The sequence below is a fragment of the Ruegeria sp. CDSA221 genome (assembly GCF_059611825.1).
The window spans coordinates 1-55,139 of record NZ_JBXWPK010000010.1; the positions used below are offsets into that span (position 1 = coordinate 1).

Below are 55,139 nucleotides of genomic sequence, written 5' to 3' on the forward strand. Positions count from 1 at the left end.
CAGCCGAAAGCTTCCTCGGCTTCGTGGATATCACTTCAATCCGCCTCTAGATCCGCCATTTGTCAACATGACCTAGAGCCTCACACATTAAGCCGTGGAAAGACTGCGAAACTGATGCTGAGCGGTTGGACGTCCACAACGGAATTTTGCTGTCAGCATTATGGGACGCAGCATTCGACAAGGGTCTGGTGACTTTCAAGGACGATGGGACGCCTAGGTTTTCGAGTAAATTGTCCGCGCCGGCATTGAGCTCGTTGTCCGGACATTCCAAGCGGATCTCTAGTCTAACTGCTGGGCACAAGGAGAACCTGATCTGGCATCGCGATCAGGTGTTCAATCCTGGAGAAGCTGAAATCTATCCTTCGGCACCCGCGTAAGGCGATTTGCTCACTTTTCTCTGCAACATTATCGCGAAACAATGCAGGCTTATGAGCAAATCGTGCAAACTTATGGGGTGCGTGAAGGTTTGTGCGCGCCCCTACAAAAATTCAGAAGTCCAGATTTTCGACGCTCAGAGCATTTTTCTGTATGAATTCACGGCGCGGTTCCACGACATCACCCATCAATTTAGTAAACAGATCATCAGCTTCGAGCATATCATTCACCCGTACCTGCAACAGCGTCCTTGCATCCGGGTCCAACGTGGTTTCCCACAACTGATCTGGGTTCATCTCGCCCAGTCCCTTATAGCGCTGCAGGGACAAGCCCTTTTCACCCTCTTCCAGAATGGCACGCAACAGGTCCAGCGGACCGTGGATGGCCTGCGACCGGTCGCGGCGGATCAGGGTTGCGGATGTGTTATAGATCTCCTGCAGGCTTTGGGTAAAACTGCCGGTCTTGCGCGCTTCGCCCGAGCGCAGCATCGGGCCGTCCAGCGTACGCACCTCTTCAACGCCGCGCAGGATACGAGCCAGGCGGATGCCGTGATCCTGCGTGATCCGACCCTGCCAGCCACGTTCGTATTCCAATGCAATCAGGTCAAGACGGGCTGCGACCTTGTCGGCCACGCCTTGCAGATCGGCATCAACCGCACCGGGGACAAAGGCACCGGCCACGGCGGCCTGTTCCAAAATGTGGCGCGGATAGTGCGTCGGGAATGCATCCAGAACGCGTTTCAGCTGGCGCGCTTCGTCAACCACGCGCGCCAAGTCCTGGCCGGTCAATTCCTCGCCCGAACCCAGTTTCAGCACCGCACCCTCGACGCCCTGATTGATCAGGTAGTCATCCAGTGCCGCCTGATCTTTCAGATACACCTCGGACTTACCGCGCGCGACCTTATAAAGCGGCGGCTGCGCGATATACAGGTATCCGCCCTCGATCAGCTCTGGCATCTGCCGGAAGAAGAAGGTCAACAACAGCGTCCGGATATGTGCGCCATCCACATCCGCATCCGTCATGATAACGATCTTGTGGTAGCGCAGCTTTTCGATATTGAACTCATCGCGGCCAATGCCCGTGCCCAGCGCCATTACCAGATTACCGATTTCCTGGCTCGACAGCATCCGGTCGAACCGTGCACGCTCCACGTTCAGGATTTTCCCACGCAGCGGCAACACGGCCTGTGTCAAACGATCCCGACCTGTCTGAGCCGAGCCGCCAGCCGAGTCCCCCTCGACCAGGAAAACTTCGGTCTTTGACGGGTCCTTCTCGGAACAATCCTTCAGCTTGCCGGCCAGATAGTTCACATCCATCGCCGTTTTGCGGCGGGTCAGTTCACGGGCTTTTCGTGCGGCTTCACGGGCCAGAGCAGCCTCGATGATTTTGCCGACGATGATTTTGGCTTCATTTGGGTTTTCTTCAAACCATTCAGCCAGCTTCTCGTTCACCATTCCTTCGACAGCCGGGCGGACCTCGGAACTGACCAGCTTGTCTTTGGTCTGTGAGGAAAACTTTGGATCCGGTACTTTGACCGACAACACGCAGGTTAGGCCCTCGCGCGCGTCATCGCCCGTAAAGCTGACCTTTTCCCTTTTCGCAATGCCGCTAGATTGGGCATAGTTGTTGATCGTGCGGGTCAGCGCACCCCGGAAACCCGCAATATGAGTGCCGCCATCGCGCTGAGGGATGTTGTTGGTAAAGGGAAGAACTGACTCGTGATAGCTGTCATTCCACCACATCGCGATTTCGACACCGATATCGTCCCGCTCACCCTTGATATAGATCGGCTCGGGCATGGCAGACGACTTTGACCGGTCGAGGTATTTGACGAATTCCTTCACGCCGCCCTCATAAAACAGCTCGGTTTCCAGCCGTTCTGCGGGGCGTTCGTCGACCAGGATGATCCGCACACCCGAATTCAGGAAGGCAAGCTCGCGCAGGCGCTTTTCCAGCGTCTCGAACGAGTATTCGAGGTTCGAGAACGTATCAGTCGAGGCCAGAAAGCGCACCTCGGTCCCCGTACGGTCACCACATTCACCGACCACTTTCAGATGCTCGACGGTTTCGCCCCCTTCGAACCGTGCGACATGTTCTTTGCCCTTGCGCCAGACGCGCAGTTCCAACCAGTTGGACAGCGCATTCACAACCGAAACGCCCACGCCGTGCAGACCACCAGACACTTTGTACGAGTTGCTGTCGAACTTACCGCCCGCATGCAGCTGGGTCATGATGACCTCGGCGGCGGACACGCCTTCTTCGGGATGGATATCCACCGGAATCCCGCGACCGTTGTCGCTGACTGAGACGCTGGAATCGGCGTGAATTTTCACTGTCACATGGTCGGCATGACCGGCCAGAGCTTCGTCAATTCCGTTGTCGACAACCTCATACACCATATGGTGCAGACCCGAGCCGTCATCGGTGTCGCCGATATACATGCCTGGGCGCTTTCGAACTGCCTCTAAGCCTTTGAGAACCTTGATTGAATCCGCGCCGTATTCCTGCGGTGCCTGTGCGTCTTCGGACATGCCGTTAGTACCTATATTATTTTGGTAACTTATACGTTCTCTGGTGGGGAATGTCACGCGATCCCCCAATATTTTGTGCCAGAGTTTGGATTTTCAGCCGATCAAAGCTGATCGAGGTCTGCGGCGATATCTGCGGCGATTTCCTTGGCGTTGACGTCGCTGCGTTCAGCGGACAATCGCAGGCCCAACAGGTCGGATTGATAGCGCGCCGCAAGCCGCTCTGGATCGTGGTCAGGACCGATCTCTCGGGCCTGTTGCGCCTGCCTAAACAGCGTTGCAAAACATTGCTTCATCTCAGCCATATGCCGGCTGGCTTTCTGCGCTAGCTGGTGATCCCTTGCCTGCAATTCGGCAAAGGTCTTGGCGAGCATACAGGCCTGCACCGGCGTTTGGCTGGAATCGATCACAATCTGCGGCTGCGTCTTTAACGCGGCCAGCGGCCCGATGTCTTCTGCCAGCGCTGTCAGCCGCGCTACACCATCCTGCGTGTAACGTTCCAGCGCCAGCGCATAAAGCGCGTCTTTCGACCCAAAGGCCGCATAGAAACTGCCTGGCTTCAACTTCAGCTCACGCTCCAGATCCTTCAACGACGTGCCGGCCCAGCCGTGGCGCCAGAATATGTCGCGGGCCTGCGCGATCAGCGCGTCTCGGTCATAGGCAGGTTTGCGGGGCATCGACATCACCAATTCTTGAACGGTCACTCAAATATATACTTGAGTGATCGCTCAAGAAAGACTATTTCCGACTCAGACATCAAAAAATGGAGCACCCAAATGGCCGATTTCCCATCCCACGACCTGACCACCGCGCCCGAAGCATCCAAACCTTTGCTGGAAAAATCTCAGGCCGCCTTTGGCCGCCTGCCCGGCCTGCATAAGGTGATGGCCGAAAGCCCGCAGCATCTGGAAGGCTATCAGGTTCTTCACGGTCTCTTCATGCAGACCGATTTCGACAATGACGAAAAAACCGTCGTCTGGCAGACCATCAATGTCGAGAACGAGTGCCACTATTGCGTGCCGGCCCATACCGGCATCGCCAAGATGATGAAGGTGTCGGATGACATCACTGATGCCTTGCGCAACGAAACCGCGCTGCCCAATGCCAAGCTCGAGGCTCTGCGGACATTTACGCTGCAGATGATGCAGACCCGTGGCAATCCCACCGAGGCGCAGCTGCAAGCATTCTTTGACGCTGGTTATTCGCACCGCGCCGTGTTGGACGTGGTGCTGGGCCTGGCGCAGAAAACCATGTCGAACTACGTCAACCACATGGCACAGACCCCAGTTGACGAAGTAATGCGCGGCTTCTTGTGGGAACGTAAGGTCAGCGAACCGGCCTAATCGACGACCGAGCCCTCATCGCCTTCGGTGACAACCAGGGTCTGGGCCCGGTCCCCCAATTCCGCAAACAGTTCAGGCCCGGTGCCCGTCATCCAGGCCTGAGCGCCCAGCGCGCAAATCTCATCATAGAGCGCGGCGCGGCGCCCGGCATCCAGATGGGCGGCAACCTCATCCAGCAACACAATCGGCGGTGCCCCGATCATCCCGGCCAAAGCGCGCGCGTTGGACAGGATCAGCGAGACCAGCAGCGCCTTTTGCTCACCGGTCGAGCAATCCTTGGCCGGAACACCTTTGGCGGCAAAGACGCCATACAGATCCGACCGGTGCGGCCCGACCAGCGTCCGCCCCGCCGCCAGATCGCGAAAGCGGCTTTCATTCAGCGCCTCACGCAGATCAGCCGCCGTTTCCGGCATGGCACCTTCGGTTTGAACCAGCTCAAGATCAGCCGATGGAAAACCCGTTTCGGCCTGATCCTGTGCTGTGCGCAGATGATCCAGAGCGGCCATGCGCGCCACATGGATGCGATGCCCGGTTTCGGCCATCTGCCCCTCGAGCGCGGCGTACCAATGGGCATCGCGCACCTGTTCTTTCAGCAGCCGGTTGCGTTCGCGCATGGATTTTTCATAAATCAGTGAGGCTTCGGCGTGGGCAGGATCAAAGCTGAGCGCGATGCGATCCAGAAACCGCCGCCGCCCCTCGGCGCCTTCAATCCACAGCCGGTCCATCGACGGGATAAGCCAGACGACCCGCGCCAGCTTGCCCAGATCGATCTGACTGGCGGATTTGCCATCTATCCGAACCTGCCGCGCTGCGCCAGCTTCGGACCAAGTCTCGATCTCATAGCTCTGGCCCTGCGCTTGCAGCAGACCGGACAGCTTCCAGCCCAGCGCCTCGGGCCGACGCGTCATCTCGGCTGCACTGGCCCGCCGCATGCCGCGGCCGGGTGAAAACATCGAAACAGCTTCAAGGATATTGGTCTTACCCGCGCCGTTAGGTCCGTGAATGGCAACCGGACGGCCATCCAGCGACAAACGCGCCAGTTTGTGAGAGCGAAAATGCGAGACCGTCAGTTCGGTCAGGGCCAAGGTCATGACCCCTCTCTTTCCTCAGCGATCAGCCCCCAAAGCCGATCAGACACGCATCGGCATGACCACATAGACCGCGCTCAGGTCATTGCCTTCGCGCATCAGGGTCGGATCACCAGCGGAGTTGAACAGGAACACCGCGTTTTCGCGATCTACCTGAGAAGCAATTTCCAGCAGGTATTTTGCGTTGAAACCGATCTCGAGCCGTTCATCTGAATATGCGACGGCCAGCTCTTCTTCGGCGGCACCGCTGTCCGGGGCATTGACCGAAAGAACCAACTTATCCGTGTCCAGCTGTAGCTTGACCGCGCGCGAACGTTCCGACGAGACCGTCGCAACCCGGTCGACGGCCTGCGCAAACTCAGCCGCATCCACTTCCAGTTGCCGCGTATTGCCCTGCGGGATGACCCGTGTGTAGTCGGGGAATGTGCCGTCGATCACCTTCGAGGTCAGCGTGATATCCGGCGTTGCGAAACGCACCTTGGTTTCGCTGACGGAAACGGCGATATCCATCTCGTCATCGTCCAACAGCTTGCGCATCTCACCCACGGTTTTGCGCGGCACGATCACGCCGGGCATGTCCGTAGCCCCATCCGGAAGGTCTGCGTCAATGCGCGCCAGACGGTGACCATCGGTGGCCACACAGCGCAGCACCTTGCCGCCTTCGGAGCCATCTGAAACATGCATATAGACGCCATTCAGATAGTACCGCGTCTCTTCGGTTGAGATGGCGAATTTCGATTTGTCGAACAAACGGCGCAGCAATGCTGCCGAAGCCGTAAAGTTCGACTGGTATTCCGATGAGGCCATAACTGGAAAATCTTCTTTCGGCAGAGTCGCCAGAGAGAAGTTCGATCGCCCGGCTTCAACCGTCAGACGACCTGCCGCACTGTCGGCGGTCAGGGTGACCAGCGCGCCATCGGGCAGCTTGCGCACGATCTCGTGCAGGGTTGTGGCGGCAACCGTGGTGGCGCCGGCCTTTTCCACCTGCGCAGGGGCCTTGTCGACCACTTCGATATCCAGATCGGTGGCGCGGAACATGGCCTGATCGCCTTCGGCCTCGATCAGAACATTAGCAAGTATAGGGATCGTGTTGCGTCGTTCGACGACGGATTGGGCCTGGGAAACGGCCTTGAGAAGGGTGCCGCGTTCGATGCTGATCTTCATACCCTTAATTCCTCTGACTTGCGTGCCGAAAATGGGCGGGACTGGCACGTTAGCGCCTCCGCCCTGAGGCACAAGGATTTTTTATGGATTTCTGAGTCGGTTTGCCCGCAGGGTCAAGAGGCGCGTGACCCTGCGGTCACAGTTCATAGCCAACCGTGGACTATTGCGCACAAAAAAACGCCCCGGCTATCAGGATCCGGGGCGCCTGTTAATGCCTAGAAGATACTCAGGCTTCCAGCGCGCGACGCAGCATTTCCACGTCTTCGGCGATTTGGCCATCGGTTGTCTTCAGTTCTTCGATGCGTTTGACGCCATGCATGACCGTGGTGTGATCGCGTCCGCCAAACCGACGGCCAATCTCGGGCAAAGAGCGGCTGGTCAGCTGTTTGCACAGATACATCGCCACCTGACGCGGGCGCGCATAGGAGCGCAAACGCTTGGGGCCTATAATGTCGCTAAGGCGGATATTGTAATATTCTGACACTTTGCGCTGAATCTCTTCGACGGTAATCTTGCGTTCTGACGCGCGTAGCACGTCCGCCAGGCAATCCTGCGTCAGCTCCATGTCGATCTCGCGCCCGACAAGCGAGGCAAAGGCAAACAGCCGGGTCAAGGCCCCTTCCAAAACACGCACATTGGTCGAGATGCGATGGGCCAGGAATTCCAGCACACCATCTACGATAGTCACGTCAGGATAGGTGCGGCTGTATTGCTGAACCTTGGTTTGCAGGATGCCCAGACGCAGTTCGTAATCAGTGGGATGCAGATCGACGACCAGACCACATTGCAGGCGTGATTTCACACGGTCCTCCAGGTCCTTGATCTCGCCCGGGGCGCGGTCGGCCGAGATGATGATCTGTTTGTTCTGGTCTACCAGCGCGTTGAAGGTGTGAAAGAACTCTTCCTGAGTCGAATCCTTTCCAGCGATAAACTGGACGTCATCAACCATCAGCACATCGACCGAACGGAACAGGTGTTTGAAGTCCATCATCCGGCGTTCCCGAAGCGCCTGCACAAAGCGGTACATGAACTGTTCCGCCGACAGGTACAGAACATTCAATTCGGGATGTTTGGTCTTTAGTTCCCAGGCGATGGCATGCATCAGGTGGGTTTTACCCAAGCCGACACCGCCATACAGAACCAGCGGGTTAAAAGTCACGGGGCCACCTTCGGACACACGACGCGCGGCGGCATGGGCCAGCTCGTTGGGCTTGCCGACCACAAAGCTGTCAAACGTGAAACGAGAATCCAACGGCGCCGCCTGCAGGGATTCCAACGCATCATTCGCGGTCGCGGATAAAGTCGGCGTATGCGCTTCCTGAACGCGTGCAGGCGCAGTTGCCACGTCGTTCGAAGGACGTACCGGAGAGTTCGCTGCCACTCGGAACGCAAGGCGCTGTACAGATTCTCCGGCGGTGTTCATCTCATACAGGATAAGATCCGCAAAATTCTGGCTCACATAATTGCCCATAAAGTTCGTCGGAACCGAGAACACCGCTACACCGTCCTGCAGCTCTTGGAATTCAAGAGGTTCGATCCAGGTGGTATAGTTGTTCTTTCCGATCGCCTTGAGCAGTTTGTTACGCAGTAGTCCCCATTTCTCTTGTGTCATTAAGCGCCTCACGCATCCCATTCTTTATTGGCCTGTCGGCCTTATTACTAAGCCCCGGTCGCCCGGATCACGATGTCACTCGCAAAAGGATACCCTGCGCCAAACCGCAGAAGTTTGGCGGGTTTGTCCCTGAAAGTCAGCACAATCCAAACTCGTGACATCCAGCACCTGAATATCCCGAAAAGCGGCCTGCGCTTCGCAATCTTATCTTTAGACAGGGCTCGGACCCTCGGTTACCCCAAGACCCTCAGCAGATCAGCAAACCGGTTTATCCGGATGCCAACATTCGTTCCTCGACCGCTCTGATGCCCGTCAGTACAATCGTAGGAACAGCCTGTCCCCCCAAGCGAGTGAATCGCTGTATCAGTGGTAACAAGAGGCCGACGTCTGCGGCAACGAAACTCTGATATTGACTCGGGTCTTTGTGCGAAAGAATCTCTCGGCAACGTGAAGACGCGGTATTCTGGCAACAGCAAAAGGGCGCCGCGATATGCGACGCCCTTCGGAATAGTTCAGCCATGCTTACGTGACCCTAGGTCACATAAAGACTCAGCCCAGCGATTTAACGCGGGCCGACAGACGGGACATTTTGCGGGAGGCTGTGTTCTTGTGGAAGACGCCCTTTGTGACGCCGCGCATCAGTTCGGGCTGAGCTGCGCGCAGAGCAGCAGTTGCTGCGTCCTTGTCACCGGATGCGATTGCTTCTTCTACTTTGCGCAGATAGGTGCGGATACGCGAACGACGCGCTTTGTTAACGGCGAAACGCTTTTCGTTTTGACGAGCGCGTTTTTTTGCCTGGGGCGAATTTGCCATGTGTCTCTGACCTTTGTTCGGTACGGTTATGTAGAATGCGCGCCGCGGATATCCGCACCGGATCAGAATCACGAGTGTGAGTCGGGCCAAGCGGGCCGCACGCGCATGTATAGCGGCGGTGCATAGCCAAGTTTTCAGGCTTTGCCAAGCCGATTCTTCACTGCTGAACCGCGGGCAAGAAAAAGGCGGGCTCAGCCCGCCTGTTCGATACATATTTCGTGGCCGGTTTACTTGTCCCGGAACTGAGCCGAGCGTTTTTCCAGAAAGGCTGCCATGCCTTCTTTCTGGTCCTCGGTGGCGAACATCGAATGGAACACCCGGCGCTCGAACAACATACCTTCGCTCAACGGCACTTCATAGCTGCGGTTGACCGCCTCTTTTGCCGCCATGGTCGACAGTTGCGATTTCTCGGCAATTTTCTGGGCCACGCCAATGGCTTCTTCGATCAACTTCTTGGCCGGTACAATCCGGCTGACAAGACCAGAACGTTCAGCCTCTTCCGCGTCCATGAAGCGACCGGTCAGATTCATGTCCATCGATTTTGACTTGCCGACGAACCGGGTCAGACGTTGGCTGCCGCCCAGCCCTGCAATAACGCCCAGATTGATTTCAGGCTGGCCAAACTTGGCAGTATCGGCGGCAATGATGAAATCGCACAGCATCGCCAATTCACAGCCACCGCCCAGCGCATAACCCGCAACTGCTGCAATGATAGGTTTGCGGATGGCCGAGATACGATCGTTGGCCTCGGCAAACAGGTTGACAGTGAAGACGTCAACAAAGCTCATCTCGGACATTTCCTTGATGTCCGCACCTGCGGCAAAGGCCTTGTCCGAGCCGGTGATGACGACGCAGCGTACCTTGTCGTTTCCATCCGCCTCTTCCAACGCGGTGCACAATTCACCCAGCAACTGAGTGTTCAGCGCATTCATCGCATCGGGGCGGTTGAGTTTGATGAGGGCGACGTGGTCTTCGATTTCGACGATGATCGTCTCAAAAGCCATGAGTTAGAGCTTCCGGTTGTTCCGTTCAGGTACGATTCCTTACCACGCGAAAAACTTGGATCAAGCTATCTTTGGCATTGCACACAATAGAAGGATGAGCGACCGGACTGGGTGATTCTCTTGATTTCTGCCCCGCAACCCCCTGTCCGGCAGGGCGCACCCTCGCGCCCGTAGACATCAAAGCTGTGTTGAAAATATCCAAGTTCTCCATCGGCTTGCCGGAAATCCCGCAGCGACGATCCACCTGCCTCGATCGCTTCCTGTAGCACTTGACGGATGATCGGAACCAACGCGGCAACGCGGGTAGAAGAAATCTGTCCCGCTTTGCGACGTGGCGACACTCGACCCCGATACAGCGCTTCGCAGACGTAGATATTGCCCAGTCCTGCAACGATTCCCTGATCCAACAGCGCTGATTTGACCGGTGTGTTCTTGCCTTTGAACGCTTCGATTAGATGCTGTTCATGAAAATCATTGCCCAAAGGCTCCGGTCCCAGGACCGATAACAGCTTATGATGCTCGGCGGTTGCCGTAGGTAGCAGGTCCATCGCACCAAACCGACGTGGGTCATTGAAGGTGATCCGGGCACCATTGGCCATGTGGAACACCACATGGTCATGTTTCTCGGGCATGGGATGGGTATGCGCAAATTGGCCCAGCGGATCACCCGAGACCGTCATCCGCCCGGACATGCCCAGATGAATCAGTAGCGTTTCGCCACTGCTAAGATCAGCTAGAATGTACTTGGACCGCCGCCGCAACCGATCGACCCGCTGGCCGGTCAGCCGTTCGGCCATCCGGTCAGGAAACGGCCAGCGCAAATCGGGGCGATTTACATCCGCCTGTTCGATCACGATACCTTCCATCGCCGGGGACAGGCCGCGTCTTACTGTCTCGACCTCGGGCAATTCGGGCATTTCCTGGCTCCTATTCCAAAGGGCCGCATTGTGCCCGGTTCTTATGGCCCTATAACAGAGGCGAAATTCGACAAACGGCAAGGCAAATGTCCGACAACAGCGACAAGACCACTCATTTCGGGTTCGAAACCGTGCGCGAGGCCGACAAGGCCGGGCGCGTGCAGGGCGTGTTCAACTCGGTCGCCTCAAAATACGATGTGATGAACGATGTCATGTCGATGGGCATTCACCGGATCTGGAAAGACGCAATGATGGACTGGCTGGCCCCACGCCCCGGTCAGCGCCTGCTGGATGTGGCGGGCGGTACCGGCGATATCTCGTTCCGGTTCCTGAAACGCGCAGGCCGTGGCCATGCCACCGTTCTGGACCTGACCGAGCCGATGCTGATCGAAGGCCGACAGCGGGCCGAGGCGGATCAGATGTCAGACAGTCTGAATTGGGTGGTGGGCGATGCGATGGCCCTGCCGTTCGAGGATAACACCTTTGACGTCTACACGATCTCCTTCGGCATCCGAAACGTGACTCGCCCGCAAGAGGCATTGAACGAGGCCTACCGCGTATTGAAACCCGGCGGCCGCCTGATGGTTTTGGAATTCAGCCAGTTGCCCAATGACGGGCTGCAGAAACTCTATGACCTCTATAGTTTCAATGTCATCCCGCGCATGGGGAAACTGATCGCCAATGATTTTGACAGCTATCAGTATCTGGTCGAATCGATCCGTAATTTCCCGGATCAGGATACTTTCCTGAACATGGTCCGCACCGCCGGGTTCGACAACGCGAAATACCGTAACCTGACCATGGGCATTGCCGCACTGCATTCCGGCTGGAAAATCTGATGCGCGGCCCTCACAATATCATCCGCTTGATCCGGACCGGCGCGACGCTGGAGCGGACAGGTGCCATGAATGTCGTTCTGGACGCGTTCGAAGCACCACGTGCCCTGCGAGTTCTGGCCCACACCCTGGGCAAACCCTTTCAATGGCTGGGTTACAAAGGCGATCCGTCGATGCCCCCAGCCACCCGTGCCCTCACCGCCCTGGGACCTGCCTACATAAAATTCGGTCAGGTTCTGTCCACGCGGCCCGACGTGGTTGGAGACGAACTGGCAGAACAGCTACGCGTGCTGCAGGACAAACTGCCCCCGTTCTCCAAGGCCGAGGCCATGGCCGAGGTCGAGAAAGAGCTTGGTCAACCCGTCGTCGAGATATTCGATGAGTTTAGCGAACCGATTGCGGCCGCCTCAATCGCCCAGGTCCATAAGGCCAAGTTGGTCAGCACAGGCGAGGATGTCGCCGTCAAGGTTTTGCGGCCGGGGATCGAACGTGCCTTCCGCAAGGATGTTGATGCGTTCTATTTCGCTGCCCGAATCGTGCAACTCTTCGCCCCCGGCGCGCGCCGCCTGCGCCCGATGGAAGTGATCGAACATTTCGACGGCGTCGTGCGTGGCGAACTGGACTTGCGTCTGGAAAGCTCGGCTGCCTCGGAATATGCCGCTAACACCAAGGACGATGCCGGATTCTGGTTGCCCCCCGTGGTCTGGTCCCTGTCGGCGCGTCGGGTAATGACACTCAGCTGGGCAGATGGCATCCCGCTGGGCGACAATGGTGCACTGGATGCAGCCGGTCATGACCGCCGCGATCTGGCCGAACGCGTGCTGCGCCTGTTCCTTCTCCACGCTCTGCGCGACGGCTATTTCCACGCTGACATGCACCAGGGTAACCTGAAGGTCGCGGCAAATAGCGATATCATTGCCTATGACTATGGCATCATGGGCCATATCGACGAATACACGCGCCGGGTCTATGCCGAGATTCTCTTTGGCTTTATCCGCCGCGACTACAAGCGCGTGGCCGAGGTTCATTTCGAGGCCGGATATGTCCCCGCCAACCAGGATGTCGACGAATTTGCCCGTGCCTTGCGCGCGGTTGGAGAGCCGATCTTTGGAATGAACGCCACCCATATCTCAATGGGACGGTTGCTCAGCTATCTGTTCGAAGTCACTGAACGCTTCGGCATGGAAACCCGGACCGAGCTGATCCTGCTTCAGCGTACAATGGTCGTGGTCGAAGGCGTCGCGCGCTCACTCGACCCACAAATGAACATCTGGGAAGTCGCCCGGCCCGTGGTCGAAGACTACATCAAACAATCCATCGGCCCCCGCGCCGCACTTCGCGATCTTGGCAAAACAGCAATGGTTCTTGCCCGGTTTGGTCCGCGGCTTCCAGCACTGGTAGAAAACGCATTGATTTCCCAAACCCAAAAGGATGAGCCGACCCGGTCGCGCCTATGGTCCGTTGCCTTGCCCGCCACCATTGGTGCCGCTACCGGCGCGGCCCTCGTCCTATTGCTGACAAGCTTCAGCTAAACCCAATCCCGCCCGCTTCATCTGGCCAAAAATACCTTCGGGGGGAATTGCGCCATAGGTGCGATGGGGGGCAGACAGCCCCCCTGCTTGGTTCGGTTTCAGAGCAGCTCAAAGGCGATGGCAATGCCCTGACCGCCACCGATGCACATGGTGACCAAACCCTTGGACCCGCCCGTGCGCTCCAGCTCATACAGGGCTTTCAGCGTTATAATCGCACCGGTTGCACCCACCGGATGGCCCAGCGCAATCGCCCCGCCATTCGGGTTTACCTTGGCGGCATCCAAGCCCAGCTCTTTGTTCACGGCCAACGCTTGCGCGGCAAAGGCTTCGTTGCTTTCGATCACATCGAAATCACCCAGCGTCAGGCCCGTCCGCGCCATCAGGTTTTGCACCGCAGGAACCGGACCAATGCCCATCACCTCGGGGCGTACGCCTGCGTGGCCATAGCCCAGAATGCGTGCCTTGGGTTTCAAGCCGGCCTTTTCGGCCGCCTCCGCCGTGGCCAGTACCATCGCCGCCGCACCATCGTTGATGCCCGACGCGTTGCCTGCCGTCACCCGGCCATCCTTGCGGAAGGCAGGACGCAGCCCGGCCAGCGCTTCGGCGGATGTCTGTTTGGGATGCTCGTCGACCACAAAATCGACCATGTCGCGCTTGACCTTGACCTGAACCGGCGTGATCTGGCTTTGGAAATACCCCGCCTCCAGCGCAGCCGCCGCACGGGTTTGGCTGGCCATCGCGAATTCATCCATCTGCTCACGTGTGATCTGGTGCTCATCAGCAACGTTTTCCGCCGTAATGCCCATGTGGCCAGTGCCAAACGGGCAGTTCAACGCGCCCAGCATCATATCCATCGAGGTGACATCGCCCATCTTCGCTCCCCAGCGCGCCTGTGGCACGATATACGGACTCCGCGACATGCTTTCGGCGCCACCAGCCACAGCGAATTCGGCGTCGCCCAGCATCAGGGACTGTACCGCCGACACAATCGCCTGCGCACCGGACCCGCACAGACGGTTTACGTTCATCGCGGGCGTTTCAACGGGGATACCGGCCTGCTTGGCCGCGGCGCGTGACAGGTACATGTCGCGTGGTTCGGTATTAATGACATGACCGAACACCACATTGCCGATTTGCTCGGGCGCAACTCCAGATCGCTCCATCGCCGCTTCAGTCACAACGGTCGCCAGATCAATCGGCGCAGTTGAAGCCAAGGCGCCACCAAATGTGCCAATCGCGGTGCGCGCACCATCAAGAATGACGATATCTTTCATGTCTCTTCTCCTCGTGGATTTGCGGGCACTATGCATCCAGCCATTGGAACTGTCCCATAGGACGTACCGTCACAAGCGGAATTGACATGAGGCCACCAAACGCGCATGAGATTCCGTCATGACGGAAAATTCAGACGATATCCTGACGCGCCTGCCCGCCCGCCTGAAAGAGGCCCGCCGCGCCAAAGGCCTGTCGCTGGAAGCTGTGGCCAATCTCAGCGGCGTGTCCCGATCTATGGTCAGCCAGATCGAACGCGGTGAAAGCAGCCCGACGATCTCGACCCTGTGGAACCTGACCCGCGCCCTGCAGGTGGACTTCGCTGGCCTGCTGGAAGAGGCCAATAACGCCGATCAGATCGAAACCCTGCGCAGCGACGAAGTGCCCAGCATCGACAATATGGGCCAGAATTGCCGCATCCGCATCCTCTCCCCGCCCGAAGAGGCCGGTGGCCACGAGGTCTACGATATCCGCTTTGACAGTGATGGTGCGCTGAACAGCCAACCACACGCCCGCGGCGCGCATGAACAGTTGACGGTACTTGAAGGTGCGGTGCGCGTCACCTCGGGCAGTGCCGTCAGCGAACTGAACCAGGGCGACACCGCGCGATACGCGGCCGACGTTCTGCACTCAATTACTGCCAAGAAGCCAGCAAGGGTGTTCCTGATCGTCAAAAACGCCTGACACCGGCGCATTTCCGCCTTTACGGAATTTTTTCCTTCATACTGTAATTCCCCTATTTGGGAATTTCATCCGTTATGTTAGACATGCGACTCAGTTGAACGGAGATCGCCATGTCAGATGCATTCCTGTCCCATGTCACCGACACCCTCGTGCAGATCGAAGCGGAGGGTCTGTACAAGCGTGAACGAATGATCACCTCGCCCCAGGGCGGCGAAATTACTGTGGGCGACAGGCAGGTCATCAATCTGTGCGCCAACAATTATCTGGGTCTGGCCGATCATCCGGCACTGATCGCCGCCGCCAAAGACGCGATGGAGCCCAAAGGGTTCGGCATGGCCTCGGTCCGGTTTATTTGTGGCACACAGGACATTCACCGTGAGCTGGAACAGAAGCTGGCACAATTCCTGAATAAGGACGATGCGATCCTGTTTGCCGCCTGTTTTGATGCCAATGGAGGGCTGTTTGAGCCTTTGTTAGGGCCTGAAGATGCCATCATCTCGGACAGTCTGAACCATGCCTCAATCATCGACGGGGTACGGTTGTGCAAGGCCAAACGTTATCGTTATCTGAACAACGACATGAACGATCTGGAGGCCTGGCTGAAGCAGGCGCGCGAGGACGGCGCGCGTCACATCATGATCGCGACAGACGGTGTGTTTTCGATGGATGGCTATCTGGCTAACTTGCCGAAAATCGGCGAACTGGCGGACAAATATGACGCCATTGTCATGGTCGATGACTGCCATGCCACCGGATTCATGGGTCCGAACGGGGCCGGTACACCGGATCATTTCGGTGTCGCTGTGGATATTCTGACGGGAACCTTGGGCAAGGCACTTGGGGGGGCAATCGGCGGTTATATCGCCGGGCCGCAGCCAGTGATCGACCTGCTGCGGCAGCGGGCGCGGCCCTATCTGTTCTCAAATTCGCTGCCGCCTTCAATCGTTGCTGCCGGGATCGAAGCCATCCGTCTGGTCGAAGAGGGCGACATGCTGCGCGCGCAACTGTTCGGCAACGCCAAGTATTGGCGCGCGGGATTGGAAAAGTTGGGTTTTGACCTTCTACCGGGCGAACACCCGATCATCCCGGTAATGCTGGGCGAAGCACAACTGGCGCAGGACATGGCCGCAAAGCTGTTTGACGAAGGCGTTTATGTTTCGGGTTTTTTCTTCCCCGTCGTCCCGCGCGGTAAGGCACGGATCAGAACGCAGATGAATGCGACGCTGACAAAGGATGAGCTGGACCGTGCGCTGGCCGCCTTTGGCAAGGTCGGCAAAGAGCTGGGGATTATCTGATGCGACCCAATACGATGAAAGCGCTGGAAAAATCCAAACCCGAGGAGGGGCTGTGGATGGTGCAGGCCCCGGTGCCCGAGATCGGCCCTGATGAAGTGCTGATCCGCATCAACAAGACCGGCATCTGCGGCACCGATATCCACATCTGGAACTGGGACGACTGGGCCGCTGCCACGGTGCCCACCCCGATGATCACCGGCCATGAATTTGCCGGTGAAATCGTTGAGATCGGGCGCAACGTGACCGGGCTTGAGATCGGCCAGCGCTGCTCCGGCGAGGGGCACCTGATCACAACCGACAGCCGCCAAAGCCGCGCTGGCAAGTTCCATCTGGATCCCGGCACGCGCGGAATCGGCGTCAACGAACAGGGTGCCTTTGCGCAATACCTGAAACTACCTGCCTTCAACGTGGTGCCTTTGCCCGATGACATTCCCGACGAAATCGGAGCCATTCTCGACCCGTTGGGGAATGCCGTGCACACTGCACTCAGCTTTGATCTGCTGGGTGAGGATGTGCTGATCACCGGTGCAGGCCCCATCGGCATCATGGCCGCCGCCGTGGCCCGCCATGCAGGCGCGCGGCATGTGGTGATCACCGATATCAATCCGGACCGCTTGACGCTGGCTGCGCATGTTGTGCCAACATTGCGCCCTGTCGATGTGACCAAGGAAGATTTGCAGGACGTGATCGCCGAACTGGGCATGCAGCAAGGTTTTGACGTCGGGCTAGAGATGTCAGGTTCACAAATTGCACTGGACCAGATGGTCGAGGCACTGGTGATGGGCGGCAAGATCGCTCTGCTGGGCATCCCACCTGGAAAATCCCCCGTGGACTGGTCCCGCATCGTATTCAAGGCCATCACCATCAAAGGTGTCTATGGGCGCGAGATGTTCGAGACCTGGTATAAGATGATTGCCATGTTACAAAACGGCTTGGATGTCAGCCGAGTGATCACGCACCGTTTCAAGGTTGATGAATTCGCCAAGGGCTTTGGCGAGATGAAATCAGGTCGATCCGGCAAGGTTGTTCTGGATTGGACCTAACCCTCTGGCGTTAAACGGCTTCACCCCCTAAACAGGAGGGAACTCAGGTGTTTGGAGGCGCAGATGAGCGACAAGGACAACCGGTATCTTGAACGCGGGATCGAGGACACTCTGGTCACGGATTTCGCCGAAACCCACCGCAAGAGCTATGGCGATTTCCTGCAGCTCAAAACCCTACTGAATCTGCAAAAGACGTTTCAGGATCCCGCGCAACCAGATGAGATGCTGTTCATCATCATCCATCAGGTCAGCGAGCTGTGGCTGAAGCTGATGCATCACCAGCTGGTCGAAGTGCGCCGCTTTCTGCAAGAGGACGAATTTGGCCCGGCAATGAAGAATCTCGACCGGGTCAAAGCAATCCAGCGGCAGTTGATTTCCGCGTGGGAAACGCTTCTGACCATGACCCCCGCCGATTACATGACCTTTAGGCAAGCACTTGGCAGCTCCTCGGGATTTCAAAGCTATGGCTATCGTCAGATTGAATTCATTCTGGGCAACAAGGATGCCTCGACCCTGAAGGTTCATCAGCATGATCCCGAAGTCATGGAATTATTGGAAGCCGCATTGACCAAGCCTTCGCTTTACGACGAAGTGCTGCACATGCTGGCCCGGCAAGGGTTTGACGTGCCTGATGACCTGCTGAACCGTGACTTTGCACAACCCTATTCCGGCGACCCGCGCGTGGTGAAAATCTGGGCGCAGGTGTTTCACAATACCGATCAGTATTGGGACCTCTATGCGCTGGCCGAAAAGCTGATGGACGTTGAATCTCTGTTTCAGCGCTGGCGGTTTGACCATGTCACTGCGGTCGAGAGAGTTATTGGCAACCAGCCAGGTACAGGCGGGTCCAGCGGTGTGTCGTTCCTGCGCAAAGCGCTGGACTTGCGGTTCTTTCACGATCTCTACGATGTGCGCACCGAATTGATGTATAGCGGGCAGGGGTAGGCGATGCTGTATCGTGGTTTCACTCAGACAGAGCTGGAGCAGGAGTATTCTCCCAGTTCGATGGTTGGCGGCGATCTGACACCCTATCTTGAAAGCTACGCCGCGCTGAGTGCGCAGAACCGCGCCCGGATGGAATGCCGGGAAAACCTGCCCTTCGGCGAAACATCTGAACAGGTGCTCGACTTCTTTCCTGCGTCGACGGCCAACGCTCCGCTGCATGTCTTTATTCACGGAGGTTACTGGCAGGCGCTCAGTCAGCGTGAGTCGGCGATGATGGCCCCTACACTGGTGGAAAACGGGCAAGCCTTTGCAACGCTGAACTATAAGCTCGCACCTGAGGCCCGACTGGATCAGATGATCAAAGAGTGCCGCGATGCCCTGCTTTGGCTGGGATCACAGGCGACGGCCCTTGGGTTCGATCCGGCGCAGATCACCTTGTCGGGGCACAGCGCCGGGGCACATCTGGCAGCCATGATGATGGCGACTTCAGCCGATGCGCTAGCCCGCGCCGGCTTGCGGGTACGAGAGGTGATTCTGATCAGCGGCGTCTATGATCTTGAACCGATCAGCCTGACGCCGGTGAATGACCCGCTGCAACTGACCCCGGTCGAGATACACGATCTCTCACCCATCCTGCACCTGCCCGCCCCCGGTCCGCGTTACCATGTAACCGTCGCCGAGCGCGACACACCCGAATTCATTCGTCAAAGCCGGGACTATGCGGAATTGCTGCGTAAAGGCGGGCATTCTGTCAGTTTTGATCTGCAGAAAGGGATGCAGCATTTCGACATCATCATGCACGCAAGCACGTTCCTGCCGGCTCCTCGGTAATCATAGGTGTTGGGCGATAGAATATTCTGACCTTTGCGTCATGCACTGAGCAAGTCGCCATATCCCTGCATTTGTGGCGGTACCGCAAGTGTCCGATTTGAGCCCCAATCTGTGAATTTGATTTTATTGCTGCGCGGGCATCATCTTGAACACGGCAGTGCGGCGTAAAGAGCGGCTATTGGTGCCGGGCGCAGCGAGGTTTTGTCAGGCAATTCGCGAGACGCGGACTTTGCTACCGTTAGCCATGGCGCAGAGTTGTGCGAGTTTGATGGTCGCGATGCGCAGAAACCAGACTTTGCAAACTTTGGCCGACGAGCCAATGCGGACAATCAAAACCTTTCTCGGATGTTGCGGTTGCGGCCCGCTTATCCACAACAGCAGTCACCTGACTGAATTGGCGGGCACGGGACAGTTGCGTAGGAACAAAAAACACAGCAATCGCCTTCTAACGGTTTCAAGACTGCCTTGCATGATTTGCATTCATAAAACCACTGGCACGAGTCAGTTGGCATTTTCTCGGTTTCAACGTGCCCACACCGAGGGCAGGTCAAAGTGCTATCCAGCACCACAGTTTGTTTTGTCATTGTCTCACATCTGCATGATTAGATAATCGTTGATTTGAGCCTCATTGAACACGATGACCCATGCCAACGCGGTAGTCGCCGTGTTTCCGACAAGCCACCATTTCAGATTTGCCAACGTCCCGTTTCGATGCGCTACGAACCACGAAACTGCGACCAGCACTGTTGAGATGGCGAGAACATAGTAGCTTGCTGCCGCTATTTTTCCGAATATCGCCAACCAACTGCCACCCAAGCCGAGCAACATCATAGCCATTGGAAGAACACAGCATGTCGCGACCCCCAGAGCGGAAACCGATCCCAGGTGGCTGAGGGTCAAATATTTTTTCATCTTTCGCTCCCTGGGTAGGCGATTTGATTGTGTTGAGGCACTAGCATTCAATGCGTATAACTCCTGTAGTAACTACAGGATCAAGTGGAGGCACTTCACATGATTGCGATAGGCGAGGCTTCCCGGCAATGCGGGGTCGGCATAGAAACTATCCGCTATTACGAACGCGAAGGTATCGTACCAAGACCCGCACGAGCTCTGAACAATCGTCGCCTCTATTCGGCAAGCGATGTTGGAAGACTTCGATTTTTGAAGAAGTGCCGTGACCTGGGGTTTCCTCTATCTGACGCAAAGGCGCTTTTGGAGCTGTCAGAAGGAAGTGCCGAAGACTGCCGATCAGTGAAAGAACTGGCCGAGGCACACATTGCCAGCGTTCAAAGCAAGATTAGTGAGCTCAGACGCCTGGAGCACGCCTTGAGTGAGCTTACGGCCAATTGTGATAGCGGAAACGTTCAATGCCCGATGCTGCAAAGACTGAGAACGATGGACGATATCTGACTCTGGCCACTGGACGGAAGCGCAGGATCTGAGATTTAGCCAGATCACGTCAGACCAAGGTCTGTGGTGCGATAACAGATTGTAGTTCATAGTCGATTTCACGATGAGAGCGAAAGTAACTGACCTGACGATTGGCAATTGGTCGCTGTCGCGAGTCTTTCTTGCGGCCAGCATTTTCGTGATGGGTACTGCTACCGCAATCGTCGGGGTCTGGGTGTCAAATCGAATCCAGAACGCAGTCGTGCAAAACTCCGCCAATTCCGCTGCGCTATATATGGAAAGCGTAGTATCCCCGCTCAGCCAGGAATTGGCACATGGCAACCATCTTTCTGAGCAGGCGAGCCTGGCGCTGGACGAGATTTTCATGACCCAGCCAATGCGTGACCGCATTGTCTCCTACAAATTCTGGAAGCAAGGCGGTGTGATTGTACATGCCTCTGATACAGACATCATTGGAAACCGTTTCAATCCAACGGATGACTTAAGGCGGGCGTGGAGCGGTGACATCTCCGGCTCTTTCAAAGAGCTTGATCATGCCGAGAGCGCCGCCGAGGCGGCTTTGGGGATACCACTACTTGAAGTTTACAGCCCCATCCGCGAACTTTGGTCCGGCGAAATCATCGCAGTTGCGGAGTTCTACGAAAGAGCTGATCAGCTTGAGTTAGATTTAGCCAAGGCCAGGCGAACAAGTTGGTTGGTCGTCGGTTCCGCATTTCTGGCAAGTACTATTGTTCTGTATTCCATTGTCGCAATTGGCGACAAAACTATTCGACGACAGGGGGCTCTTCTTAAACAGCGCCTGACAGAAAGTGAGAGGATGGCCGAGCAGAATGCCCGGCTGCGGTCGCGTGTAGTAGATGCGTCAGAAAGATATGCCACGCAAACAGATCGGTTCCTCAAAAATCTCGGTGCCGAGCTACATGATGGTCCTGCGCAATATCTGTCGCTCGCCGCCCTTAGACTGGAGGCGGCGTTTTCCAAAGAGTCCGAAAGTTCTAAAGAGGCAGAGGAAATTCAGCAGTCTTTGCAAAAATCTCTGGTTGAAATTCGTGCAATATCGCGAGGGCTTTCTGCGCCAGATATCGACAGCTTGTCACTCGTCGATGTTGTGAAGAGAGCCGTAGAGGATCACGTCGAACACAGCCCGTTGCGACCGGATATTTCACTTTTGGGTAGCCAGGCCCCAGAGTTGTCATTGTCCGACAAGCTGTGCGTTTTTCGGTTCCTTCAGGAGACGCTTTCCAATGCCGCGAGATATGCTCCAGCTTCCAAGTGCACCGTTATCTCTGAGGCGCAGAACGACCGCATAGTTATAAAGGTCAAAGACGACGGGCCTGGTTTTGACAGGTCAGAAGAAACCGCGTTGCGAGACGATGGTGGCCAAGGGCTTATGGGCTTGCGGGATCGGGTCGAGAGTATTGGCGGCAGGTTCGAAGTCGCATCGAGACCGGGTGAGGGCACCACCGTTTCTATGACACTCTTTCCCAGAAAGTTAGGCACATCATGACTACATCTGTCGTAATAGCTGATGATCACCCGATATTCAGGGATGGTTTGCAACGCACGCTGGATGAAGCTGATGGTTTTGAAGTTTTGGCTGCCGGGTCCAGCGCTGAAGATGCAGTATCGCTGGTCGTCATGCATCAGCCGGACATAGCCATTCTTGACCTCTCGATGCCCGGTGGCGGGATAAGCGCAACACGTAAAATTGCGGCAATAGCAAATCCGCCTTTCATTGCAATCTTGACGGTCTCAGAGAACAGCAGCGACGTCGCGGACGCGTTGGAGGCGGGCGCGATAGGGTACATCGTGAAGGGAGTAACCGCGAGCGAATTGACCGCTTCCTTAAGCAGCATCGCCGCAGGTGAAGGGTTCGTTTCTCCGGGCTTGGCCTCGCGGGTACTGCTTCAAATCAACGCTAACACCGGCACCTCTAAGAACAGCAGCATTCTCGATGACCTTACGCATCGTGAGGAAGAAATACTTCGACGTGTAGCCAAAGGACTGAGTAATCGTGAAATCGCTGACGAGTTAGACCTTCAGGAAAAGACCGTGAAGCACTACATGACGGCAATACTGTCCAAGCTTCACGCGCGAAACCGGGTAGAGGCCGCGCTCATTGCCCATGATGTTTGGAACAAGGGAGACTAACAGCGGTCTCTAGTACGAAGATGGCGGCCCCCTCTACAAGAATCCACCAACGGGTTATCTACTGGAGTTGCAGCTCAGTTGGCAACCGACTGCAACCTTCGGCGATCGGAAGCCGTTGCGTTTCTCTCAACAACAGTCCGGTTGTACGGATCTTTCAGCTCGTAGCGCCCAAACTCGATCTCCTCTTTCCAACCATTGGCATAGTTCACTTCGATATTGTTGCCCTGGCGTTCAATTTTCGTAGGTCGACTTCCAGCAGTGCCGCCTTGCCCAGAAGAGAGCACGTTGTCGATTGAGATACCATTCGCCAAAGACCGAAGCCTTGAGACGTCAGCACCGGTCGCAGGGCGCTCCTCAACAGTTCGGTTCTGAGCATTCTTTCTCTCATACCGCCCGTTTTCGATCTCCTCCTTGGTTCCGTCGGCGTAACGCACTTCAATGCCGTTAGCGTTTGTTTCGACCTTTGTTACACCGGCCGAACCCAAGGGTTTACCACCTGCTTGAGACCGATCCTTCTTTCCGCTGCCCTTATTGGAGCGTTTGGAGTCGTCATCGTCATCATCATCGTCGCGACCACCTTTGCCTGATCCCGAATTGTCGTCACGATCATCATCCCGGTCGTCGTCGCGGTCATCATCTCTGTCGTCATCCCGATCATCATCGCGACCATCCCCGTCGCTTCCCCTGCCGCTCTTGGCAAAGGCATATGATGGTTCAAAATGTAGGCGACCATCGGCATCAAACGCTGGCACATAAGGTGTTGCCGCGATCAACGAAGCCAACGCCGCGGTACTAAGAAGTTGACCCAGCTTTCTTTGAATTTTCATTTTCGCCTCCAATTTTGAGCATCACGCTTCGTGACGTTGGAGGCAGGTTACTTCTGGTTCGGCTTCCCCACATCGGGCTTAGGTCTGACGAATTTCAAGCCGAACGTCTTAGTCAGATCAGTCAAACCAATAGAGTTTTTGCTGAGCCATGTGACCAGTTTAGCGGGAACTAACCCGGTCACCCTTCAGCTCGTCATCAGGTTCGAGGTGAATGACAAAGACAGAACCCGGATACAAACGATCCAATTCTTCCTCGATGTCATAGCATATACCATGCGCCGCGCTGACTGGCATTGTGCCGTCCACAACAAGATGAAACTCCACAAAGATGACGTTTGCGGATCTACGCCCTTTGAGGTCGTGGTACTCCAAGGCTGCGCCGAGATTTGCTTCGATTGCATTAGTAACGGTCTGCAAGTCATGATCCGAAAGGGTCACATCAATTAGTCCATCGACAGACGCCCGCATAACTTTCCAGCCCTCCCACAAGATGTTCAGTGCAACAAGAATTGCCAGGATCGGATCGAGGATCAGCCAGCCGGCGACAAGTGCAAGTATCAGACCTGCGATGACACCAACTGAGGTCATGACATCTGTGAAAATGTGCCGGGAGCTCGCCTCCAATGCAGGCGAACCCTCGCGACTGCCGATTTTGAGCAATAGGTAAGCCCATGCGCCATTCACGCCCGTTGCAATGACACTGACGGCGATTCCAAAAAGAGGCGCATCCTCAAGATGCGGGTTTGGGTGTGCCAGTACAGCTTCTCTGATGATCAAGAACGCCGCCAGAACAATCAATACGCCCTCGACGACAGCGGAAAGATACCCAGCTTTTTTGTGACAAAAGGGTTGGTTTTCATCAGGGGGTTTATTGGCAACCCGAACCGCAAAGTGTGCCAGCAACGCCGCAACGACATTCACGGTAGATTCCATTGCGTCCGACAACAACGCCACCGAGCCTGTCAGCCACCAAGCCAACAGTTTCAGAGCCAGTACCGCAATGGATATTGGAATGGATTAAAGAGCGATTATTTGTTTCATTTGACCACAACCCTCAATCAATCATGAACAGAATCTCGGGGTATTGCTGAGCTCCGACGTTCAAAACGTAAAACAGGTGGTTGGTGAAAAGGGAATAGGCCCTGCGGCTTCCTACCGGCGATCGACGACAGCATCTGGTCCCCCTGCATGGCGCCAAACGACTGTTACTCTGATGGAAGCACCGCCGACGAAACAGGAACCGCCTTGAGATAGGCGGCAATCGCCAAACGGTCCTCATCGGTGAGGCGAGATGTGTTCTCGATGACCTCCACCATCTCACCTCCAGCGCTGTCATAGTCCGGTGTAAAGCCAGATTTGAGGTACTCGGAAATGTCGGCCTCGGACCAATCAAGCTGGTCTGAGGTAAGGCCCGGGACGCGACCCTTCCCGTTTGGATTTGGTGCACCTATCAGCCAAAGGTCTCGTTTCAGACCACCTAAGCCATTTCGCGGCGTATGGCATTCGGCGCAGTGACCCAACGCCTCCACTAAATACCTGCCATGTCTTTGTTGGTCGGTCAAATCACCTTCGACTACCCAGCCTGGTGTCATGAACAACAGTTTCCATCCCCCCAATCCACGACGAATATTGAAAGGAAAACCGACTTCATGAGAAACGCTTTCGGCTTTGGACGCTGGCAGGGTTCTGAGGAATGCAAGGAGCGAAATAACGTCTTCGGCCGTAATGTTGGCGTAAGATGTATAGGGAAACGCTGGAAAATAGTGCTGCCCTTCGGGTCCGGTCCCATGGATCAAGGCATTGGCCAGATCCAGGGCAGACCAGGACCCAATACCAACTTCTGGGTCACTGGAAATGTTGGGGGCAATGAACGTGCCGAATTCCGTCTCAAACCGGCGACCACCGGAGAGCATGAGCTTGTCCTCACCAACCGCATCCGGCGCTGAATGACAGGATGCGCATCCTGAGGCGTGGAACACGATTTCGCCTCTGGTGAGATCCGGATGCAAACCGTCGAGTTTAGATTGATCCATTCTTTGTGGTCGGGTCAGCACCAAACCTGCCAACCCAACCAAGAGTGCAACGAAAGCGGTGAAAAGGAAAAACCGCTTCACAGCTATCTACCAATTAGTCTTTTGGCGCTCTGTACGCTTTGTGACATGCCGAACAGCTTCCACCCAAATCGCCCATAGCCGCTTTCAGGGCATCAACATCTTGCCCTGCCGCAGCCTGCATCGCAACAGCGGCATCTGCCATAGCCTGCCCTTTCGCACCAACGTCAGCGAAGTTTTCCCAGATCGCAGGCAGCGCTCGGGTGGACGGATCGGATACATTGTCGGATCCTGCGGGCCACATCGCGGATTGGTCGATCTGCGTTAGTACAACAAGGTTGTTTGCAGCCCGTGTTGCGGCCTCGGCATCATAGCCCACCTCGCCTTTGGCCATGCCGCCAAGTGTACCAAGATTGAAGGAATAGAGCTGCATGATTGAGGTCCGAGCTTTCACAGCCGGATTTTCGCTTTCATGGGCGATGGCTGCGCCAATGGCCGCTACAGACAAAATGCCTGCCGCCAAAATTGAGAACTTCTTCATCATGATGTCTCTCCCTGTTCAATACTTCGAATGTTAGCTTGAACGAATTTACTTGTAATTGTTTGTTATTCGCCGCCTCCTGTTAATTTATGAACAACGATAATTGGGATGACATTCGATATGTGCTTGCCGTTGATAGATTCGGTTCGCTGAACTCGGCGGCGGAAGCTTTGCGGGTAACGCATGCGACAGTCCTGCGCAGAGTGGTTGCCTTTGAACAGAGAAGTGGCTGTGCGATTTTTCGGAAGAGCTCTTCTGGATATTCCGCGCTGCCTGAGGCCAGAACAATTCTCTCGGCTATGGAAAACGTTGAAGATGCGGTGCTTTCAGTAGAGAGGGCAATCGTAGGCGCGAACCGCTCTCCTGTTGGTCACGTTCGCATCACGTCCACTGACAGTCTTTGCCAGATGGTATTGCCTCAGATTTTGAATGAAATTTCCAAAGAGTACCCAGGGTTGGAACTGACTTTGTTGAGTAGCAACAGCCACCGTGATCTATCCCGGCTGACTGCGGATATCGCTGTGCGCCCATCGATTAAACTTGAGGACGGCCTGGTCGGAGAACGATCAGGTACATTGTCGTTTGGGGTCTATGATGATGGTTCCCCAAATCGTAAATGGATGAGGCTTGACGGCGCGTTGAGCCGCTCTCTGCCTGCCAAGTGGCTAGCAGAAAACGCGAAAACCGAACAAGCTACCAACGGAGCAGACAGTTTTTTGGTGCTTCAGCAGATGGCCGCTTCCGGAGCGGGCAAGACATTTTTACCAGAATTCATCGGCGATGCTGACCCCCGCCTTCATAGATCGCACGGCATGAATCCCCAAATCGAAGTTCCGCTCTGGGTCGCAACACTAGAGGAAATCGCGCAGACACCAAGGTTTGCTCTCGTGCAACGGGCCTTGGTTGAACGTATAGCCAAAGCTCTAGCCAACTGAAATCACCCAAAAACAGTTGTAAGCAGTCGCATTATTTGCAGAGCAGCATTACGAGTTCAGTGTTTCAAAGGCCGACATTCCGATGCAAGGCATTCAGCGCAATAGCGGCTTTAGGCTGACTACGGACATTGCCGCGGTCAAGTCGGAAAGCTGCTTTGTCCAGCATCTGAGGCAATCGATCACAGCACGGTGGTGGAGTACGTCTGTCAGACCGGGCGTTCGCAATACTCGCGGCGAAAGTTTCGTGCGAACCCCATTTTGGGTTTGCCACAATGGTGACGAAAGTCGGCCATAACGTCTGTGCCGACCAATATTCCGTCAAGATATGTTTCGAAGGCTGAACTGTCATGTTCTCTAATCCCTGTGCGCTAATCGTGGACCCAAGCAATGCATACGGCTAGCATCGGAGATCAAACAGCAAGAAGGGAGAATCACATGTCGAAGTTCACCAACAGAACAGCTGTCCATGGGGTTGCTGCACTCGTAATCTGCTGTTTCGCGGCAATCGTTCAGGCACAATCGGCAGGCGATGAGATGTCGTTCTTCATCACTAGTGTAGGCAAAGGAGACGGTGCCAATCTAGGCGGCCTCGACGGCGCCGATGCTCATTGTAATGCACTTGCTTCTGCGGTCGGTTCTTCCAAAACTTTTTCGGCCTATCTGAGCACGTCAATGTCCATTGATCGCAGCACCGACCCGATGACAATAACCAACGGTATTTCGGCACGCGACCGAATCGGGGCGGGTCCATGGTACAATGCCAAGGGAGAACTCATCGCCAACAATGTAGAAGACCTACACAGCGACAGCGTGAACATTAGTATTCTGACCGCACTCGATGAAAACGGTAACCCTGTAAATGGGCGTGGTAGTCAGCCGAACAAACATGACATTTTGACTGGCTCCGATTCTGCCGGACATTTCTCGACGGCAGGTGGCGATACGACATGCAGCAACTGGACTTCGAATAGTGAAGACGGGTCCGCGATTGTCGGACATCATGACCGTGTGGGTCTCAATGATGCGCGAAACATGGTGTCTTGGAACTCGTCGCACGGCTCGCGTGGTTGTGGAGAAGAACATCTGCCACGTTCTGGCGGGGCGGGTCTGTTTTATTGCTTCTCAACGGACTGATCAGACAGCGCTGGTGCGTGTGCCTCCCGCATTGCCGCTAGTATTCACCAGGTCAATTTTTCGGGGCGCATTCTGGAAGCGCTCGTTGTCGCCATCGTAAGCAATGAGCGCTGTTTCATGCGTCCAGATTGTCCAATCTGGATGCACCGAAAGCTCCGTTCGAAATTCGGACTATGACCTTGCCTTGAATGGCCGGTTTGACGAAATAAGTTGCACCGCAGCGATGCGCGTGCAGCAGCTGCTCACCGATGCTGCGTCAGCAATAGCAGCAGTTGCATAAGGCTGCTTTGACCGCATAGCCGACACCAACCTAGATTTACTTTGCCTCTTGAACCAAGGCTACCCGGTGCGACTTGATGATTAACTTCAAACAAACTCGCGCATAAAGTCAAAGGCTCACGTCAGCTCTCCAAAAGAAAAACAGCGGCCCGTTAGAGCCGCTGTTTTCCGAATTTCAGTTCTGTCCGGATCAATCCAGTGTCCGGGTGACCTCTTCGCGCTCGAAGATTTCGATGACGTCTCCGGCGCGGATATCGTCATAGTTCTCGAATGCCATACCGCATTCCTGACCCGACTGAACCTCGGCCACTTCGTCTTTGAAGCGCTTCAGCGTCTTCAGCGTGCCTTCGTGGATCACCACGTTGTCGCGCAGCAGGCGGACACCTGCGGAACGACGCGCCACGCCTTCTGTAACCAGACAGCCAGCAACCTTGCCAACGCCTGTAACCTTGAAGACTTCGCGGATCTCGGCATAACCGATGAACTTTTCGCGGATCTCGGCGCTCAACAGGCCTGATGCGGCGGCTTTCACGTCGTCGACCAGATCGTAGATCACCGAGTAGTAGCGGATTTCCACGCCCTTTTGGTTCGCGGTGTTCCGGGCTGAAGCATTGGCACGCACGTTGAAGCCCAAGATCGGGGCTCCGGACGCTTCCGCCAAGCCGACATCCGTTTCGGTGATCGCGCCGACGCCTGAATGCAGCACCCGCACGCGTACTTCGTCGTTGCCGATCTTCTCCATCGCCTGAACGATGGCTTCGGCAGAACCCTGCACGTCCGCTTTCATCAGAATTGGCAGCTCGGTGACGTTTTCGTCTTCCTTGGCCTTCTGCATCAGCTGTTCAAGGGTGGTTGCGGCACCGGCGGCGGCGCGTTTGTCCTTGGCGGCCTGTTCACGGTAGGCGGCGATTTCACGCGCCTGCGCTTCAGTCTCGGTCACGTTCAGAACGTCCCCGGCCTCGGGCGTGCCATTCAGACCCAGAACCTCAACCGGAACCGAGGGGCCTGCCTCTTTGACGCGTTCGCCCTTGTCGTTGATCAGTGCACGGACTTTACCGTATTGCTCACCCACAACAAAGATATCGCCCTGACGCAATGTACCGGTTTGAACCAGAACGGTAGCAACAGGTCCACGGCCCACATCCAACTGCGCCTCGATCACGGCACCCTGGGCGGCGCGATTCGGGTTGGCTTTCAGCTCAAGAATTTCGGATTGCAACGCGATGGCTTCCAACAGCTCATCCAGACCCTGACCGGTAATGGCGGACACTTCGACGTCCTGAACCTCACCCGACATTTTCTCAACGATGACTTCGTGCTGCAGCAGATCGGTGCGCACCTTGTCCGGGTTCGCATCCGGCTTGTCGACCTTGTTGATCGCAACGATCATCGGGACACCCGCCGCTTTGGCGTGGTTGATCGCCTCGATCGTCTGCGGCATCACCGCGTCATCCGCAGCAACAACCAGAACCACGATATCCGTGACCTGTGCCCCGCGCGAACGCATCGAGGTAAAGGCCGCGTGACCCGGTGTATCCAGGAAAGACAGCGTTGTGCCGCCATCGGTTTTCACCTGATAAGCGCCAATATGCTGGGTAATACCCCCGGCCTCACCCGCCACAACGCGAGCGTCGCGGATCGCGTCCAGCAACGAGGTCTTACCGTGGTCAACGTGACCCATGATGGTAATGACCGGCGGACGCGACTGCAGATCGCCTTCGCTGTCTTCGATCTCTTTGATGACGTCCTCGACGTCAGAGGCCGAGACGCGCGTGACCTTGTGGCCAAATTCTTCGATGATCAGTTCCGCAGTATCAGCGTCAATGGTCTGGTTCTGCGTGACCATCATGCCCATGTTCATCAGCGATTTGACAACGTCCGCGACACGCTCGGCCATACGGTTGGCCAGCTCGGACACGACAATCGCCTCGGGCAGCTGTACGTCACGGATAACCTTTTCCCGCTCGACAGCGCCGCCCATGGCTTTCTGACGCGCGCGCTCTTGCTTACGCTTCATGGCTGCCATCGAACGCTGGCGGTTGCCTTCACCACCGGTCGCCTGACCCAGAGTCAGCTTGCCTGAACGGCGGTTATCGTCACGGCCCTTGGTGCGCGTGCCGCGCTGTTCACGCTCGCGATCCTGCTTGCGTGGCGTTGCTGCGGGCGCAGGCTTGCTGGCCGGGCTGCGGGCGGCTTTTGGCTCTTCAGGAGTCGGGGTCGCCGCGACACGCTTAGCGGCATCTTCAGCCTCTTTGCGCTTGCGTTCTTCCTCTTCGGCCTTGGCGCGCGCGCGTTCTTCGGCCTCGCGCTGTTCGCGCTCTTTGGCCTCTAGTTCCGCACGGCGACGGGCACGCTCTTCCTCGCGCGCTTTTTCAGCGGCCTGACGCTCGGCGGCCTCTTCGACCTCACGCGCCTTGGCAGCCTGCAGCGCCTTCATCCGGCGCGCCATTTCCACGTCGGAAATCCCGGCTGGACGACGCGACGGATCACCTGATGGCGTAGCTCCACCACCGGTTTTGGCCGCACCCGGCTTGGGGACCACCACGCGTTTGCGTTTGGTTTCCACCACGACATTCTTGGTACGTCCGTGGCTGAAACTTTGTTTCACATTTCCGGGGCGCGCCCCGCCACGAAGACCCAATGTCTTTTTGCCGTCACTATCGCTCATAAAGCTTCTTACCCTTCCGCGCGGCCCTTGCCGCCGTCATCCGTTTCGCGCAAGCCATGCAGGCGCTGCGCTTCCTCTACAACACGTTTGGCGAGTCCGCCAGAGGCCAAGGCCGCATGAATCACGGTTTGGCGCCCAAATGCCGCCCCAAGTTCGTCTGCGGTCAACCAGCCGATGTATTTCCCAAAGTGCGGCGTGCTGAGTTTCGACTTGCCGCGCCCCGATCCATCAGAAGCCTGAAGCAATATCTGGGCCTCTTCCCGGTCCAGCATTGCCTTGACCTTTTCATAGCCAGCAACCGCATCACCGGACTTGCGTGCAAGGCTCAAAAGCTCGATCACGCGCCGCGCAATCTGCTTTTCAACCTCATCGGCCAGATCCTTTGACACAGTGACCTGCGCCTTGAACCCCCGCGCGAACAATTTCTTGCCGATGGCTTTGTCCAACGCGCTGCGGTCGGCCGAGACATAAACACCGCGCCCCGGCAGTTTTGCCGCGACATCAGGAAAGACCTGACCGTCTGGCCCGACCACAAAGCGGATCAGCCCATATCTAGGCTGAACCTCGCCAGTGGCAATGCACTTGCGTTCGGGTCCGTCAGACCGATCCTTATGGACGCCACCGCGACCCATGTGCGCCACCCGAAGCCTGCGATCAGGCCTCGGCTTCCTCGTCGGCCGCTACGCCGTCTTCTTCAGCCTGCTCCAGTTCGGCAGGATCAACCCAGCCCAGCATGATGCGTGCGGTCATGACCAGATCCTGCGCCTCTTCCAGCGTTATGCCAAAAGGCTCCAGAACGCCGTCATCCTTGATACGCTCACCATCAACTGTGGTCCAACCACCAGCCAGTTCCCAGTCAGCGCAGGTGGCAAAATCTTCCAACGTTTTCACGTCGTCCTTGGCCAGCGCCTCTACCATCTGGGGTGTCAGACCTTCGAATTCAATAAGGCTGTCCTCGACACCCAGCTCACGCGCTGCATCCAGCGCCGCTTTGGCCTGTGCTTCCAGGTGTTCACGCGCACGGGTCTGCAGTTCCTGCGCGGTGCCATCGTCGACGCCGTCAATGACCAACAGCTCGTCAAGCTCGACATAAGCGACTTCTTCCAGGTTGGTAAACCCTTCCGAGACCAGTAGTTGCGCAAAGAACTCGTCCAGATCCAGGCTTTCCATGAACAGGCTGGTGCGGGCTTCGAATTCTTTCTGACGGCGCGCCGATTCTTCGGCCTCGGTCATGATATCAATGTCCAGATTGGTCAGCTGGCTGGCCAAACGCACATTCTGACCGCGACGGCCAATGGCAAGGCTCAGCTGTTCTTCAGGAACCACAACTTCGATCTTGCCCGCTTCTTCATCCAGAACAACCTTGGACACCTCGGCAGGCTGCAGCGCGTTCACCAGGAAGGTGGGCTGATCTTCGTTCCATGGAATGATGTCGATCTTTTCGCCCTGCAGCTCATTCACGACGGCCTGCACACGGCTGCCGCGCATACCAACGCAGGCACCGACAGGGTCGATCGAGCCGTCATAGGAAATGACAGCGATCTTGGCGCGCGATCCGGGATCACGCGCAACAGCTTTGACCTCGATTATGCCGTCATAGATTTCCGGCACTTCCATCTTGAACAGTTCAGCCATGAATTCAGGCGCGGTGCGCGACAGGAAGATCTGGTGGCCACGAACCTCGCGGCGAACTTCCTTGATATAGGCGCGCACACGGTCATTGGGGCGATAGCTTTCGCGGCCAATCTTGTCGTTGCGGCGCAGAACAGCCTCGGCACCGCCCAGATCGACGATGACATTGCCAAACTCTTCGCGCTTGACCGCTCCGTTGATGATGGTACCTGCGCGATCCTTGAAGTCTTCGTACTGGCGATCGCGCTCGGCTTCGCGGACCTTCTGCAGAATCACCTGCTTAGCGGATTGCGCCGCGATCCGGCCCATTTCGACCGGAGGCACTTCTTCGACATAGACGCTACCGACTTCCGGCGCTTCCATGTATTGCTTGGCCTGCTCGACGGTCATCTCTGCCTGATAGTTCTCAAGCTCCTCATCTTCAACCACGGTGCGGACACGGGTAAACGTCGCCTTGCCGGTCTTGCGGTCGATGCTGACGCGGATATCCATCTCGGCGCCGTAGCGGCTTTTGGCGGCACGGGCGAGCGATTCTTCCATCGCTTCGACAACCAGACCGGGGTCGATCATCTTTTCGCGGGCCACGGCCTCGGCGGTCTGCAGCAGCTCCAGCTGGTTGGCTGAGGTGATTGCCATCAGTTCGTCTCCTCTTCGGACCCTTCGGTCTCAATCTCGTCGAAAGCGTTTTCGTTCAGGGCACCGGCGTCCTTGCGCTGGCGCAGCATCTCTTTGATCAGATCATCGGTCAGGACCAGCTTGGCATCGCTTAGCCAGTCAAACTGCAAGCCGATGGTGATCGTCTCATCTCCCTCGGAGATATTGATCAAAACCTCATCACCTTCGGTCCCGGCCAGCTCACCTTTGAAGCGGCGACGGCCGTCGATCAGTTCGGCGGTTTCAATCTTTGCCTCATAGCCCTCGAACATCTCAAAATCCTTGAGACGTGTCAGAGGCCGGTCGATGCCGGGGCTGGACACTTCCAGCGCATAGGCGTCAAGGATCGGATCTTCGACATCCAACGTGGCACTGACTGCGTTCGATATCTCGGCGCAATCATCCACTTCGATGCCACCATCGGGCTTGTCGGCCATGATCTGCAAGGTGGTCTGCTTGCCGCTCATCAGGCGGATACGGACCAGCTCATACCCCAGATCTTCGATCACTGGGGTGATGATCTCGGCCAGTCTCCGATCGATGGCAGCTTTGGCTATCAGTTCGTTTGTCATCAGCTACTCTACCCTGTCAGTCGGGCACAAAAAAACGGGCGCGCGGCCCGTCGAAATTCTCGGTGGAGCCCCAGACCAGAAGTCTGACACGCCGCTGTTGCAACTGCATATACGCAGGGTTTCCCGAGTCTGCAACCCCCGGCAGGAACCATGACCGGAATTTACGCCAACCACCACCGTTCAGCGATGCGTCCGTCGTCCAGCGCGCGCGCGCCGCCGATCTGCTGGGGCATACCAACATGAGCAGCAGCAGCCAGCGCAATATCCGATTCGCTGGGGTGAAGGCGCAGACCGCGCAGTCCATTCAAGCCTTCGGATGATGGCAGGGCAGCAATATCCACATAGCCATCCCGCAATGCTTCGGCCCGGACGCGGGCATCAGGAATGACGATAATCTCAAAAGCATCCGCCCAACCGGCCTGAGTGCTCTTATAATGGTCAACGACTTTGCGGCCCAGAAAGTGGCGATCATCCTCAGCCCGTTCGACACGGTAGCATCCGGTGCCATTGGCGATCTGCAGCGGTTTGACGCTCTGACCAGCCCGCGGGATGACAAATTGACTTTCGGCCAGCAGGAAAGGCAGGCCGGGATTAGGTTTGGCCAGTTCAAGGTGCAGCCGGTTAGGGGCCAGCGCTTCGGCGCGCCCGACTTCGGCCAAAACCGCCATCACATCAGCGATATCCAATGCTACGCCGTCGTGGAACACCGCATCATCGCGCAGATCAAACGTCCAGATCCGGGCATCCGTATCGGTCTGCCATCCTGTTGCCAGCTCACCTCGCAAGGTACCGTCCGGTGCGATTTCGGTCAGCGTGTCAAACACCGCCCCCCGTGCAACCTGTTCAAGACTGTCGTCACGCGGCACCGCAAGCCGCAGGGTTCCACCCGGCTTGGGCGTATTCGCCAGTGACGCACCTGTTGCGGCCAACAGCGCCGCAGCGGCACCTGATGCAAACAACGCGCGGCGGTCAATGCGGGTCATGCTACCCCCTCGGCCACGCGGTTCATAATGCGGACCAATTCGGCACTGATGCCGGGTTCAGACAGGGCATGGCCCGCCTGACGGACCATCTTCAATTCGACATTCGGCCAGCGCTCGGCCAGGTTCCAGGCAGAATGCGGTGGGCAGATCATGTCATAGCGGCCCTGAACGATATGGCCGGGAATATGAGCGATCCGATCCATCTGCTCCAGAATCTGCCCGTCCTGATCAAGGAAAGCCCGATTGATAAAATAGTGATTCTCAAGCCGGGCAAAGGCGCGCGCATACTCACCCGGGCTTTCTCCGGTGGATCCGTTCGAATGGATTGACGCCAGCGCATTTTCCCAGGCGGACCAGGCCCGTCCGTACAGAACCTCAGTCGCCCGATCCCCTGAGAACAGGCGTTTGTTATAGGCCCCAATCGCATCGGAAAGCTCTGTCTCGGAGAGCAGAGCGGTGAACTTGGACCATTGCTCGGGCCAGAACTTGCCCGCGCCACCACCATAGAACCAGTCCAGCTCGGCCTGCGTTGCCAGAAACACGCCGCGCAATATCAGCCTATTCACCCGGTCAGGATGCGCCTGCGCATAGATCAACGCCAGGGTTGCGCCCCAGCTTCCACCGAAAACGGCCCAATCACTGATGTTCAACAGGGTGCGCAGCCGTTCGATATCGGCCACCAGATGCCAGGTTGTGTTGTCTGTGACCGATGCGTGCGGGCGCGAGCGTCCACAGCCTCTCTGATCAAACAGAATCACCCGAAAGACGTCCGGATCGAAATAGCGCCGCATTGCGGGGCTGCATCCGCCACCCGGACCTCCGTGCAACACGACTACCGGCAGGCCATCCGGATTGCCGCATTGTTCCATATAGATAAGGTGACCATCGCCCACATCAACCATGCGCTGATCGAACGGGTCGATCGGCGGGTAAAGATATTGCACTGCGCGCTTTTGGTCCGGGTACTTGTCCATTATGGCCCTATATAGTCCTTAAACGTAAAAGAGCATACGGAGACAGGAATGCAAGCGCATCCGAACACGGTAGACCCGTCCGAGATCGCAAAATTCGAGGCGATGGCCGCCGAATGGTGGGACCCGCATGGGAAATTCAAGCCCCTGCATATGCTGAACCCCTGTCGTCTGGATTATATCACACAGCAAATCGCAGGCGAATTTGACCGTGATCTGAAGGCCCCGCGCCCGTTCGAGGGCCTGCGCCTGCTGGATATCGGATGTGGAGGAGGCTTGCTGAGCGAACCCATGGCTCGCCTTGGCGCCGAGGTCGTGGGCGCCGATGCCGCCGAGGGCAACCTGCCCGTCGCCCGCATCCATGCCGAGCAATCGGGGCTTGGGATCGACTATCGCCACACCACTGCCGAGGATATGGCCGCCGCAGGTGAGCAGTTTGATGTGATTCTGAACATGGAGGTGGTCGAACATGTGGCCGACCCGCTCAGCTTTATGACTGCCACGCGGGATTTGCTGAAACCCGGCGGACTTGAGATTTGTTCGACCATCAACCGCAACCCGAAATCCTATGCGATGGCCATCTTTGGTGCCGAGGTGATCATGCGCTGGCTGCCGCGCGGCACGCATGAGTGGAACAAGTTCATCACCCCTGACGAGTTGTTCGACCTGTTGCGTCAAGCCGGGTTGGACCCGGTGGACCGCAAGGGTTTCGTATTCAACCCGATCCTGTGGAGCTGGTCGATCTCGGCCCGGGATTTGAGCGTGAATTATGTGACGGCGAGCGTGAAGCCGGGGTGAACCTACTCCCCTTCCAACTGCAACCGCAAATCCCGCAGTACGGGCAGGGTGCTGCGCACCCGCTCCAGCCCCAGCTCTCCGACCACGCGGTTGATCAGCGGCGCAATGGAGGAGATCGCCTGATCCCGAGCACTCCGCCCAGCGGGGCTGATGGCGACCATCTTGCGGCGGGCGTCGTCCCAGTCGGGGCGGATGTGGATATATCCGGCCCATTCCAGCTTGGCCAAGGTATTGGTCATGGCACCTCGGGTCACGTGAAACGTATCGGCTAGCTGTGCCGGGCTGCGTTCGTTGCCGACAAAGACAAGATGGTTCAAAACCGAGAAATGCGAAATTTCCATGCCCCTGGGCAGCACCCGGCTGAGCCGGTTCCGCAATAACTGGTCTGCGGTCAGGATCTCGCTGAACAGCGTGACCGCGAGGGCATTGGTATCGTTTGTCATAGTCCAGATTCTGGATCAAGGGCCGTCAAAGGGACGGACATGTGTCAGCGAAGGCACGCGGCGTCGTGCTTCTGTAACAGAACTATCATCCAAATTGAAAAAGTGAATGCCCTGATCGGTCCCTGCGTCGATGACGACCTCTCCCCATGGGGCGACGACCATGCTGTGACCGTAGGTTTTGCGGGTCTTTCCCCTTGTTTTAGGGTGTTCACCGGTCTGCGCCGGGGCCAACACCCAGCATCCGTTTTCAATCGCCCGCGCCCGCAATAGCGATTTCCAATGGGCCTCACCCGTGACAGGTGAAAAAGCGGCTGGAACCGTCAGAATGCGCGCTCCAGCCTGCGCCAGAGATGCGTACAGTTGGGGGAAGCGGATATCATAACATATACTCAGACCCACCTTGCCGAAATCTGTCTCGGCTATGACCGCCCGTGTGCCGGGACGGTAGTTTTTGGACTCGCGAAACGTCTCGGCCTCGGACACCTGCACGTCGAACATATGAATCTTGTCATACCGCGCCACGATCTGCCCCTGAGGGTCAATCATGAAAGACCGATTGGCAAACCGACCATCCGCATCATGTGTTTTGATCGCCAACGAGCCGATCAAAAACCAGATCCCCAGGCTCGCGGCCTGCTCGCGCAGCCCCGCAAGTGTCAGGTCGTCTTCTTCGTATTGCAGGATTTCCCGCTGCCGTGTGGACGAGGTGGACACGCAATTCGTCACCTCGGGCGTCAGAACGAACCGCGCACCCTGCCCTGCCGCTTCGGACATCAGGGCGCGCACCATTTTCAGGTTTTCAGCCGGATCATCCGACGAGGTGATCTGAAGCAGGGCGCTCTTCATCAGGCCGCCAGCAAACCGTCCAGCTTGCCCTGACGTTCCAGCTCATACAGGTCGTCGCATCCGCCCACATGCTGCGATCCGATAAAGATCTGGGGTACGGTCCGCTTGCCACCGGCGCGCTGGATCATTTCAGGTTTGCGTTTTGGGTTCCTCAGCACATCGACTTCCTGAAACTCGACGCCCTTCTGATTCAGCAGCCGTTTTGCAGCGTGACAGAAGCCACAGAGCGGCGAGGTATATATTTCTACCGATTTCATATTCCGTACCTTTGGGTTTCGCACAATCCTGGGCGAGTTAGGTATCCTTGGCAACGCGCGCTAGGGTCAACACAAAAATATGATTTGCCCCGGATGCACGACAGACACGTGCACATGAGGTCAATGTTGCGCCTGATGTCATGACATCATCGACCAGCAGAATATCGCGCCCCTGCATCTGCCGAAGCCGCCTGGGATGCGCTGCAATCGCATTCTCCAGCGTTTCCATGCGCTGTGCGGCTGTTTTTCCATCCAAAACCGGCGTTCTTGTCCGTCGGACCAGAAGGTCCGGACAGGCCTCCAACCCGGTTTGCCGCCCCAGATGCTGTGCTAACAGGGCGGATTGGTTGTACCTGCGTTTCAGCAACCGGGACCAATGCAGCGGTACCGGCACGATCAGCATGTCCTCGCGAAACAAATCCCGACCCGCCAGGGCCATCCAGCGCGCCGCAGGGCGTGCAAGCTCGGGCCGGTCCCCATGTTTCAGAGCCAGAATCAGGGATCGCGCCTTGCCATCATACAAAAGCGCAGACCGCCCATCGCGCCAGGGGCGCGGCGTTTTCATACAGTCATCACATTCGATTCGGTGGCCATCGGCCTCACCCGGCAAGGGCACGCCGCAGCTTTCACATACAGCGCCACCGATAAAGGGCGTTTCACGCCAACAGGAGCCACAGAGGCCGAAATCCGCCTCGGTCAAATCACCGCATCCCAGACAGCGCGGGGGATAGATCATCTGGACAGCGGTTTGAATCCGCTGCCACATGCGATAGTTGCGCCCTATGAAACTGCCTGATTCCAACGCACCCTCACTGTTCGACCGCGCAATCCTTGCACGGCGTCGGTCCCGCGCACGGGAAGATGCCTTGTTCTTGCACCGCGCCGCAGTTGACGAGGTTCAGGATCGGCTCGCCTTGGTTAATAAAAGCTTTACGGCCCCGGCGATCGTGACCCCTTTTGCGCAAGTCTGGCAGGATGTGTTGCCAATGGCGCGGATCATCCCGGATAACGAGGTGCTGGACCTGACCCCCGGTGCCCATGATCTGGTGATCCATGCTATGGCTCTGCACTGGGCCAATGATCCGGTTGGGCAGTTGATCCAGTGTCACCGCGCGCTGCAACCTGATGGGCTGTTGCTGGTGATCTGTCTGGGCGGTGAAACCCTGCATGAACTACGCGCCGCGCTTGGGCAGGCCGAGGTTGAGGTCACGGGCGGCCTCAGCCCCCGCATCGCGCCTATGGCCGAGCTGCGCGATCTGGGCGGGTTGCTGCAACGCGCCGGACTGGCCCTGCCGGTTGCTGATACCGCGCGGCTGACGGCGGAATATCGCGATCTGACCCACCTGATGCATGACCTGCGGGCAATGGGTGAAACCAACAGCCTGCAAAACCGCATGAAACACCCCACAAACCGGCAGGTCTTTGCCCGGGCGCAAGACATCTATGCCAATCATTTTAGCACTGATCAGAAACGCCTCAAGGCAACATTCGAGCTGGTCTGCCTAACTGGCTGGTCGCCCGATGAAAGCCAGCCAAAACCGCTGCGTCCGGGCTCGGCCCAGATGCGGCTTGCGGATGCTCTGGGCGCAAGCGAAGGCAAACTGTCCGATTGACGAATGCGGAATTCCGGTTATCTCAGCCCGAAGCAAAGACATCTCAGGAAGTGAAACATGTTTGACGCCACACGCCCCGATCATGCCCCGGCGGATCACCCCAAAGTCAAAACGGGCCGCGTCGGCATCCTGCTGGCCAATCTCGGCACCCCCGACGATTACAGCTATTGGCCCATGCGCCGTTATTTGAACGAGTTTCTGTCGGACCAGCGCGTGATCGACTATCCCAAGTGGAAATGGCAACCAATCCTGCAGGGGATCATCCTGACCAAACGGCCCTTCAGCTCGGGTGAGGCGTACAAGTCGATCTGGAACCACGACAAGGGCGAAAGCCCGCTGATGACGATCACCAAAGAGCAGACCGCCAAGATGCGGGACGCGATGACGGAACGCTATGGCGACAGGGTCATGGTCGAGTTCTGCATGCGCTATGGCAACCCATCGACCAAATCAAAGGTCCGGGAAATGGTCGCAGCGGGCTGCGACCGGATTCTGTTCTTTCCGCTTTACCCGCAATACGCAGGCGCCACGACGGCCACGGCCAATGATCAGTTTTTCCGCGCCCTGATGGATGAAACGTGGCAACCCGCCAGCCGCACCGTGCCCGCCTATTTTGACGAACCCGCCTATATCGATGCTTTGGCCGGGTCTGTGGAAAAAGCCTATGCCGCGATGGAAGATAAGCCGGACATACTGGTCTGTTCCTACCACGGCATGCCGGAACGCTACCTGCTACAGGGCGACCCTTATCACTGCCAATGCGCAAAAACGACTCGGTTGCTGAAAGAAAGGTTGGGCTGGTCGGACGACCAGCTTGTATCGACCTTCCAGTCACGATTCGGCCCGGAAGAATGGCTCAAGCCATATACGGTCGACCACGTGGCCGAGCTGGCAAAACAGGGTAAGAAGAAGATCGCCGTTATCGCACCAGCGTTTTCCGCCGATTGCATCGAAACGCTGGAAGAGATCAACGAAGAGATCAAAGAGAGTTTTGAGGACGCGGGCGGCGAAAGCTTTACCTATATCCCATGCCTGAACGATGACGAATCGCACATAGCGGCCCTGGGCAAGGTGATCGAGGATAATTTGAAGGGTTGGCTGGACTAAGCCACCCAGTCCACTAGGCACAAAAAAAGGCGGTGGAAAGCTCCACCGCCTTTTCTTTAGATATCGCTTGTCGAATTAGCTTGCTGCAACAGCTGCGGCAACAACAACCAACAGGATCAGCGGCAGGATGATGCCGTTTGACGAACCCTGAGTTTCTTCAACAACAACAGGTGCTTCAACAACCGGCTCTTCCAGGTTGCCTGCATAAGCGGTCGAAGCAGCAGCAGTCAGTGCAGCGGCGAGAACGAGTTTCTTCATATTAACCTCCAGGATACGCACGGTTCCGTATAGTGAAACCATGCACTCAAGACTTACCTCGTGTTTTTTTCTAATCAGCTATCCAACTGGAATGCAAATGGAAGTTGCGTCACAAGCGGGTACCTGCGCGGAAATGTCGTCAAATTAGCAACACTTGCGTGCCAACCTTGGCCATTGAGAACAGTTCGGCAATATCGTTGTTGAAAAGACCGATGCACCCATTCGAAGATCGGCGCCCAATTTTGCGCGTATCATGGGTTCCGTGAATTCGGTAATATTTCCAGCTTAGATATAAAGCATGTGTTCCCAGAGGGTTATCCGGACCCGGCGGGATATAGTCTGGCCATTCCGGATTTCTTTTCTTCATCGAAGGTGTTGGAGACCAGCTTGGGCCCTCGACCTTGCGGATCACACTGGTCCGGCCGCGGCGCGTCAGCTCTTCGGTCAGGGGAACCGACGACGGGTATAGTTTGTACACTGATTGATCGTCCGACCAGTAGTGCAGCGCGCGCGACACAGTATCGACAAGGATAGCTCCGTTTTTCGTATTCGAAAAATAGGGCTGCCAGTCCAGAGCTCTGAAGCCAGAGATGTTACGGCGCACCGCGGGTTCGTCCTCGGGTGCGGGGCGCAGCGGGTCTCCGGGGGTGTATTGGGCAATCGCAGGCGAGGCGACCAGAGCCGAGACACCCGCGACGAATCCGCGTCGGGTTGTATGAGTAATGCTTTTCTTGACCATGATCGCAGGTCCTTTTCACAGAAAATCTAAAAATCCTGTGCATTTTATTGCCAGAATGCTTCAGTCGCAATTGAAACCGGCAGAATCACGCAGAACAAAGCCATTGTGCGTTTGCCCACAGCCTTCTGTCACGCTATGCCGTATGGCAACACAATAATCAGGTCGATCATGACGCGCATCATTTCATTACTGTTTGCTAGCTTTATTGCACTGGCCGCCTGTACGCCGGGTGGATCCCCAACCTATGGGGCAGATGGGCGCCCACTACCAACGGTGTACAAGATCCGTGGCAATCCAGAAAAGCTGCAATTCCGGATGTTGGATTCGGTTAACGCCCTCCGCCAGGCATCGGGCCTTCAGCCGGTACAACTGAATGCTCAGCTCAATGCCGCGGCCGCCACCCATTCCAAGGATATGGCGCGACAGAATCGGCCCTGGCACTTTGGCTCGGACGGATCTTCGCCGTTGGATCGGGCGACGCGCGTCGGCTATTACGGCACCTTCCTCGGCGAGGCGATCTCGGAAACCTATGAGACCGAGACCGAAACGCTGGCCGCCTGGATGCAGGAACCCGGACCGCGAAATGTCATCATGGATGCCAAAGCCACTCAGATGGGCTTTGCCTGGCACCAGGAGAACGGCGGGAAAATCTGGTGGACCCTGGAAATGGGAACCGGCGGTTAAAACGCAAAAGCCCCCGAAAACCGGGGGCTTTTTTATTGCCTTTGGGGCAGTTAAGCCGCCTGGACCGACTGCGCCTCGGTCAAAATTGCATAGAGCTTGACCGGATCAGGATTGGCGCGCAGCTTTGCGCAAACCGACGTATTGCGCAGCGTTCTGGACACCAGTGCAAGCGCCTTTAGGTGGTCCACACCTGCCTCTTCCGGGGCAAACAACGCAAAAGCGACATCAACCGGCTGGCGGTCTACCGCACCGAAATCAATCGGCTTTTCCAGCATTACGAAAACGCCAGCCACTTCGGCCAGATCACCCAGCCGCGCATGTGGCAGGGCAACTCCATGACCAACGCCTGTTGGGCCAAGGCTCTCCCGCTCGAGCAGGCCATCCACAACAACCTGCGCGTCAAGACCAAGGGCCCCCTCGGCAACATCGCCGATTTCCTGAAACAACCGCTTCTTGCTGGAAGCGGCGGACAATACACGTACCGCCTCGGGCTTCAGTATGCTCGAAAGCTCCATGATCACGCTCCATGGCCTTGCCCCCGCTTGCGCAGGGGCTTGCCTTGCTATTCTTGCCTGTTACGGATCAATCCAGCCAATGTTGCCGTCCTCACGGCGATACACGACATTCAATCCGTCCTTGTTTTCATTCCGGAACACCAGCACCGGGGCGCCGGCTAGTTCCATCTGCATTACGGCTTCACCAACACTCAACGATGGGATCTTGGTTTCCATCTCAGCCACGATCATCGGCTGCAGCGTTTCAGGTTCATCAGCCGACTCTGATTCGTCAGAGGCGAGGATATAAGAGGAAGCACCAAAGAGTTCAACCGGCTCGGATCGGTCCTTGTGATGGTCCTTGAGGCGGCGCTTATACCGGCGCAACTGCGTTTCCATCTTGTCACAGCAGGCCTCGAATGCTGCGTAGATTTCGATAGCGTGGGCCTTGGCCTGCGCAGTCAGGCCGGTCGAAAGATGCACGGTGGCTTCGCAAACATACTCATGCGCAGAACGGGAAAAGACGACATTGGCGTCGGTCGGGCGCTGGGCATATTTTCCAACAACCTCCCCTAGCTCGGTCTGCACATGGGTCTGCAGCGCCTCGCCGATGTCGATCTGTTTTCCGCTAATTTGGTAACGCATGTGATCTCCTTCACAATTCACACCCATTTTGACGCTGCGTTACGCAGCGCACGTGTTTTTATCGGGTGGGGGATATCGGCATATTCCGCAGTTGCTGAGAAACGTACCCCTTAGCAAAGGTGCACCGCGATCCCGACTGGAACTGAAGAAATGCCATAACCCAATTGAGGCAAGAGACGGCGGCAGAGTCAATCAAAACAGGCGTGTATATACGTGATTTCAGCCATGCGCTGGGCGCAATTCCGCGCAAGCCTATGAAATACGGAAGTTTTCGCCCAAATAGACCCGGCGGACATTTTCGTTCTCGACGACTTCATCCGGCGTGCCCGACATCAGCACCTGACCATCATGCAGGATATAGGCCCGGTCCACGATTTCCAGTGTTTCGCGCACGTTATGGTCAGTGATCAGCACGCCGATGCCGCGCTTTTTCAGGTCCGCTACCAGATGGCGGATATCGCCGACGCTGATCGGGTCCACGCCTGCAAACGGCTCGTCCAGCAACAGATATTTCGGATCAGCCGCAAGACAACGGGCAATTTCGACACGGCGACGCTCGCCACCGGACAATGCCAATGCCGGGGCGCGGCGCAGATGTTCGATCGAAAAATCGGACAACAGCTCTTCCAGCCGCTCTTTCCTGCGATGGCTGTGCTTCACGGTGATGTCCAGAACGGCGGCAATGTTGTCCTCGACACTCATCCCGCGGAAAATCGACATCTCTTGTGGCAGATATCCGATCCCAAGCCGCGCGCGCCTATACATCGGCAGGGTCGTCACGTTTTGGCCGTCAATGGTCACAGTGCCAGCTTCGGGAAAGACAAGCCCGGCGACCGAATAGAACGTTGTGGTCTTGCCTGATCCGTTCGGACCCAACAAGGCAACCACCTCGGACCGGCCCAACGTCATCGAGACTTCGCGTATCACGGTCTTCTTACGGTATGATTTCCGCAGTTTCTCGATCCTGAGGCCGGAACCGCCTTCGGCCACAGACAAATTCGGACGCTCCATCAGTTGCTATCCGGATTCAGAATGGTTTTGACGCGGCCAGTCATCTTTGCCGTTCCGGTCGTCAGATTGGCATTCATCTGATCGCCGCTGATAACGCTGGGGCCTTGCGTCAAAAGCACATTTCCGCGCATCACGATTTCGCCCGAGTCGATTGTGTATTCGGCCCAGTCGCCTTCGGCTGCATCAGGCGGGCTGACAAGAACCACATCATTTGTCGCCTCCATCCGCTCGATTCCGGACCTGTCGGCATTGTAGATGACCAGGACCCGCTCGGCGGTCAGGCGCATCTCACCCTGCACGATCAGGACGTTACCGATAAACTCGGCCGTGCCGTCTTCTTGATTGACGTTTAGGGATTCCGAGGTGACCTCGACCGGCTGGCTTGGATCCGCCTTGGCTGACCCGAAGGCGACCTGCGTTTCCTGTGCCGACGCCGAAAAGGCACCGACCATCAGCGCAAAACTAACAACAGCAAATCGCAAATCAATCACGGCTTATCTTTCTGTTTTTTCAGGCTCGTATACCAGCTTAACACCATCTGTAAAAAGAATATGGACCGGCCCATCCTTTTTTTCGGTTCCAAATGTCATCCGTCCCGCGGAAAAATCTCCGATGATGCCGGTGCCATCGACCTGACCCGGAGTGTCGCCGCGGATTTCATCCAGAGAGGTATTTAGAAGATCAGTTCTGACCTGAATTCCGTCTGTCGTCGTTATCAGGACGTCCCCAACAAACGTTGCGGAATTCTTGTCCGGGCGGATCATACCGGAATTTGAATCCATCGTTATGACGCCGCCATTCAACAATCCCAACCGCCCTCTAAACTCGGCAGTCGTGGGCAATGACCCTTCGCGCCCCTGGGTCGCTTGGGCCGCCTGAATTTGAACTTCCTCGCCTTTTCTGGTTGTTCCAAGATAATGGGGTTGGGTCACCACTTGGTCGGCCAGACGTTCATCTATGTCTTTTTGGGTAAACGGGACGGACACGCTGGTTTCGATGCTGCGTGATAGCAGAAAAACCGTCGACAGCAGAACAATGGCTGCCAAAGGCAGCAACACCTTCAGAAATTGCACCATCCGGGAATGTCCGTCCATCGAACGCCCCTCTACCCCAGACCAACGCGCAGGCAATCATGGATATGCAGCACGCCCAAGGCCTGGTGGTCACTGCCCTCCTCGACCACAAACAAAGAGGTGATCTTGCGGTCATTCATGATGGCCACCGCCTCTTCGGCCAACGCGCCGGGCGGGATGGTTGTTGGGTTCTGCGTCATCACCTGCTCGGCCGTTTTGCCCAGCAAGCCCTCCATATGACGCCGCAGATCGCCATCGGTGATGATTCCCACCACCTGACCTTGCGGATCGACAACCCCGGCAACGCCAAAGCCCTTGCGGCTGATCTCGATCAGCGCATCGCTCATGGGTGTTCCGACCGAAACCAGCGGCAACGCATCGCCCTTGTGCATCAGATCCTGCACCGTGCTCAGCTGTGCACCTAGTTTTCCACCGGGATGAAAGGCGCGGAAATCTTCGGGTTTGAAGTTGCGATACTTCATCAACGCTATCGCCAGCGCGTCGCCCATGGCCAAAGTCAACGTCGTGGAAATCGAAGGCACCATGCCATAGCCGCAGGCCTCGCCCAATGACGGGATCAATAGATGCACGTCTGCCTGTTTCATCAGCGTGCTTTCCGGCTTGCTGGACAGGCCAATCAGTGGAATGCCAAAGCGGCGGGTAAAAGCCAGCAGGTTGGCAAGCTCTGGCGCTTCGCCCGAATTCGAGATGGCCAGAACCACATCGCCTTTTGAAACCATGCCCAGATCGCCATGGCTGGCCTCGGCCGGGTGCACGAAATAGGCCGGTGTACCGGTGCTGGCCAGCGTGGCCGCGATCTTGTGCCCGATATGACCCGACTTGCCGATGCCGCTGATGATGATGCGGCCCGAGGCCTGCAAAATCAGCTGAACCGCTTGGGCAAAATGTTCATCCAGACCGTCGGCCAGTACCTCCAGCGCGCGGGCCTCGTCTGTCACCACCTGACGGGCGGTTCTCAGAAATGCTTCGGTATCAGTCATGAGTGCGCAAAAATATCCGTTTCTGGCCATCCGGCTAGATCGAGTTTCGCACGCATCGGCAAGAAGTCAAAACAGGCCTGCGCCATCTCGGTCCGGCCCTCTCGCGCCAGGCGCTTGTTCAACTCCTCCCGCAGGCGGTGCAGATACAGAACATCCGAGGCGGCATAGTCCAGCTGCGCCTCGCTCAACGTTTCGGCGCCCCAATCGCTCATCTGCTGCTGTTTCGAGATATCGACGCCGATCAGCTCACTGCACAGGTTTTTCAGCCCGTGCCGGTCGGTATAGGTGCGCACCAGACGGCTGGCGATCTTGGTGCAATAGACTGGCGCGGCTAACGCACCAAAGGCGTGATACATCGCGGCAATGTCGAAACGGCCAAAATGGAACAGTTTCAGCACATCCGGGTTTTCCAGCATGGCACACAAGTTCGGTGCCTCGGTCTGGCCCTTTTCGACCTGAACGATATGCGAATTGCCATCGCCGCCCGACATCTGGATCACGCAGAGGCGGTCGCGATGCGGGTTTAGACCCATGGTTTCACAGTCAATGGCCACCACCGGCCCCATATCCAACCCGTCCGGCAGGTCGTTTTTGTACAAATAGTTAGCCACCCGAGTATTCCTTTGCGCGGTATCGCCACCGAGATAGGCGCTTTATTCCCTAAACTCAACGCCATCCCTGTACGCCAGCCGGTTGCCGCTGTCGCAGTTGGTCAAGACCTAAATGAAGGTTTGGGGTGACAGAGCCTTTAGACTGCGGCAGATATCAATCAATGTTGAGCGTTCTTAGAAATCGGACCTATCGCCACCTGTTAGCCGCGCAGATCGTAGCCCTGACGGGCACTGGGCTGGCCACGGTCGCGCTGGGTCTGTTGGCCTTTGAACTGGCAGGGGATGCGGCCGGGCTGGTGTTGGGCACCGCGATGACCATCAAAATGGTGGCCTATGTCACGGTCGCGCCATTGGCGGCCGCGTTTGCCGAGCGGCTGGACCGGCGCAAGATGTTGGTGGTGCTTGACCTGATCCGTGCGGCTGTCGCGCTGTGTCTGCCTTTTGTGACCGAGGTCTGGCAGGTTTATGTCCTGATTTTCGTGCTGCAATCTGCCTCGGCCGGATTTACCCCTGCATTTCAGGCTACAATCCCCGATGTACTGACAGATGAGCGCGAATACACCCGCGCCCTGTCCCTATCGCGGATGGCATATGATCTGGAGAGCCTGCTAAGCCCCGTATTCGCCGCAGCCCTGTTGTTGTTGGTCAGCTTCAACAGCCTGTTCTGGGGCACCGCCCTGGGATTTGTCGCTTCGGCGCTGCTGGTGGTGTCGGTGGCTTTGCCATCACCCAAACCAAGTAAGCCGCGCGGGATATACGAACGGACAACACGTGGCATACGCATCTATTTGAACACACCCCGGCTGCGGGGCCTTCTTGCCCTGAGTTGGAGCGCGGCAGCACTCAGCTCAATGGTGATCGTCAACACTGTGGTCATCGTGCGATCAGATCTGGGGCTGTCGGAAAGCGCCGTTGCCGCTGCGCTGGCCGGTTTTGGTGGCGGCTCTATGCTTGCCGCTTTTATCCTGCCCCGGATGCTGGACCGGATCGAGGATCGAAAGGTCATGTTGGCCGGCGCCCTTCTGTGCTGCGTCACCATGGCCGGAGCCGCCGCGATATTTGCGACAACCCCGCTGTCTTTGGGTCTGTTGATCGTTTTGTGGGCCCTAGCTGGCTTTGGCTATTCCACCACGCTGACGCCGTCTGGCCGCCTGCTGACCCGCTCGGCCCATCCCGAAGACCGCCCCGCCGTCTTTGCGGCCCAATTCACGCTGTCTCATTGCTGTTGGCTGGTGCTGTATCCTCTGGCAGGCGGGCTGATGACCCTGTTTGGGGCCACAACCGCCCTGAGCTTTATGGCGGCGATGTCCTTTCTGGGTATTATCGGTGCGGTCACCCTTTGGCCGCGTTCTGATCTGCATTCGGTGATCCACGACCATCCTGACCTGCCGCGTGACCACCCGCACGTGGCCGGCCCGCCACCGCATGCTCATCCCGTCATAATAGACGACCTGCACCCCCGTATCCCGCGTGAGCCTTGAGCCCTGCTGCCGTTTTGCCCTAAACCGGAAAAACCAGACCCGCACCGGAGCGCCAATGGATCAGCTTGACCGCCGCATCATCTCAGTCCTGCAACATAATGCCCGCGAGTCGACCACAAAAATCGCGGCAAAACTGGGCGTTGCCCGGACAACCGTGCATGAACGCATCAGCCGGATGGAAGAACGCGGCATCATTGCCGGCTATTCCGTGATCCTGAACAGCCCCGAAGATGCCCCCCGCGTCCAGGTTGTCGTTCTGCTCGAGGTCCAACAGAAGGAAACCACCCGTATCATCAAGCGGCTCGAGGCCTATCCCGAGGTTAAACTCTGTCTTTCGATCAACGGTGACTTTGACCTGCTGTTGACCGCTGACGCGCCAAGGATCGAGGATCTGGATATTCTCGTTGATGATCTGGCACGAATCCCCGGTGTTCTGCGCACCAATACGAGCGTTGTTTTTGGTCGGCGGATTGATCGAATCTGATTGACTGATAACCCTCTGTAAACCAAGGCAAGGCTAGCGTGGCCCGGATTGATCAGAATCCCGGACCGGCAGAATGCCAAATCGCCTATTCATTGTCATAGCATGTGTTGCGTTGCTTCTGGCAGCGCGTCAGAGCTTTGCGGGCGCGGAGGCCCGGATGTCTCAGACATGTGATCAGGCCGCCCGCCGCGCGGCCCTCGCCCAAGACATACCGCTTGATGTTTTGCGTGCCATAACGCGGGTTGAAACTGGCCGCGCGATCAAAGGCCGACTTGAGCCTTGGCCATGGGCAATCAATGTCGAAGGGCGCGGCCATTGGTTCCAATCTGAGCAGGAGGCTAAAGCCTATGTCGCGGATATTTTCCAAGCCGGAAAGCGCAGCTTCGATATCGGGTGCTTTCAAATCAACTATCGCTGGCACGGGCAGGCCTTTCAGTCGATCGATGCCATGTTCGACCCCGAGACTAACGCCAGCTACGCGGCGCAGTTTCTGAAACAGCTTTACGCCGAACTTGGGTCATGGTCGGCAGCGGCGGGGGCCTATCACTCGCGAACCCCGGCTTTGGCCAAGACCTATTCCAGCCGCTACCAGATTGTTCATGCTCAGCTTGACCCGGCCCCGGCAGTGCAAACTGCCCGCATGTCGCGTGATCCCTTCACACAACCCGCCGCACCGCTGTTCCCGGTGCAAATCACCCAGTTTCCGACGGGTGCGATGGGCTCTTTGATGCCAGCTGCGGACACCCAAACAGCCTTCATCGCCTTCAACTAGGAGAAATACGTGCCCAGACTTGATGTCCGCTCCCTGTTTTCTCCGACTGTTTTGCTGGCGCTTGCGTTGATGACCGTCATCGTGATGATGATCCTGCCCATGCCGTCCTGGGTTCTGGATGTCGGACTGGCCACGTCCTTCGCCCTGGCGATCCTGATTTTCACGCTGACCCTGTTTATCGAGCGGCCGCTGGATTTCTCTTCCTTCCCGACCATCCTTCTGGGGTCATTGATGCTCCGGTTGTCGTTGAACGTCTCATCGACCAAGCTGATTATCGGTCAGGGGCACACCGGCCCCAATGCCGCTGGTGACGTGATTGAGGGGTTCGCAAGCTTCGTCATGGGCGGCAGCATATTCCTGGGCCTTGTCGTGTTCGGCGTCCTGTTGATCGTGAACTTTATGGTCATCAACAAAGGCGCGGCCCGCATGGCCGAAGTTGGTGCGCGATTTGCCCTGGATGGGATGCCGGGGAAACAGCTGGCCATCGACAGCGATATGTCCGCGGGCGCCATCGATCATCAAGAGGCCAAGGAACGGCGCGAACGGGAACAACAGGAAACCACCTTTTTTGGCTCGCTCGACGGGGCGTCGAAATTCGTCAAAGGAGACGCGGTTGCCGGGCTTTTGATCACCCTGCTGAATCTGGTCATGGGTCTGGTCATGGGCGTGATCGTGCATGGGATGCCGGTGTCATCGGCGTTCGAAACCTACGCGATCCTGACTGTTGGCGATGGCTTGGTCTCGCAGATACCGGCTGTGATCATCTCGATTGCCTCCGCTTTGCTTCTGGCGCGTGGTGGAACACAGGGCGCAACTGACACCGCCATCTTATCGCAACTGGGGCGCCACCCGGCCGCCCTTGGCACTGTTGCCGGGTTGATGGTGCTTTTCGCGCTGGTTCCCGGCCTGCCATTTCTGCCCTTTATTCTGGGGGCCTGCGTTTTGGGCTACGCCGCCTATGCGGTGCACCGAAAACAGCACCAGCGAGAAACTCAGGCACAAACCGCGTCGACCGAGGCAGACGAACCGGTATCACAAGCGATTGGCGATATTCTCGACCTCGATGATGTTCACCTGGAATTCGCACCGGATCTGGTCAGCATGGTCCTGAACCAGGGCACCGGACTGGATGCACGCATTGCGAATATGCGGACCTATGTCGCCTCGACCTTTGGATTGATCCTGCCCGATATCCGTCTGACCGATCGGGCCGAGCTACCGATGGGGACATATGTCATCAAGGTACATGGGGTGGAACAGGCCCGTGGTGCCCTGAACCCCGATCTGATTCTGGCGCTGGTTCAGGACGGGCACGATCTTTTGCCCGAGGGCAGGGATGTCACCGAACCCGTCTATGGTGCCCCTGCGCGTTGGATCCTGCCCAAAGATCAAGAGGCCGCAGCTATGAGCGGCGCGACGATTGTCTCACCCCCGGAAATACTGGCCACGCATCTGCTGGAAATCATCAAACAGAACTTCTCGCGTCTGTTGACGCTGAAGGCGCTACGCAGGCTGCTATCAGAAATGGCCCGGCTCAGCGACCCGGTCCGGGCCGAGGCAAACAGGGAACTGCTGGACGAGTTGATCCCCGACAAGGTTCCAATCGACACACTTCACGCCGTCCTGCGCCTGTTGCTGGACGAACGGGTTTCGATCCGCAATCTGGCGCTTATCCTCGAAAGCATCGCCGAGGCGCGCCTGACCACCACGCAACCCGAGGGGATTTGCGAACTGGTGCGTCAGCGACTTGGGTTCCAGCTTGTGGCTGACATGAAACGCGAAGACGGGTCGATCCCGCTGATCCAGCTGGCACCGGAATGGGAAGACACATTTGCCACCTATCAGGTCGATGCGCCCAATGCAGGGCTGGATGTCGCCCTGCCCCCGAACCTGTTCAACAAGCTTGCCGACGGCGTGGTGGACAGTGTCTCGCATTCCGCCGACCATGGCATTTTTCCCGCCGTCGTAACCTCGACCCGGCGCCGCAGGCTGCTGCGTACGATCATGCGTGCGCGCGGCGTGTCCAATCCGGTCCTGTCATTTGAGGAAATCGGGCTCGAGGCGCGGCCCGCACTTGTAGGCACGGTACCCGCATGATCGCCCTCCCACCCGAACTCTTGCCGCACCTGGGCTCTGGGGCCTGGCATTTCTTTGGTGTTTTCCTGCGCGTTTCCGCAATGGTGTCCTTGATGCCCGCATTCGGGGAACGCAGCATCCCCACCCGGGTCAAACTTGGCATTGCCGTTGCCTTTACGATGATCGTGGCATCGGCAGTGCCAGCCAAAGAGTTCGATCCCGAATTCCTGTCCATGGTCCAGCTGATCACCACCGAAATTCTTGTCGGAATGGCGCTGGGGATGGCGCTGCGCATCTTTGTTCTGACCCTGCAGACGGCAGGGTCCATCGCCGCACAGGCAACGTCACTCTCGCAAATTCTGGGCGGGGCAGCGGCTGATCCGGTTCCGGCCATGGGCTATCTGCTGACGCTGGCCGGGTTGGCCCTTGCTGTACTACTTGGCTTGCACATCCGTTTGGCAGAGTTCTTGATCCACAGCTACGATCTGTTTCCCACCGGCGCCATGCCCGCAGCTCCGGATTTGTCCCAATGGGGCGTGGAACGGGTCTCGTACAGTTTCAGCCTGGCATTCGCCCTGGCGATGCCTTTTGTGATTGCCTCTTTGATCTACAACCTTGCGCTTGGTGTCATCAACCGCGCCATGCCACAGCTGATGGTGGCATTTGTCGGCGCCCCGGCCATCACATTTGCGGGGCTGTTCCTGCTGTTCGCCGGTGCGCCTCTGATCCTGTCGGTCTGGTCCGATGCCCTGTTTGATTTCATGCAGAACCCGCTGAAAGTTCCGAGATGAGCGGACAGGACGACGACAGCGACAAGTCATACGACCCGACGCCGCAAAAGCTTCTGAAAGCACGGGAAAAGGGTGAGGTCGCCAAGTCAAACGACCTGTCTGTTGTCGCGGCTTATGTCGGGCTGCTCATAGGTTTGCTTTTGGCAGGCAAGATTGGTGTTCAGCATCTGGGAACATTGTTTGTCGTTCTGATCGACCAATCCGACAAGATCGGCACCATGTTGACGGATGGCCCGGCTGACGGTCTGGTGGGAGGGATGCTTGGCAAGGCCGCAATCTCGATGGCAACCATATTTGTTGTTCCCGCCACTGCGGTTCTGCTGAGCCTGATCGCCCAAAAGGCCCTGGTTTTTGCCCCGAGCAAGCTGCAGCCCAAATTGTCGCGGATCTCGATTCTCTCCAACGCCAAGAACAAATTCGGGCGCGGCGGTCTGTTCGAATTTGCCAAAAGCTTTGCGAAGCTGCTGATTTACTGCGTCTGCCTGTTCATGTTTCTGCGCGCCAACCTGCCCGAGATTCTGACCGCCAGCGCTGCGCCGCCGCAATCGTCGATCGTCTTGATGATGAATCTTTTATTCCGGTTCCTCTTCATCGTCGTCACCATCGCACTGGCCATCGGAGTCGTCGACTATATGTGGCAATACTCCGAACACATGCGCAAAAACCGGATGTCCCGCAAAGAAATTCAGGACGAGACCAAAGACGCCGAAGGCGACCCGCATGTCAAACAACAGCGCCGCCAGCGCGCGCAGGAAATTGCGGCAAATCAGATGATGGCGGATGTCCCAACTGCGGATGTAGTCATCGTGAACCCGACCCATTATGCGGTGGCTCTTAAATGGCAGCGGACAGCCGGGTCAGCACCGATCTGCGTGGCGAAAGGTGTCGACCAGATTGCCGCCGCCATCCGCGCCTCGGCCGCCGAGGCCGGGGTTCCGATCCACTCGGATCCCCCCACCGCGCGGGCCCTTCATGCGACCGTCGAAATCGGGAATGAGATCGCCCCCGAACACTATCGCCCTGTCGCTGCGGCCATTCGCTTTGCCGAAGCCATGCGCAAGCGCGCGAAGGACAGAATTTGATGCGGTTTACCGGACTTGCCGATCTGAAGCGTTTATCCGACGCGGCCTTCCAAAAAGAGCAGCAGGCCCTGCGCCCCTATATCGAAGCCGAGGCCGAGATATTACAGAAACTGCACCGGCTGGACGCACAGCTTTTGCTAGCCCGCCAAAGCAGCGGCGAGGCAGGTGGATATCAGGTCACGGGCACGGATGTGCTGTGGCGGGGATGGGAAGAAGCGACCCGGCGAAAGCTCAATACTGAGCTGGCGCGCGTCCGGGCGCAAAAGCTAACCAAGATGCAGGCCTTGCGGAAAGCATTCGGGCGCAAACAGGCCCTAGGGCAGTTGATCAAAACACAACAAAAGGCCCGCCGCGACAGGCTGGTGAAAAAGCGGTCACAGCAATAGGCGAGCCGAAATAGGGGTCAGATATCCTGGCGGTTAACGCTCATAATCAGAACCTGCTGCACGTCATCACCCAGATCCTTCTTGGCGACCTGCAGCAAAGCCTTGCGGATCACGTCTAGATTGTCAGATTCCGTGAAATTGCCGTTGAAACCACCGGTATTCGCGTGATCGAACAGAACCTGCAGGAACCCATCCCTCAACTTTGGTTCAAACTCATAAACCGATTCCACAACGCCGGGTTTTGTTTCCAGGCTTAGTGACATTGTGACCAATGCCGCAATCCGGTCGGACTTCACGACCGGGATCACAAACTGTTTCGACATTTTCAGATAGTCATACTTGCTGGACGCATCCTTTTTGTCCTTTTTGTCCGACTTGGCCTTAGCCTCTTTCTCTT

Annotated in this window: 60 protein-coding genes (1 of these 60 running past the window's edge); 25 read left to right on the forward strand and 35 right to left on the reverse strand. The window is 57.1% G+C overall.

Translation table 11 applies throughout. The features are described from left to right. Positions 1-86 precede the first annotated feature (86 nt). Entirely contained in the window at positions 87-377 is a 291-nt protein-coding gene (locus AC2FJ5_RS14855) for an HNH endonuclease (RefSeq protein ID WP_496692744.1), read from the forward strand. Between the two features lie 111 nt (positions 378-488). Here AC2FJ5_RS14855 and gyrB read toward each other — a convergent pair whose 3' ends face one another. After that, the gene (gyrB, locus tag AC2FJ5_RS14860) at positions 489-2,906 is read right to left on the reverse strand and encodes a DNA topoisomerase (ATP-hydrolyzing) subunit B (protein ID WP_271950736.1); all 2,418 of its coding nucleotides are present in this window, start codon (positions 2,904-2,906) and stop codon (positions 489-491) included. Between the two features lie 101 nt (positions 2,907-3,007). Further along, a complete protein-coding gene (locus AC2FJ5_RS14865) occupies positions 3,008-3,580 on the reverse strand; it encodes a TetR/AcrR family transcriptional regulator (protein ID WP_496793821.1) in 573 nt (190 codons plus the stop codon). A gap of 99 nt (positions 3,581-3,679) precedes the next feature. Between AC2FJ5_RS14865 and AC2FJ5_RS14870 the strand changes: the two genes are divergently transcribed. Next, the gene (locus AC2FJ5_RS14870; protein WP_496793822.1) at positions 3,680-4,246 is read left to right on the forward strand and encodes a carboxymuconolactone decarboxylase family protein; all 567 of its coding nucleotides are present in this window, start codon (positions 3,680-3,682) and stop codon (positions 4,244-4,246) included. Here the strand turns inward: AC2FJ5_RS14870 and recF are convergent. The 6 genes from recF to mutM form a co-directional block, all read right to left on the reverse strand. After that, positions 4,243-5,337, reverse strand: coding sequence for a DNA replication/repair protein RecF (recF, locus tag AC2FJ5_RS14875; protein ID WP_496793824.1), 1,095 nt, complete (start codon positions 5,335-5,337; stop codon positions 4,243-4,245). The two genes, AC2FJ5_RS14870 and recF, sit on opposite strands and share 4 nt — an antisense overlap. Before the next feature lie 39 nt (positions 5,338-5,376). After that, positions 5,377-6,498, reverse strand: a complete 1,122-nt coding sequence (gene dnaN, locus AC2FJ5_RS14880) for a DNA polymerase III subunit beta (protein ID WP_496793826.1) — start codon at positions 6,496-6,498, stop codon at positions 5,377-5,379. 226 nt (positions 6,499-6,724) lie between these two features. Beyond that, a complete protein-coding gene (gene dnaA, locus AC2FJ5_RS14885; protein WP_496793827.1) occupies positions 6,725-8,110 on the reverse strand; it encodes a chromosomal replication initiator protein DnaA in 1,386 nt (461 codons plus the stop codon). A gap of 549 nt (positions 8,111-8,659) precedes the next feature. Continuing rightward, positions 8,660-8,923, reverse strand: a complete 264-nt coding sequence (rpsT, locus tag AC2FJ5_RS14890) for a 30S ribosomal protein S20 (protein WP_281973595.1) — start codon at positions 8,921-8,923, stop codon at positions 8,660-8,662. A gap of 227 nt (positions 8,924-9,150) precedes the next feature. Next, positions 9,151-9,927 (reverse strand): acryloyl-CoA hydratase, encoded by a 777-nt coding sequence (acuK, locus tag AC2FJ5_RS14895; RefSeq protein WP_142638228.1) that lies wholly within the window; start codon positions 9,925-9,927, stop codon positions 9,151-9,153. 65 nt (positions 9,928-9,992) lie between these two features. Next, positions 9,993-10,844, reverse strand: coding sequence for a bifunctional DNA-formamidopyrimidine glycosylase/DNA-(apurinic or apyrimidinic site) lyase (gene mutM, locus AC2FJ5_RS14900; RefSeq protein WP_496793828.1), 852 nt, complete (start codon positions 10,842-10,844; stop codon positions 9,993-9,995). An 86-nt stretch (positions 10,845-10,930) separates the two neighbouring features. On the opposite strand from mutM, the gene ubiE reads away from it, so the two are divergent. Together ubiE and ubiB are read left to right on the forward strand one after the other, a co-directional pair. Next, positions 10,931-11,683, forward strand: coding sequence for a bifunctional demethylmenaquinone methyltransferase/2-methoxy-6-polyprenyl-1,4-benzoquinol methylase UbiE (gene ubiE, locus AC2FJ5_RS14905; RefSeq protein ID WP_496689847.1), 753 nt, complete (start codon positions 10,931-10,933; stop codon positions 11,681-11,683). Further along, positions 11,683-13,212 (forward strand): 2-polyprenylphenol 6-hydroxylase, encoded by a 1,530-nt coding sequence (ubiB, locus tag AC2FJ5_RS14910; protein WP_282022492.1) that lies wholly within the window; start codon positions 11,683-11,685, stop codon positions 13,210-13,212. Before ubiE ends, ubiB begins: the two co-directional genes overlap by 1 nt. A 98-nt stretch (positions 13,213-13,310) precedes the next feature. Here the strand turns inward: ubiB and AC2FJ5_RS14915 are convergent, their stop codons facing one another. Then, positions 13,311-14,486 carry an acetyl-CoA C-acyltransferase family protein gene (locus tag AC2FJ5_RS14915; protein ID WP_496707506.1) on the reverse strand — a complete coding sequence of 392 codons (1,176 nt, stop codon included), beginning with the start codon at positions 14,484-14,486 and terminating at the stop codon, positions 13,311-13,313. Positions 14,487-14,604: 118 nt separating this feature from the next. Here AC2FJ5_RS14915 and AC2FJ5_RS14920 point away from each other — a divergent pair, with 118 nt between their 5' ends. The 5 genes from AC2FJ5_RS14920 to AC2FJ5_RS14940 all read left to right on the forward strand — a co-directional run bounded on the left by AC2FJ5_RS14920 (position 14,605) and on the right by AC2FJ5_RS14940 (position 19,282). Next, positions 14,605-15,168 (forward strand): helix-turn-helix domain-containing protein, encoded by a 564-nt coding sequence (locus AC2FJ5_RS14920; RefSeq protein ID WP_271950762.1) that lies wholly within the window; start codon positions 14,605-14,607, stop codon positions 15,166-15,168. Positions 15,169-15,278: 110 nt separating this feature from the next. Then, positions 15,279-16,463: a glycine C-acetyltransferase gene (locus AC2FJ5_RS14925; protein ID WP_496707504.1), complete on the forward strand. Its 1,185-nt coding sequence runs from the start codon at positions 15,279-15,281 to the stop codon at positions 16,461-16,463. Between the two features lie 14 nt (positions 16,464-16,477). Then, entirely contained in the window at positions 16,478-17,506 is a 1,029-nt protein-coding gene (gene tdh, locus AC2FJ5_RS14930; RefSeq protein ID WP_496689895.1) for an L-threonine 3-dehydrogenase, read from the forward strand. Between the two features lie 63 nt (positions 17,507-17,569). Beyond that, complete coding sequence (locus AC2FJ5_RS14935; RefSeq protein ID WP_496703115.1) at positions 17,570-18,451, forward strand: tryptophan 2,3-dioxygenase; 882 nt, start codon at positions 17,570-17,572, stop codon at positions 18,449-18,451. A gap of 3 nt (positions 18,452-18,454) precedes the next feature. Continuing rightward, a complete protein-coding gene (locus tag AC2FJ5_RS14940) occupies positions 18,455-19,282 on the forward strand; it encodes an alpha/beta hydrolase (RefSeq protein WP_496793830.1) in 828 nt (275 codons plus the stop codon). 365 nt (positions 19,283-19,647) lie between these two features. Here the strand turns inward: AC2FJ5_RS14940 and AC2FJ5_RS14945 are convergent, their stop codons facing one another. Further along, positions 19,648-19,866, reverse strand: coding sequence for a GDCCVxC domain-containing (seleno)protein (locus AC2FJ5_RS14945; RefSeq protein WP_496690570.1), 219 nt, complete (start codon positions 19,864-19,866; stop codon positions 19,648-19,650). A gap of 4 nt (positions 19,867-19,870) precedes the next feature. Then, on the reverse strand, positions 19,871-20,194 hold the full coding sequence (locus AC2FJ5_RS14950) for a hypothetical protein (protein ID WP_142635987.1): 324 nt from the start codon (positions 20,192-20,194) through the stop codon (positions 19,871-19,873). A 99-nt stretch (positions 20,195-20,293) separates the two neighbouring features. On the opposite strand from AC2FJ5_RS14950, the gene AC2FJ5_RS14955 reads away from it, so the two are divergent. From AC2FJ5_RS14955 to AC2FJ5_RS14965, 3 genes are all read left to right on the forward strand, one after another. Continuing rightward, positions 20,294-20,692: a MerR family transcriptional regulator gene (locus AC2FJ5_RS14955; RefSeq protein ID WP_281973603.1), complete on the forward strand. Its 399-nt coding sequence runs from the start codon at positions 20,294-20,296 to the stop codon at positions 20,690-20,692. Positions 20,693-20,795: 103 nt separating this feature from the next. Continuing rightward, entirely contained in the window at positions 20,796-22,199 is a 1,404-nt protein-coding gene (locus AC2FJ5_RS14960; protein ID WP_496793831.1) for a sensor histidine kinase, read from the forward strand. Further along, positions 22,196-22,843, forward strand: coding sequence for a response regulator (locus AC2FJ5_RS14965; RefSeq protein ID WP_496793832.1), 648 nt, complete (start codon positions 22,196-22,198; stop codon positions 22,841-22,843). Before AC2FJ5_RS14960 ends, AC2FJ5_RS14965 begins: the two co-directional genes overlap by 4 nt. 74 nt (positions 22,844-22,917) lie before the next feature. Here the strand turns inward: AC2FJ5_RS14965 and AC2FJ5_RS14970 are convergent, their stop codons facing one another. From AC2FJ5_RS14970 to AC2FJ5_RS14985, 4 genes are all read right to left on the reverse strand, one after another. Continuing rightward, entirely contained in the window at positions 22,918-23,670 is a 753-nt protein-coding gene (locus AC2FJ5_RS14970) for a hypothetical protein (protein ID WP_246097202.1), read from the reverse strand. Positions 23,671-23,829: 159 nt separating this feature from the next. Continuing rightward, positions 23,830-24,648 carry a cation diffusion facilitator family transporter gene (locus AC2FJ5_RS14975; RefSeq protein ID WP_496793834.1) on the reverse strand — a complete coding sequence of 273 codons (819 nt, stop codon included), beginning with the start codon at positions 24,646-24,648 and terminating at the stop codon, positions 23,830-23,832. 227 nt (positions 24,649-24,875) lie between these two features. Beyond that, positions 24,876-25,703, reverse strand: coding sequence for a c-type cytochrome (locus AC2FJ5_RS14980; RefSeq protein WP_496793835.1), 828 nt, complete (start codon positions 25,701-25,703; stop codon positions 24,876-24,878). A gap of 94 nt (positions 25,704-25,797) precedes the next feature. Then, a complete protein-coding gene (locus AC2FJ5_RS14985; protein WP_281973609.1) occupies positions 25,798-26,265 on the reverse strand; it encodes a c-type cytochrome in 468 nt (155 codons plus the stop codon). Between the two features lie 86 nt (positions 26,266-26,351). On the opposite strand from AC2FJ5_RS14985, the gene AC2FJ5_RS14990 reads away from it, so the two are divergent. Together AC2FJ5_RS14990 and AC2FJ5_RS14995 are read left to right on the forward strand one after the other, a co-directional pair. Then, on the forward strand, positions 26,352-27,197 hold the full coding sequence (locus tag AC2FJ5_RS14990) for a LysR family transcriptional regulator (RefSeq protein ID WP_496703107.1): 846 nt from the start codon (positions 26,352-26,354) through the stop codon (positions 27,195-27,197). A gap of 435 nt (positions 27,198-27,632) precedes the next feature. Beyond that, the gene (locus tag AC2FJ5_RS14995) at positions 27,633-28,331 is read left to right on the forward strand and encodes a hypothetical protein (RefSeq protein WP_281973611.1); all 699 of its coding nucleotides are present in this window, start codon (positions 27,633-27,635) and stop codon (positions 28,329-28,331) included. A 469-nt stretch (positions 28,332-28,800) separates the two neighbouring features. On the opposite strand, the gene infB is transcribed toward AC2FJ5_RS14995, so the two are convergent. From infB to pip, 6 genes are all read right to left on the reverse strand, one after another. Beyond that, the gene (gene infB, locus AC2FJ5_RS15000; RefSeq protein ID WP_496692727.1) at positions 28,801-31,278 is read right to left on the reverse strand and encodes a translation initiation factor IF-2; all 2,478 of its coding nucleotides are present in this window, start codon (positions 31,276-31,278) and stop codon (positions 28,801-28,803) included. Positions 31,279-31,286: 8 nt separating this feature from the next. After that, entirely contained in the window at positions 31,287-31,910 is a 624-nt protein-coding gene (locus AC2FJ5_RS15005; RefSeq protein ID WP_142638257.1) for an RNA-binding protein, read from the reverse strand. A gap of 22 nt (positions 31,911-31,932) precedes the next feature. Continuing rightward, complete coding sequence (gene nusA, locus AC2FJ5_RS15010; RefSeq protein WP_271950779.1) at positions 31,933-33,546, reverse strand: transcription termination factor NusA; 1,614 nt, start codon at positions 33,544-33,546, stop codon at positions 31,933-31,935. Continuing rightward, entirely contained in the window at positions 33,546-34,136 is a 591-nt protein-coding gene (rimP, locus tag AC2FJ5_RS15015) for a ribosome maturation factor RimP (RefSeq protein ID WP_496697395.1), read from the reverse strand. The genes nusA and rimP overlap by 1 nt, the downstream gene beginning before the upstream one ends. Before the next feature lie 161 nt (positions 34,137-34,297). Next, positions 34,298-35,119, reverse strand: a complete 822-nt coding sequence (locus AC2FJ5_RS15020) for an ABC transporter substrate-binding protein (protein WP_496694100.1) — start codon at positions 35,117-35,119, stop codon at positions 34,298-34,300. After that, positions 35,116-36,093, reverse strand: coding sequence for a prolyl aminopeptidase (gene pip / locus AC2FJ5_RS15025; protein WP_496697391.1), 978 nt, complete (start codon positions 36,091-36,093; stop codon positions 35,116-35,118). Before pip ends, AC2FJ5_RS15020 begins: the two co-directional genes overlap by 4 nt. A gap of 48 nt (positions 36,094-36,141) precedes the next feature. Between pip and ubiG the strand changes: the two genes are divergently transcribed. Beyond that, complete coding sequence (gene ubiG / locus AC2FJ5_RS15030; protein WP_496793836.1) at positions 36,142-36,888, forward strand: bifunctional 2-polyprenyl-6-hydroxyphenol methylase/3-demethylubiquinol 3-O-methyltransferase UbiG; 747 nt, start codon at positions 36,142-36,144, stop codon at positions 36,886-36,888. Between the two features lie 2 nt (positions 36,889-36,890). Here the strand turns inward: ubiG and AC2FJ5_RS15035 are convergent, their stop codons facing one another. Genes AC2FJ5_RS15035 through AC2FJ5_RS15050 form a run of 4 tightly spaced genes read right to left on the reverse strand, consistent with a single transcriptional unit; the run spans position 36,891 to position 39,170 of the window. After that, entirely contained in the window at positions 36,891-37,331 is a 441-nt protein-coding gene (locus AC2FJ5_RS15035; protein WP_142638269.1) for a MarR family winged helix-turn-helix transcriptional regulator, read from the reverse strand. Positions 37,332-37,346: 15 nt separating this feature from the next. Continuing rightward, entirely contained in the window at positions 37,347-38,177 is an 831-nt protein-coding gene (locus tag AC2FJ5_RS15040) for a carbon-nitrogen hydrolase family protein (protein WP_496793838.1), read from the reverse strand. Further along, positions 38,177-38,434, reverse strand: coding sequence for a glutaredoxin 3 (grxC, locus tag AC2FJ5_RS15045; protein ID WP_142638273.1), 258 nt, complete (start codon positions 38,432-38,434; stop codon positions 38,177-38,179). Before grxC ends, AC2FJ5_RS15040 begins: the two co-directional genes overlap by 1 nt. Before the next feature lie 37 nt (positions 38,435-38,471). Then, entirely contained in the window at positions 38,472-39,170 is a 699-nt protein-coding gene (locus tag AC2FJ5_RS15050) for a ComF family protein (RefSeq protein WP_496793839.1), read from the reverse strand. A gap of 46 nt (positions 39,171-39,216) precedes the next feature. Here AC2FJ5_RS15050 and AC2FJ5_RS15055 point away from each other — a divergent pair, with 46 nt between their 5' ends. Together AC2FJ5_RS15055 and hemH are read left to right on the forward strand one after the other, a co-directional pair. After that, entirely contained in the window at positions 39,217-40,047 is an 831-nt protein-coding gene (locus AC2FJ5_RS15055) for a methyltransferase domain-containing protein (protein WP_496793841.1), read from the forward strand. A 57-nt stretch (positions 40,048-40,104) separates the two neighbouring features. Continuing rightward, positions 40,105-41,154: a ferrochelatase gene (gene hemH, locus AC2FJ5_RS15060; RefSeq protein ID WP_496743311.1), complete on the forward strand. Its 1,050-nt coding sequence runs from the start codon at positions 40,105-40,107 to the stop codon at positions 41,152-41,154. Positions 41,155-41,229: 75 nt separating this feature from the next. Here hemH and AC2FJ5_RS15065 read toward each other — a convergent pair whose 3' ends face one another. Both AC2FJ5_RS15065 and AC2FJ5_RS15070 read right to left on the reverse strand, forming a co-directional pair. Continuing rightward, the gene (locus AC2FJ5_RS15065) at positions 41,230-41,412 is read right to left on the reverse strand and encodes a hypothetical protein (RefSeq protein ID WP_142638281.1); all 183 of its coding nucleotides are present in this window, start codon (positions 41,410-41,412) and stop codon (positions 41,230-41,232) included. A 139-nt stretch (positions 41,413-41,551) separates the two neighbouring features. Then, entirely contained in the window at positions 41,552-42,151 is a 600-nt protein-coding gene (locus tag AC2FJ5_RS15070; protein ID WP_281973577.1) for a L,D-transpeptidase, read from the reverse strand. Between the two features lie 168 nt (positions 42,152-42,319). On the opposite strand from AC2FJ5_RS15070, the gene dalA reads away from it, so the two are divergent. Next, positions 42,320-42,835 carry a divisome-associated lipoprotein DalA gene (gene dalA, locus AC2FJ5_RS15075; RefSeq protein WP_142638285.1) on the forward strand — a complete coding sequence of 172 codons (516 nt, stop codon included), beginning with the start codon at positions 42,320-42,322 and terminating at the stop codon, positions 42,833-42,835. Positions 42,836-42,885: 50 nt separating this feature from the next. On the opposite strand, the gene AC2FJ5_RS15080 is transcribed toward dalA, so the two are convergent. The 7 genes from AC2FJ5_RS15080 to AC2FJ5_RS15110 form a co-directional block, all read right to left on the reverse strand. Beyond that, on the reverse strand, positions 42,886-43,350 hold the full coding sequence (locus tag AC2FJ5_RS15080) for a PTS sugar transporter subunit IIA (RefSeq protein WP_142638287.1): 465 nt from the start codon (positions 43,348-43,350) through the stop codon (positions 42,886-42,888). 60 nt (positions 43,351-43,410) lie between these two features. After that, positions 43,411-43,974: a ribosome hibernation-promoting factor, HPF/YfiA family gene (hpf, locus tag AC2FJ5_RS15085; protein ID WP_271950796.1), complete on the reverse strand. Its 564-nt coding sequence runs from the start codon at positions 43,972-43,974 to the stop codon at positions 43,411-43,413. A 252-nt stretch (positions 43,975-44,226) separates the two neighbouring features. After that, on the reverse strand, positions 44,227-44,985 hold the full coding sequence (gene lptB, locus AC2FJ5_RS15090; protein WP_142638291.1) for an LPS export ABC transporter ATP-binding protein: 759 nt from the start codon (positions 44,983-44,985) through the stop codon (positions 44,227-44,229). After that, positions 44,985-45,437 (reverse strand): LptA/OstA family protein, encoded by a 453-nt coding sequence (locus AC2FJ5_RS15095; protein ID WP_142638458.1) that lies wholly within the window; start codon positions 45,435-45,437, stop codon positions 44,985-44,987. Before AC2FJ5_RS15095 ends, lptB begins: the two co-directional genes overlap by 1 nt. A 42-nt stretch (positions 45,438-45,479) precedes the next feature. Further along, a complete protein-coding gene (locus AC2FJ5_RS15100; RefSeq protein ID WP_142638293.1) occupies positions 45,480-46,079 on the reverse strand; it encodes an LPS export ABC transporter periplasmic protein LptC in 600 nt (199 codons plus the stop codon). A gap of 11 nt (positions 46,080-46,090) precedes the next feature. Next, entirely contained in the window at positions 46,091-47,059 is a 969-nt protein-coding gene (locus AC2FJ5_RS15105; RefSeq protein ID WP_496709739.1) for a KpsF/GutQ family sugar-phosphate isomerase, read from the reverse strand. After that, on the reverse strand, positions 47,056-47,670 hold the full coding sequence (locus AC2FJ5_RS15110) for a ribonuclease D (RefSeq protein ID WP_496678582.1): 615 nt from the start codon (positions 47,668-47,670) through the stop codon (positions 47,056-47,058). The genes AC2FJ5_RS15105 and AC2FJ5_RS15110 overlap by 4 nt, the downstream gene beginning before the upstream one ends. Positions 47,671-47,831: 161 nt before the next feature. Here AC2FJ5_RS15110 and AC2FJ5_RS15115 point away from each other — a divergent pair, with 161 nt between their 5' ends. The 7 genes from AC2FJ5_RS15115 (at position 47,832) to AC2FJ5_RS15145 (ending at position 54,742) form a co-directional block, all read left to right on the forward strand. Next, positions 47,832-49,151, forward strand: a complete 1,320-nt coding sequence (locus tag AC2FJ5_RS15115; protein ID WP_496793842.1) for an MFS transporter — start codon at positions 47,832-47,834, stop codon at positions 49,149-49,151. A 55-nt stretch (positions 49,152-49,206) separates the two neighbouring features. Then, positions 49,207-49,635 carry an Lrp/AsnC family transcriptional regulator gene (locus AC2FJ5_RS15120; RefSeq protein WP_142638301.1) on the forward strand — a complete coding sequence of 143 codons (429 nt, stop codon included), beginning with the start codon at positions 49,207-49,209 and terminating at the stop codon, positions 49,633-49,635. 73 nt (positions 49,636-49,708) lie between these two features. Further along, the gene (locus AC2FJ5_RS15125; RefSeq protein WP_496793843.1) at positions 49,709-50,407 is read left to right on the forward strand and encodes a transglycosylase SLT domain-containing protein; all 699 of its coding nucleotides are present in this window, start codon (positions 49,709-49,711) and stop codon (positions 50,405-50,407) included. A gap of 69 nt (positions 50,408-50,476) precedes the next feature. Continuing rightward, a complete protein-coding gene (gene flhA / locus AC2FJ5_RS15130) occupies positions 50,477-52,504 on the forward strand; it encodes a flagellar biosynthesis protein FlhA (RefSeq protein WP_496793890.1) in 2,028 nt (675 codons plus the stop codon). Then, positions 52,501-53,274: a flagellar biosynthetic protein FliR gene (locus AC2FJ5_RS15135; RefSeq protein ID WP_496793844.1), complete on the forward strand. Its 774-nt coding sequence runs from the start codon at positions 52,501-52,503 to the stop codon at positions 53,272-53,274. The genes flhA and AC2FJ5_RS15135 overlap by 4 nt, the downstream gene beginning before the upstream one ends. Next, on the forward strand, positions 53,271-54,356 hold the full coding sequence (gene flhB, locus AC2FJ5_RS15140) for a flagellar type III secretion system protein FlhB (RefSeq protein WP_496793845.1): 1,086 nt from the start codon (positions 53,271-53,273) through the stop codon (positions 54,354-54,356). The genes AC2FJ5_RS15135 and flhB overlap by 4 nt, the downstream gene beginning before the upstream one ends. Next, entirely contained in the window at positions 54,356-54,742 is a 387-nt protein-coding gene (locus tag AC2FJ5_RS15145) for a hypothetical protein (protein ID WP_496793847.1), read from the forward strand. The genes flhB and AC2FJ5_RS15145 overlap by 1 nt, the downstream gene beginning before the upstream one ends. A 17-nt stretch (positions 54,743-54,759) precedes the next feature. Here the strand turns inward: AC2FJ5_RS15145 and AC2FJ5_RS15150 are convergent, their stop codons facing one another. Next, positions 54,760-55,139: the 3' portion of a flagellar basal body-associated protein FliL gene (locus AC2FJ5_RS15150; protein WP_496793849.1), read on the reverse strand. Its footprint extends 139 nt past the window's final position; only the last 380 of its 519 coding nucleotides appear in the window; the start codon falls outside the window, past its right edge; the stop codon is at positions 54,760-54,762.

Coding starts and splice junctions, on each gene's coding strand:
- dnaA (WP_496793827.1), bottom strand. CDS start 8,110: ATGACACAAGAGAAATGGGGACTACTGCGTAACAAACTGCTCAAGGCG.
- lptB (WP_142638291.1), bottom strand. CDS start 44,985: ATGGAGCGTCCGAATTTGTCTGTGGCCGAAGGCGGTTCCGGCCTCAGG.
- AC2FJ5_RS15145 (WP_496793847.1), top strand. CDS start 54,356: ATGCGGTTTACCGGACTTGCCGATCTGAAGCGTTTATCCGACGCGGCC.
- hpf (WP_271950796.1), bottom strand. CDS start 43,974: ATGCGTTACCAAATTAGCGGAAAACAGATCGACATCGGCGAGGCGCTG.
- flhA (WP_496793890.1), top strand. CDS start 50,477: ATGACCGTCATCGTGATGATGATCCTGCCCATGCCGTCCTGGGTTCTG.
- pip (WP_496697391.1), bottom strand. CDS start 36,093: ATGGACAAGTACCCGGACCAAAAGCGCGCAGTGCAATATCTTTACCCG.
- infB (WP_496692727.1), bottom strand. CDS start 31,278: ATGAGCGATAGTGACGGCAAAAAGACATTGGGTCTTCGTGGCGGGGCG.
- AC2FJ5_RS14935 (WP_496703115.1), top strand. CDS start 17,570: ATGAGCGACAAGGACAACCGGTATCTTGAACGCGGGATCGAGGACACT.
- gyrB (WP_271950736.1), bottom strand. CDS start 2,906: ATGTCCGAAGACGCACAGGCACCGCAGGAATACGGCGCGGATTCAATC.
- rpsT (WP_281973595.1), bottom strand. CDS start 8,923: ATGGCAAATTCGCCCCAGGCAAAAAAACGCGCTCGTCAAAACGAAAAG.
- hemH (WP_496743311.1), top strand. CDS start 40,105: ATGTTTGACGCCACACGCCCCGATCATGCCCCGGCGGATCACCCCAAA.
- recF (WP_496793824.1), bottom strand. CDS start 5,337: ATGACCTTGGCCCTGACCGAACTGACGGTCTCGCATTTTCGCTCTCAC.
- AC2FJ5_RS15115 (WP_496793842.1), top strand. CDS start 47,832: ATGTTGAGCGTTCTTAGAAATCGGACCTATCGCCACCTGTTAGCCGCG.
- AC2FJ5_RS14920 (WP_271950762.1), top strand. CDS start 14,605: ATGACGGAAAATTCAGACGATATCCTGACGCGCCTGCCCGCCCGCCTG.
- AC2FJ5_RS14950 (WP_142635987.1), bottom strand. CDS start 20,194: ATGAAAAAATATTTGACCCTCAGCCACCTGGGATCGGTTTCCGCTCTG.
- ubiE (WP_496689847.1), top strand. CDS start 10,931: ATGTCCGACAACAGCGACAAGACCACTCATTTCGGGTTCGAAACCGTG.
- AC2FJ5_RS15065 (WP_142638281.1), bottom strand. CDS start 41,412: ATGAAGAAACTCGTTCTCGCCGCTGCACTGACTGCTGCTGCTTCGACC.
- AC2FJ5_RS15005 (WP_142638257.1), bottom strand. CDS start 31,910: ATGGGTCGCGGTGGCGTCCATAAGGATCGGTCTGACGGACCCGAACGC.
- AC2FJ5_RS14980 (WP_496793835.1), bottom strand. CDS start 25,703: ATGGATCAATCTAAACTCGACGGTTTGCATCCGGATCTCACCAGAGGC.
- AC2FJ5_RS15100 (WP_142638293.1), bottom strand. CDS start 46,079: ATGGACGGACATTCCCGGATGGTGCAATTTCTGAAGGTGTTGCTGCCT.
- dalA (WP_142638285.1), top strand. CDS start 42,320: ATGACGCGCATCATTTCATTACTGTTTGCTAGCTTTATTGCACTGGCC.
- tdh (WP_496689895.1), top strand. CDS start 16,478: ATGAAAGCGCTGGAAAAATCCAAACCCGAGGAGGGGCTGTGGATGGTG.
- mutM (WP_496793828.1), bottom strand. CDS start 10,844: ATGCCCGAATTGCCCGAGGTCGAGACAGTAAGACGCGGCCTGTCCCCG.
- AC2FJ5_RS14990 (WP_496703107.1), top strand. CDS start 26,352: ATGAACAACGATAATTGGGATGACATTCGATATGTGCTTGCCGTTGAT.
- rimP (WP_496697395.1), bottom strand. CDS start 34,136: ATGACAAACGAACTGATAGCCAAAGCTGCCATCGATCGGAGACTGGCC.
- AC2FJ5_RS15125 (WP_496793843.1), top strand. CDS start 49,709: ATGCCAAATCGCCTATTCATTGTCATAGCATGTGTTGCGTTGCTTCTG.
- AC2FJ5_RS15020 (WP_496694100.1), bottom strand. CDS start 35,119: ATGACCCGCATTGACCGCCGCGCGTTGTTTGCATCAGGTGCCGCTGCG.
- grxC (WP_142638273.1), bottom strand. CDS start 38,434: ATGAAATCGGTAGAAATATATACCTCGCCGCTCTGTGGCTTCTGTCAC.
- AC2FJ5_RS14925 (WP_496707504.1), top strand. CDS start 15,279: ATGTCAGATGCATTCCTGTCCCATGTCACCGACACCCTCGTGCAGATC.
- AC2FJ5_RS14965 (WP_496793832.1), top strand. CDS start 22,196: ATGACTACATCTGTCGTAATAGCTGATGATCACCCGATATTCAGGGAT.
- flhB (WP_496793845.1), top strand. CDS start 53,271: ATGAGCGGACAGGACGACGACAGCGACAAGTCATACGACCCGACGCCG.
- AC2FJ5_RS14865 (WP_496793821.1), bottom strand. CDS start 3,580: ATGCCCCGCAAACCTGCCTATGACCGAGACGCGCTGATCGCGCAGGCC.
- AC2FJ5_RS14955 (WP_281973603.1), top strand. CDS start 20,294: ATGATTGCGATAGGCGAGGCTTCCCGGCAATGCGGGGTCGGCATAGAA.
- AC2FJ5_RS14970 (WP_246097202.1), bottom strand. CDS start 23,670: ATGAAAATTCAAAGAAAGCTGGGTCAACTTCTTAGTACCGCGGCGTTG.
- AC2FJ5_RS15040 (WP_496793838.1), bottom strand. CDS start 38,177: ATGAAGAGCGCCCTGCTTCAGATCACCTCGTCGGATGATCCGGCTGAA.
- acuK (WP_142638228.1), bottom strand. CDS start 9,927: ATGGCTTTTGAGACGATCATCGTCGAAATCGAAGACCACGTCGCCCTC.
- ubiB (WP_282022492.1), top strand. CDS start 11,683: ATGCGCGGCCCTCACAATATCATCCGCTTGATCCGGACCGGCGCGACG.
- ubiG (WP_496793836.1), top strand. CDS start 36,142: ATGCAAGCGCATCCGAACACGGTAGACCCGTCCGAGATCGCAAAATTC.
- AC2FJ5_RS15055 (WP_496793841.1), top strand. CDS start 39,217: ATGAAACTGCCTGATTCCAACGCACCCTCACTGTTCGACCGCGCAATC.
- AC2FJ5_RS15105 (WP_496709739.1), bottom strand. CDS start 47,059: ATGACTGATACCGAAGCATTTCTGAGAACCGCCCGTCAGGTGGTGACA.
- dnaN (WP_496793826.1), bottom strand. CDS start 6,498: ATGAAGATCAGCATCGAACGCGGCACCCTTCTCAAGGCCGTTTCCCAG.
- AC2FJ5_RS15120 (WP_142638301.1), top strand. CDS start 49,207: ATGGATCAGCTTGACCGCCGCATCATCTCAGTCCTGCAACATAATGCC.
- nusA (WP_271950779.1), bottom strand. CDS start 33,546: ATGGCAATCACCTCAGCCAACCAGCTGGAGCTGCTGCAGACCGCCGAG.
- AC2FJ5_RS15070 (WP_281973577.1), bottom strand. CDS start 42,151: ATGGTCAAGAAAAGCATTACTCATACAACCCGACGCGGATTCGTCGCG.
- AC2FJ5_RS15050 (WP_496793839.1), bottom strand. CDS start 39,170: ATGATCTATCCCCCGCGCTGTCTGGGATGCGGTGATTTGACCGAGGCG.
- AC2FJ5_RS14985 (WP_281973609.1), bottom strand. CDS start 26,265: ATGATGAAGAAGTTCTCAATTTTGGCGGCAGGCATTTTGTCTGTAGCG.
- AC2FJ5_RS14915 (WP_496707506.1), bottom strand. CDS start 14,486: ATGAAAGATATCGTCATTCTTGATGGTGCGCGCACCGCGATTGGCACA.
- AC2FJ5_RS15035 (WP_142638269.1), bottom strand. CDS start 37,331: ATGACAAACGATACCAATGCCCTCGCGGTCACGCTGTTCAGCGAGATC.
- AC2FJ5_RS14960 (WP_496793831.1), top strand. CDS start 20,796: ATGAGAGCGAAAGTAACTGACCTGACGATTGGCAATTGGTCGCTGTCG.
- AC2FJ5_RS15080 (WP_142638287.1), bottom strand. CDS start 43,350: ATGGAGCTTTCGAGCATACTGAAGCCCGAGGCGGTACGTGTATTGTCC.
- AC2FJ5_RS14945 (WP_496690570.1), bottom strand. CDS start 19,866: ATGACAAAACAAACTGTGGTGCTGGATAGCACTTTGACCTGCCCTCGG.
- AC2FJ5_RS15135 (WP_496793844.1), top strand. CDS start 52,501: ATGATCGCCCTCCCACCCGAACTCTTGCCGCACCTGGGCTCTGGGGCC.
- AC2FJ5_RS14940 (WP_496793830.1), top strand. CDS start 18,455: ATGCTGTATCGTGGTTTCACTCAGACAGAGCTGGAGCAGGAGTATTCT.
- AC2FJ5_RS15095 (WP_142638458.1), bottom strand. CDS start 45,437: ATGGTCGGTGCCTTTTCGGCGTCGGCACAGGAAACGCAGGTCGCCTTC.
- AC2FJ5_RS14995 (WP_281973611.1), top strand. CDS start 27,633: ATGTCGAAGTTCACCAACAGAACAGCTGTCCATGGGGTTGCTGCACTC.
- AC2FJ5_RS14870 (WP_496793822.1), top strand. CDS start 3,680: ATGGCCGATTTCCCATCCCACGACCTGACCACCGCGCCCGAAGCATCC.